The sequence below is a fragment of the Streptomyces sp. NPDC006339 genome, assembly GCF_040612775.1.
GTDB lineage: Bacteria > Actinomycetota > Actinomycetes > Streptomycetales > Streptomycetaceae > Streptomyces.
Genome location: NZ_JBEXQW010000001.1, coordinates 109771 through 167441, shown reverse-complemented (window position 1 = coordinate 167441; position 57671 = coordinate 109771). Strand labels below are relative to the sequence as shown.

Annotated in this window: 50 protein-coding genes and 1 pseudogene (2 of these 51 only partly in view); 27 read left to right on the top strand and 24 right to left on the bottom strand. The window is 74.3% G+C overall.

Features of this window, described 5'->3' with window-relative positions; all coding sequences use genetic code 11:
- On the bottom strand, positions 1–857 hold the 5' portion of the coding sequence (locus ABZ135_RS00810) for a sugar transferase (protein WP_356690356.1). It extends 616 nt beyond the left edge of the window; 857 of the gene's 1473 nt are visible here — the first part of the coding sequence; its start codon is at positions 855–857; the stop codon falls past the left edge of the window.
- A 351-nt stretch (positions 858–1208) separates the two neighbouring features.
- On the opposite strand from ABZ135_RS00810, the gene ABZ135_RS00805 reads away from it, so the two are divergent.
- The 3 genes and pseudogenes from ABZ135_RS00805 to ABZ135_RS00795 form a co-directional block, all read left to right on the top strand.
- Positions 1209–2096 carry a glycosyltransferase gene (locus tag ABZ135_RS00805; protein ID WP_356690354.1) on the top strand — a complete coding sequence of 296 codons (888 nt, stop codon included), beginning with the start codon at positions 1209–1211 and terminating at the stop codon, positions 2094–2096.
- Between the two features lie 175 nt (positions 2097–2271).
- Complete coding sequence (locus ABZ135_RS00800; RefSeq protein ID WP_356690352.1) at positions 2272–3609, top strand: glycoside hydrolase family 6 protein; 1338 nt, start codon at positions 2272–2274, stop codon at positions 3607–3609.
- Positions 3610–3720: 111 nt separating this feature from the next.
- Positions 3721–3858: pseudogene (locus ABZ135_RS00795) on the top strand (cold shock domain-containing protein); the annotation flags it as partial.
- Here ABZ135_RS00795 and ABZ135_RS00790 read toward each other — a convergent pair.
- On the bottom strand, positions 3813–5090 hold the full coding sequence (locus tag ABZ135_RS00790) for a sialidase family protein (protein WP_356690350.1): 1278 nt from the start codon (positions 5088–5090) through the stop codon (positions 3813–3815). The pseudogene ABZ135_RS00795 and the gene ABZ135_RS00790 overlap by 46 nt on opposite strands.
- A 174-nt stretch (positions 5091–5264) precedes the next feature.
- Positions 5265–5978: a TetR/AcrR family transcriptional regulator gene (locus ABZ135_RS00785; protein ID WP_356690348.1), complete on the bottom strand. Its 714-nt coding sequence runs from the start codon at positions 5976–5978 to the stop codon at positions 5265–5267.
- Positions 5979–6100: 122 nt separating this feature from the next.
- On the opposite strand from ABZ135_RS00785, the gene ABZ135_RS00780 reads away from it, so the two are divergent.
- The 5 genes from ABZ135_RS00780 to ABZ135_RS00760 all read left to right on the top strand — a co-directional run bounded on the left by ABZ135_RS00780 (position 6101) and on the right by ABZ135_RS00760 (position 14527).
- Positions 6101–7735, top strand: coding sequence for an amidohydrolase (locus tag ABZ135_RS00780; protein ID WP_356690346.1), 1635 nt, complete (start codon positions 6101–6103; stop codon positions 7733–7735).
- 189 nt (positions 7736–7924) lie between these two features.
- Entirely contained in the window at positions 7925–8338 is a 414-nt protein-coding gene (locus ABZ135_RS00775; RefSeq protein ID WP_356690344.1) for an SseB family protein, read from the top strand.
- Positions 8335–8991 (top strand): hypothetical protein, encoded by a 657-nt coding sequence (locus tag ABZ135_RS00770; RefSeq protein ID WP_356690342.1) that lies wholly within the window; start codon positions 8335–8337, stop codon positions 8989–8991. The genes ABZ135_RS00775 and ABZ135_RS00770 overlap by 4 nt, the downstream gene beginning before the upstream one ends.
- A 2-nt stretch (positions 8992–8993) precedes the next feature.
- A complete protein-coding gene (locus ABZ135_RS00765) occupies positions 8994–13766 on the top strand; it encodes a putative T7SS-secreted protein (RefSeq protein ID WP_356690340.1) in 4773 nt (1590 codons plus the stop codon).
- An 11-nt stretch (positions 13767–13777) separates the two neighbouring features.
- Positions 13778–14527: a hypothetical protein gene (locus ABZ135_RS00760; RefSeq protein WP_356690338.1), complete on the top strand. Its 750-nt coding sequence runs from the start codon at positions 13778–13780 to the stop codon at positions 14525–14527.
- Here the strand turns inward: ABZ135_RS00760 and abc-f are convergent.
- The 3 genes from abc-f to ABZ135_RS00745 form a co-directional block, all read right to left on the bottom strand.
- Positions 14515–16155 (bottom strand): ribosomal protection-like ABC-F family protein, encoded by a 1641-nt coding sequence (gene abc-f / locus ABZ135_RS00755; protein ID WP_356690336.1) that lies wholly within the window; start codon positions 16153–16155, stop codon positions 14515–14517. The two genes, ABZ135_RS00760 and abc-f, sit on opposite strands and share 13 nt — an antisense overlap.
- Positions 16156–16420: 265 nt before the next feature.
- Positions 16421–17197 carry an SGNH/GDSL hydrolase family protein gene (locus ABZ135_RS00750; RefSeq protein WP_356690334.1) on the bottom strand — a complete coding sequence of 259 codons (777 nt, stop codon included), beginning with the start codon at positions 17195–17197 and terminating at the stop codon, positions 16421–16423.
- A 76-nt stretch (positions 17198–17273) separates the two neighbouring features.
- Positions 17274–17945: a class I SAM-dependent methyltransferase gene (locus ABZ135_RS00745; protein WP_356690332.1), complete on the bottom strand. Its 672-nt coding sequence runs from the start codon at positions 17943–17945 to the stop codon at positions 17274–17276.
- Positions 17946–18177: 232 nt separating this feature from the next.
- On the opposite strand from ABZ135_RS00745, the gene ABZ135_RS00740 reads away from it, so the two are divergent.
- Positions 18178–20238, top strand: a complete 2061-nt coding sequence (locus ABZ135_RS00740; RefSeq protein WP_356690330.1) for a SpoIIE family protein phosphatase — start codon at positions 18178–18180, stop codon at positions 20236–20238.
- A 49-nt stretch (positions 20239–20287) separates the two neighbouring features.
- Here the strand turns inward: ABZ135_RS00740 and ABZ135_RS00735 are convergent, their stop codons facing one another.
- From ABZ135_RS00735 to ABZ135_RS00710, 6 genes are all read right to left on the bottom strand, one after another.
- Positions 20288–20740 carry an SRPBCC family protein gene (locus tag ABZ135_RS00735; protein ID WP_356690328.1) on the bottom strand — a complete coding sequence of 151 codons (453 nt, stop codon included), beginning with the start codon at positions 20738–20740 and terminating at the stop codon, positions 20288–20290.
- Positions 20741–20810: 70 nt separating this feature from the next.
- A complete protein-coding gene (locus ABZ135_RS00730; RefSeq protein WP_356690326.1) occupies positions 20811–21437 on the bottom strand; it encodes a DinB family protein in 627 nt (208 codons plus the stop codon).
- Positions 21438–21599: 162 nt separating this feature from the next.
- Entirely contained in the window at positions 21600–23540 is a 1941-nt protein-coding gene (locus ABZ135_RS00725; RefSeq protein WP_356690324.1) for an ABC transporter permease, read from the bottom strand.
- Positions 23541–23568: 28 nt separating this feature from the next.
- Entirely contained in the window at positions 23569–24372 is an 804-nt protein-coding gene (gene modA, locus ABZ135_RS00720; RefSeq protein WP_356690322.1) for a molybdate ABC transporter substrate-binding protein, read from the bottom strand.
- Positions 24373–24553: 181 nt separating this feature from the next.
- On the bottom strand, positions 24554–24958 hold the full coding sequence (locus ABZ135_RS00715) for a helix-turn-helix transcriptional regulator (RefSeq protein WP_356690320.1): 405 nt from the start codon (positions 24956–24958) through the stop codon (positions 24554–24556).
- A 121-nt stretch (positions 24959–25079) separates the two neighbouring features.
- On the bottom strand, positions 25080–25553 hold the full coding sequence (locus ABZ135_RS00710; protein WP_356690318.1) for an Lrp/AsnC family transcriptional regulator: 474 nt from the start codon (positions 25551–25553) through the stop codon (positions 25080–25082).
- 244 nt (positions 25554–25797) lie between these two features.
- Between ABZ135_RS00710 and ABZ135_RS00705 the strand changes: the two genes are divergently transcribed.
- Positions 25798–27360: an FUSC family protein gene (locus ABZ135_RS00705; RefSeq protein ID WP_356690316.1), complete on the top strand. Its 1563-nt coding sequence runs from the start codon at positions 25798–25800 to the stop codon at positions 27358–27360.
- A 641-nt stretch (positions 27361–28001) separates the two neighbouring features.
- The gene (locus ABZ135_RS00700) at positions 28002–29036 is read left to right on the top strand and encodes a lactonase family protein (protein WP_356690314.1); all 1035 of its coding nucleotides are present in this window, start codon (positions 28002–28004) and stop codon (positions 29034–29036) included.
- Positions 29037–29139: 103 nt separating this feature from the next.
- Here ABZ135_RS00700 and ABZ135_RS00695 read toward each other — a convergent pair whose 3' ends face one another.
- Positions 29140–30057 (bottom strand): hypothetical protein, encoded by a 918-nt coding sequence (locus tag ABZ135_RS00695; RefSeq protein WP_356690312.1) that lies wholly within the window; start codon positions 30055–30057, stop codon positions 29140–29142.
- A gap of 98 nt (positions 30058–30155) precedes the next feature.
- Complete coding sequence (locus tag ABZ135_RS00690; RefSeq protein WP_356690310.1) at positions 30156–31244, bottom strand: BadF/BadG/BcrA/BcrD ATPase family protein; 1089 nt, start codon at positions 31242–31244, stop codon at positions 30156–30158.
- A 118-nt stretch (positions 31245–31362) separates the two neighbouring features.
- On the opposite strand from ABZ135_RS00690, the gene ABZ135_RS00685 reads away from it, so the two are divergent.
- A complete protein-coding gene (locus tag ABZ135_RS00685; RefSeq protein WP_356690308.1) occupies positions 31363–32040 on the top strand; it encodes a uracil-DNA glycosylase in 678 nt (225 codons plus the stop codon).
- A 109-nt stretch (positions 32041–32149) separates the two neighbouring features.
- On the opposite strand, the gene ABZ135_RS00680 is transcribed toward ABZ135_RS00685, so the two are convergent.
- Positions 32150–33235, bottom strand: coding sequence for an exo-alpha-sialidase (locus ABZ135_RS00680; RefSeq protein ID WP_356690306.1), 1086 nt, complete (start codon positions 33233–33235; stop codon positions 32150–32152).
- 186 nt (positions 33236–33421) lie between these two features.
- Here ABZ135_RS00680 and ABZ135_RS00675 point away from each other — a divergent pair, with 186 nt between their 5' ends.
- Positions 33422–34261 carry an arylamine N-acetyltransferase gene (locus tag ABZ135_RS00675; RefSeq protein WP_356690304.1) on the top strand — a complete coding sequence of 280 codons (840 nt, stop codon included), beginning with the start codon at positions 33422–33424 and terminating at the stop codon, positions 34259–34261.
- Between the two features lie 181 nt (positions 34262–34442).
- On the opposite strand, the gene ABZ135_RS00670 is transcribed toward ABZ135_RS00675, so the two are convergent.
- Together ABZ135_RS00670 and ABZ135_RS00665 are read right to left on the bottom strand one after the other, a co-directional pair.
- Entirely contained in the window at positions 34443–35816 is a 1374-nt protein-coding gene (locus ABZ135_RS00670) for an FAD-dependent oxidoreductase (RefSeq protein ID WP_356690302.1), read from the bottom strand.
- Positions 35817–35987: 171 nt separating this feature from the next.
- Complete coding sequence (locus ABZ135_RS00665; protein WP_356690300.1) at positions 35988–36644, bottom strand: DUF305 domain-containing protein; 657 nt, start codon at positions 36642–36644, stop codon at positions 35988–35990.
- A 156-nt stretch (positions 36645–36800) separates the two neighbouring features.
- On the opposite strand from ABZ135_RS00665, the gene ABZ135_RS00660 reads away from it, so the two are divergent.
- The gene (locus ABZ135_RS00660) at positions 36801–38339 is read left to right on the top strand and encodes a hypothetical protein (RefSeq protein ID WP_356690298.1); all 1539 of its coding nucleotides are present in this window, start codon (positions 36801–36803) and stop codon (positions 38337–38339) included.
- On the opposite strand, the gene ABZ135_RS00655 is transcribed toward ABZ135_RS00660, so the two are convergent.
- The 4 genes from ABZ135_RS00655 to ABZ135_RS00640 form a co-directional block, all read right to left on the bottom strand.
- Positions 38297–39070, bottom strand: a complete 774-nt coding sequence (locus ABZ135_RS00655) for a helix-turn-helix domain-containing protein (RefSeq protein WP_356690296.1) — start codon at positions 39068–39070, stop codon at positions 38297–38299. The genes ABZ135_RS00660 and ABZ135_RS00655 overlap by 43 nt on opposite strands.
- Before the next feature lie 129 nt (positions 39071–39199).
- Positions 39200–39874, bottom strand: coding sequence for a phosphatase PAP2 family protein (locus ABZ135_RS00650; protein ID WP_356690294.1), 675 nt, complete (start codon positions 39872–39874; stop codon positions 39200–39202).
- Positions 39875–39986: 112 nt separating this feature from the next.
- Positions 39987–40925, bottom strand: coding sequence for a M56 family metallopeptidase (locus ABZ135_RS00645; protein ID WP_356690292.1), 939 nt, complete (start codon positions 40923–40925; stop codon positions 39987–39989).
- Positions 40926–41016: 91 nt separating this feature from the next.
- A complete protein-coding gene (locus ABZ135_RS00640; protein WP_356690631.1) occupies positions 41017–41646 on the bottom strand; it encodes a DUF5134 domain-containing protein in 630 nt (209 codons plus the stop codon).
- 171 nt (positions 41647–41817) lie between these two features.
- On the opposite strand from ABZ135_RS00640, the gene ABZ135_RS00635 reads away from it, so the two are divergent.
- Positions 41818–42369 carry a GNAT family N-acetyltransferase gene (locus ABZ135_RS00635; RefSeq protein WP_356690290.1) on the top strand — a complete coding sequence of 184 codons (552 nt, stop codon included), beginning with the start codon at positions 41818–41820 and terminating at the stop codon, positions 42367–42369.
- A 38-nt stretch (positions 42370–42407) separates the two neighbouring features.
- On the opposite strand, the gene ABZ135_RS00630 is transcribed toward ABZ135_RS00635, so the two are convergent.
- Entirely contained in the window at positions 42408–43091 is a 684-nt protein-coding gene (locus tag ABZ135_RS00630; protein WP_356690288.1) for a glycerophosphodiester phosphodiesterase family protein, read from the bottom strand.
- A 238-nt stretch (positions 43092–43329) separates the two neighbouring features.
- On the opposite strand from ABZ135_RS00630, the gene ABZ135_RS00625 reads away from it, so the two are divergent.
- The 5 genes from ABZ135_RS00625 to ABZ135_RS00605 all read left to right on the top strand — a co-directional run bounded on the left by ABZ135_RS00625 (position 43330) and on the right by ABZ135_RS00605 (position 48050).
- A complete protein-coding gene (locus ABZ135_RS00625; protein ID WP_356690286.1) occupies positions 43330–44736 on the top strand; it encodes a DUF6421 family protein in 1407 nt (468 codons plus the stop codon).
- Positions 44737–44822: 86 nt separating this feature from the next.
- Entirely contained in the window at positions 44823–45584 is a 762-nt protein-coding gene (locus ABZ135_RS00620) for an SDR family oxidoreductase (RefSeq protein ID WP_356690629.1), read from the top strand.
- On the top strand, positions 45581–46660 hold the full coding sequence (locus tag ABZ135_RS00615; protein ID WP_356690627.1) for a low specificity L-threonine aldolase: 1080 nt from the start codon (positions 45581–45583) through the stop codon (positions 46658–46660). The genes ABZ135_RS00620 and ABZ135_RS00615 overlap by 4 nt, the downstream gene beginning before the upstream one ends.
- Positions 46661–46744: 84 nt before the next feature.
- Positions 46745–47341, top strand: coding sequence for a transglutaminase family protein (locus tag ABZ135_RS00610; protein ID WP_356690284.1), 597 nt, complete (start codon positions 46745–46747; stop codon positions 47339–47341).
- A 16-nt stretch (positions 47342–47357) separates the two neighbouring features.
- Positions 47358–48050 carry a phenylalanine--tRNA ligase beta subunit-related protein gene (locus ABZ135_RS00605; protein WP_356690625.1) on the top strand — a complete coding sequence of 231 codons (693 nt, stop codon included), beginning with the start codon at positions 47358–47360 and terminating at the stop codon, positions 48048–48050.
- A 9-nt stretch (positions 48051–48059) separates the two neighbouring features.
- Here ABZ135_RS00605 and ABZ135_RS00600 read toward each other — a convergent pair whose 3' ends face one another.
- Positions 48060–48800 carry a lysophospholipid acyltransferase family protein gene (locus ABZ135_RS00600; protein WP_356690282.1) on the bottom strand — a complete coding sequence of 247 codons (741 nt, stop codon included), beginning with the start codon at positions 48798–48800 and terminating at the stop codon, positions 48060–48062.
- Between the two features lie 224 nt (positions 48801–49024).
- On the opposite strand from ABZ135_RS00600, the gene ABZ135_RS00595 reads away from it, so the two are divergent.
- From ABZ135_RS00595 to ABZ135_RS00570, 6 genes are all read left to right on the top strand, one after another.
- Positions 49025–49357, top strand: coding sequence for a thioredoxin family protein (locus ABZ135_RS00595; protein WP_356690280.1), 333 nt, complete (start codon positions 49025–49027; stop codon positions 49355–49357).
- Between the two features lie 197 nt (positions 49358–49554).
- Entirely contained in the window at positions 49555–50145 is a 591-nt protein-coding gene (locus ABZ135_RS00590; RefSeq protein ID WP_356690623.1) for a flavin reductase family protein, read from the top strand.
- A 199-nt stretch (positions 50146–50344) separates the two neighbouring features.
- Complete coding sequence (locus tag ABZ135_RS00585; protein WP_356690278.1) at positions 50345–51130, top strand: electron transfer flavoprotein subunit beta/FixA family protein; 786 nt, start codon at positions 50345–50347, stop codon at positions 51128–51130.
- Positions 51131–51219: 89 nt separating this feature from the next.
- Positions 51220–52182, top strand: a complete 963-nt coding sequence (locus tag ABZ135_RS00580; protein WP_356690277.1) for an electron transfer flavoprotein subunit alpha/FixB family protein — start codon at positions 51220–51222, stop codon at positions 52180–52182.
- Positions 52183–52348: 166 nt separating this feature from the next.
- Positions 52349–53638 carry an aldolase/citrate lyase family protein gene (locus ABZ135_RS00575; protein ID WP_356690275.1) on the top strand — a complete coding sequence of 430 codons (1290 nt, stop codon included), beginning with the start codon at positions 52349–52351 and terminating at the stop codon, positions 53636–53638.
- Positions 53639–53734: 96 nt separating this feature from the next.
- Positions 53735–55696 carry a protein kinase gene (locus tag ABZ135_RS00570; RefSeq protein WP_356690273.1) on the top strand — a complete coding sequence of 654 codons (1962 nt, stop codon included), beginning with the start codon at positions 53735–53737 and terminating at the stop codon, positions 55694–55696.
- A gap of 63 nt (positions 55697–55759) precedes the next feature.
- On the opposite strand, the gene ABZ135_RS00565 is transcribed toward ABZ135_RS00570, so the two are convergent.
- On the bottom strand, positions 55760–56794 hold the full coding sequence (locus ABZ135_RS00565) for a LacI family DNA-binding transcriptional regulator (RefSeq protein WP_356690621.1): 1035 nt from the start codon (positions 56792–56794) through the stop codon (positions 55760–55762).
- A gap of 157 nt (positions 56795–56951) precedes the next feature.
- Here ABZ135_RS00565 and ABZ135_RS00560 point away from each other — a divergent pair, with 157 nt between their 5' ends.
- Positions 56952–57671, top strand: the 5' portion of a protein-coding gene (locus ABZ135_RS00560) for an ROK family protein (protein ID WP_356690271.1). The gene runs 219 nt beyond the window's last position; only the first 720 of its 939 coding nucleotides appear in the window; the start codon lies at positions 56952–56954; its stop codon lies off the right edge, out of view.

The window sequence follows — 57671 nt, the reverse complement described above, 5'->3', positions numbered from 1 at the left end:
GGCGCCCGGACGTGGAGCAGCGGGACGCCGCCGACCGGACGGATCTCGATGCGGGCGGCCGCCACGTCGCCGAGCGCGGGCGCGAGCAGGAAGTCGCCCCCGGCGGCGGCCGTGCTCCAGGACAGCCGGCGCAGCAGGGCCGCGTCGATCTCCGGCGCCGGCAGCACCACCACGGCGGTCCCGCCGCCGAACGCCCTGATCGCGCCCGGCACTTCGTCCACCCCGCCGAGCACCGGCACCCCGCACGCGTCGACCGCCTGCGCGTTCAGCGGATCGGTCAGGCACACCCCGGCGATGTCCATCCCCTGGAGCACCGAGCCCGCCGGGGCACCGGGCCGCCCGTCGCGCAGCAGGGCGGCGAGGAGGTCGGCGACCCCTGCGGAGGGGCCGACCAGGACGGCGGTCGTACGGTTCCGGCCGCGCGCCCAGTCGCGGCGCAGCCGGCGCCGGAGAGCGAACCGGGCGGCCAGCGACAGCGCGGCGGCCGGCGAGGCCGCGAGCATCATCCCGTGCGTGAGGGCGAGGTCGCCCGCGACGCCCCAGCCGAGCACCGCCGCCAGGGCGGGCAGGACCAGCGCGGCGCGCAGCACCCGCCGGTAGACCTCGCTCCCGGAACCGAGGGGGCCGCGGGCGTGGGCATGGTGCGCGGCCAGCACGGCCACCCAGGCCGGTGGCAGACCGAGGACGACCGGCCAGTGGCCGCCCGCCCGCAGCACGAGCAGCGCGGCGACGGCCGCCGCGGCGGTGTCCGCCGCTATCAGGACGATCTGGTGTCTCCTTCGCCACCACAGGCCATGGGCGTCGACATGTGTGGATTCGACACGATGCCGCTCATGCGTGACCGGCAGGACGGTCATCCATTCCCCCCAAGGGCGCTTCGCGCGCACCCTGCCCGAGCCCTCGCGGTCCCTCCCCCGGTTCGCCCGCGAGCACGACGGCTCACGGGCAGGGGAAGGGCGGCGACGGTCGACGAGGGTACGCGGCTCTTCCGCCTGACTGAACGGTGCGGACCGAGTCGCAAGTCTCCCCAGCCACGGCCGGGTCCGCACAGGACGCAGAATCCGCCCGGGACGAGTGTGTTCGTGACCGAGCGGATCCGGCAGCGCTCAATCTAGAGCAACTGGGGCAGGCCAGCCAGGAGTTGTGTGAAACTCCTACCGATAGTTGAAGGAACTGTGAGAGTGGGACGGGATGGTCATACTGGCCGCATGCCCGACGGTCCCAGCATCGTGATCCCCGCGCACAACGAGGAACGCACCCTCGGCCGGCTCTTGGACGGACTCCTCGCGGACCTCCCGGACGACCCGCCCGACGCGGCGTTCGACCTCGTGGTGGTGTGCAACGGCTGTACGGACGACACCGCGCGCGTCGCCGCCGCGTACGGCCCGCGCGTCCGCGTCGTCGAGACCCCCGTCCCCTCCAAGCACGAGGCCCTGCGCCTCGGCGACACGCACGCCCGGGGCTTCCCGCGGATCTACGTGGACGCCGACGTCGAGCTGGGCGCCGCCGACGCGCGCGCCCTGGCCGAGGCGCTCTCCGGCCCCGGCGCCGTCCTCGCCGCCACGCCCGCCCGCGAGCTCCCGACGGCCGGCTGCTCCTGGCCGGTCCGCGCCTACTACCGGGTCTGGCAGCGGCTGCCGGCCGTCCGCGAGGGCCTGTTCGGGCGCGGGGTGATCGCCGTCTCCGCGGTGGGCCACGCCCGGCTCGCCGCCCTGCCGCCCCTGATGGCCGACGACCTGGCCGCCTCCCTCGCCTTCGCCCCGGCCGAACGCGCCGTCGTCCCCGCCGCCCGGGTCGTCGTCCGCCCGCCCCGTACCTGGGCGGACCTGATCCGCCGCCGGGTCCGCGCGGCCACCTCCACGGCCCAGTTGGAGGCCCACCAGGAGCGGTCCGCCCCCGCCGGGCAGGCCGCGCCCCCCTCGGCCCGCACCGGCCTCGGCGACCTGGGCGCCCTCCTGCGCGCCGAGCCGAGCCTCCTGCCCGCCCTTCTCGTCTTCCTCACGGCGGCGGTCGTCGCGCGCCGGGGCGCACGCCGGGCCGTCCGGAAGGGCGACTTCGCGACCTGGCTCCGGGACGAGAGCAGCCGCCGGGACTGACCGCCCCGCGCGCCCCGCCTCGCCCCGCGCGCCCCGACCCGCGCCCGCGCGTGCCCTCCGCGCCGTTCCGCGCCCTGCGCCGGAGCGCGCGCCGGGCGATTGCCGCGTTCCCGCCCGGAGGATGATCACCGCCGCCTACGCTGCAGCACATGATCACGCCAAGGAAGGTCCTGTCATGACGTACCGGATGAGAGGGCGGCGCACCGCCGCCCTGGCCGCGGCGGCCGCCGTCTGCGCCACCTGGCTCGCCGTCACACCGACGGCCGGGGCCGAGGAGCCGGCCGCCGGGGAGCCGGGGGCGGGGCCGCTCACGGCCGCCACCCGGTTCTACGTGGACCCGGACAACGGCGCCGCCCGCCAGGCCGCCACCCGGTTCTACGTGGACCCGGACAACGGCGCCGCCCGCCAGGCCGCCGTCGACGCCGCCGCCGGCGACACCGAGAACGCGGCGAACATGCGGGCCCTCGCCGGCCTGCCGCAGGCCGCCTGGTTCACCGGCGGCACACCCGACGAGGTGCGCGCGGAGGCGGCCGAACTGGTCGCCGCCGCCCGGACCTCCGGACAGGTCCCCGTCGCCGTCGCCTACAACGTGCCCGGCCGCGACTGCGGCCTGTACTCCAGCGGCGGCGCCGCGTCCTCCGCCGCGTACCGCGCGTGGATCACCGCCGTCGCCGAGGGGATCGGCGACGCCCCCGCCGTGGTGATCCTCGAGCCCGACGGCCTCGCCGCCCTGCCCAAGGACTGCGCCGGCTCGGTCGACCCCGACGGCACCCTCACCGCCCGGCGCCTCGCCGACCTCGACTTCGCCGTCACCACGCTCAAGACCCGGCCCGGCACCGCCGTCTACCTCGACGCCGGGAACAGCCGGTGGCGCGCCGTCGGCGACATCGCCCAGCGGCTGATCGACGCCGGTGCGGAGCGCGCCGACGGCTTCGCCCTGAACGTCTCCAACTTCCAGCCCACCGACCAGACCAGCCAGTACGGCGCCTGGGTGGCCAAGTGCGTCTGGTTCGCCACCGAGGGACCCGCCTGGGCCCGCGGCCACACCGACTGGTGCGCGAACCAGTACTACTCGTCGGCCGCCCCCAACGACGGCAAGCCCGGCAACGCGGTGTCCGCCGAGGACCCGAGCACCTGGCACTGGACCGACGACTGGTACGACCGGAACGTCGGCAGCCCCGCCGCCGCGGACCTGCTCCACTTCGTCGTCGACACCAGCCGCAACGGCCTCGGCCCCTGGAACCCCGCCCCCGGCACGTACAAGGACGCCGAGACCTGGTGCAACCCGCCCGGCCGCGGCATGGGCGAGCGCCCGACCGCCGACACCGGCGTCCCGCTCGTCGACGCGTACCTGTACGTGAAGACGATCGGCGAGTCCGACGGCTCCTGCACCCGCGGCACCGGCGGCACGGTCGACCCCGTGTACGGGATCGTGGACCCGCCCGCCGGCGCCTGGTGGCCGGAGTTCGCCCACACCCTGGCCCGCAACGCCCAGCCCGCCCTGCGGCCCTGAGCCGGACGCGGTTCGGCCCCGCGGGTGATCCCCGGGCCGGACCGGTGGGATCCCGGACGCCGCAGCGGGTATCGACCTCAGACACCCCCTCGCGACGGAAGGGAGCCCCCCATGGACACGGGCAGGAGCGTCGGCTTCGTCACGTCCTTCGACCGCACCGCCGGCTACGGCTTCGTCCTCCCCCTCAACTCCGAGGAGCCGGTCTACTTCCGCGCCGACGACGTCGAGGACGGCCACGCCCTCTCCGAGGGCCAGCAGGTCTCCTTCGTCCTGGTCCTCGGCGAGGGCCGGTTCGAGGCGAAGGACCTGCGCCCCTGAGCCGGAGGCGTGAGCGCGGCGAGCGGTACGCGGCGGAAGGTGATGGTCTCGTACGGGCCGCGCACCCCGGTCTCGTGGAGCACGCCGAGCGTCCGCCCGTCCACCCGGACCAGGTCCGAGTAGGCGGCCGGGCGGTACGAGAGGGTGAGCGCGCGGACGGTCGTGCGGCCGCCGTCGGTGCTGGTCCACAGGGCCGGGACGGCGCGGGCCGTCGGGACCGAGGGGGCGGAGAGGACCAGCAGGCCGGGCGGCCCCGGCAGGTACAGCAGACTGCCCTGGACGACCGGCACCCCGGCCAGGCCGGGCTGCGGTGCGAAGGGCCGGTCCAGGGTGGCGCCGCCGTCGCGGGACCGGCTCGCGACGCGGTGGCCGGGGCCGGTGCCGTGCTGGTCGCGGGCGCTGATGTGGAGCGTGCCGTCGGGGAGTTCGGCGGCCGTCGACTCGTTGGCGTTGACCGTGCCCTCGTACGCCTCGTCCGCGTAGCCGATCCGCCAGGTGCGACCGCCGTCGTCGCTCAGCAGGGCGTGCGCCCCGTAGTAGCGCGGCTCGCGGCCCGTGTCGGGGGAGCCGGGCGGGGGAGCGGCCGAGTGGTTGGCGGGGACGACGAGCCGGCCGGCGTACCGGCCGTGGGCCAGCGCGAGGGCGTGCCCCGGCCCCGTCGCGTACCAGCGCCAGCCGGCCCGGGTCACCGAGGACGTGATGTCCCGGGGCGCGGAGAAGCTCCGCCCGTCGTCCGTGCCGCGCTGCACGAAGACCCGTCGGCCGCCGCCGGCCGGCGCCCGGCCCCGGAGCACCATGCCCTCGGTCACGGCCCCGTCGTTGCCCGTGCTCACCAGGACCACGTCGCCGCTGCGCGGGTCGACCACGGGCGCCGGATTGCCCCGGGTGTCCCCGTGGCCCGCCGCGACGACCCGGGTCGGCCCCCACGTGCAGCCGCCGTCGGACGATCTCCGCAGCACGATGTCCACGGCCCCCGCGTCCCCGGTGCCGTGCACCCGTCCCTCGGCGAAGGCCAGCAGGGTGCCGGCCGGGGTGCGGATCACGGCGGGGATGCGATAGGCCGCGTAGCCGCCGGTCCCGGAGACGTACGGCACGGACGAACCGCAGCCGCCGTGGCCCCGTGGCCCGTCCGCCGCCACGGCCGCGAGGACCAGACCGGCCACCGCCGCCGCGTACCACCGCCGGGTCCGTCGTGTCCGCGCTGTCCCTCGCCCCCGTCGCATGCCGCCCACCGCACACCGGACCGGTGGCCCGGACCCCAACGGGCCGTGGACGAGGGGAGGTCGACGGGTGAAGGAGGGACGAACCGGCCGCCCGTCCGCCGCCCGCCGGGCTGCCTACCGGCCCCGCCCGTGCGCCGTCAGCCGCGCCTCCACCGCGTCGAGCAGCAGCTCGAGCGCGAACGGATGGCCGCTGTCCCGCATGTCCTCGGCGAGCAGCGGGAACGTCGCCGCCACATGCGGATGGGTGTCCGCCGAGAGCTTCCCGTACACCGCGTGCCAGACCCGCTCGTCCGCCTCCCGGGCGGGCTCCGGAAGGGCCAGCGCGGCGGCGTCCAGGGCGGCGAAGGCCAGTGCCTGGTCCGCCAGCGCGTGGTAGACGCGGACCGCCTCCCGGTCCGGGAACCCGGCGCCGCGCAGCACCCCGAGGATGGCCTCGACCGCCCGGGTCTCGTGCGCGCGGCCCGTCGTGCGGTGCGCCGCGAGTGCCGCCACCCGCGGATGCGCCAGATAGGCGGCGTGGATGCGGCGCGCGATCTCCCGCAGGTCGGCCCGCCAGTCCCCGGTGGCCCGCCAGCCCGCCCGGGCCCGGCCGACCATCTCGTCGGCGAGGGCGAGCAGCAGGTCGTCGGTGTTGCGGAAGTAGCGGTAGAGCGCGCTCGGATCGGCACCGAGCGCGGCCCCCAGCCGCCGCACCGACAGCGCCTCCGCCCCGTGCCGGGCGACCAGGCGCAGCGCGGTCTCGACGATCATCCGCTCGGAGAGCACGACACCCTGCTTGGTGGGGCGACGGCGCCGTCGCCGGTCCTCCGGAACCACTCGTTCGGCCATGGCCGGGACCCTATCCGGAGCACCCTTACGACAACACCCTTGACGTGTCGTCGACCGGCCCGGTTGCATGACGCACTCGCATCCGGCCGTGAGCCGGCCCCTCACCCTCCAGGAGTACGGACATGAGCACGGCCGACCTGGTCTTCACCGGTGGCCCCGTCTTCACCGGTGACGCCGCCCGCACCCGGGCGACCTCCCTCGCCGTCGTCGGCGAGCGGATCACCGCGGTCGGCCACGACGAGGTCCACGAGCTGATCGGCCCACGCACCGAAGTCGTCGACCTGGCCGGGAAGTTGCTCGTCCCCGGCTTCCAGGACGCCCACATCCACGCCGTGTTCGGCGGGATGGAGCTCGCCGAGTGCGACCTGAGCGGCACCACCGGAGCCGACGAGTGCCTCCGGCGCGTCGGGGAGTACGCCGCCGCCCACCCCGAGCTGCCCTGGATCACCGGGGGCGGCTGGTCCATGGAGAGCTTCGAGGGCGGCCTGCCCACCCGGCAGGCGCTGGACTCGGTCGTCGCCGACCGGCCGGTCCTCCTGGTCAACCGCGACCACCACGGCTCCTGGGCCAACTCCCTCGCCCTGGAGCTCGCCGGCGTCACCGCCTACACCCCCGACCCGGCCGACGGGCGGATCGAGCGCGATGCGGACGGCGTGCCCACCGGCGTCCTCCAGGAGGGGGCGTCCGATCTCGTCTCCCGGCTCGTCCCGCCGAGCACCGCCGCCGACCGGGTCGCCGGCCTGCTGCGCGCCCAGGCGCTGCTGCACTCGCTGGGCGTGACCGGCTGGCAGGACGCCCTGCTCGGCGCGTTCAGCGGCAGGCCCGACCCGTCCGACGCCTATCTCACCGCCGCCCGGGACGGCAGCCTCACCGCCCGGGTCACCGGCGCGCTGTGGTGGGACCGGGCCCGCGGCGCCGAGCAGATTCCCGAACTCGTCGCCAAGAGGGAGTCCTTGACCCACGGCCGGTTCCGCGCCGGCTCGGTGAAGATCATGCAGGACGGCATCGCCGAGAACTTCACCGCCGCCATGACCAGCCCCTACCTCGACGGCTGCGGCTGCGCCACCGCCAACACGGGCCTGAGCTTCGTCGACCCCGAGGCCCTGCGCGGCCACGTCACCGCGCTCGACGCCCTGGACTTCCAGGTGCACTTCCACGCGCTCGGGGACCGGGCGGTGCGGGAGGCCCTGGACGCCGTCGAGGCCGCCCTCGCCGCCAACGGCCGCCGCGGCAACCGCCACCACCTGGCCCACCTCCAGGTCGTGCACCCCGACGACATCCCCCGCTTCGCCCGGCTCGGCGCGCTCGCCAACATCCAGCCGCTGTGGGCCGCGCACGAACCCCAGATGGACGAGCTGACCATTCCCTTCCTCGGCCCCGAGCGCGCCGCCTGGCAGTACCCGTTCGGCGACCTGGTACGGGCCGGGGCCACCCTGGTCGCGGGCAGCGACTGGCCGGTCAGCAGCCCCGACCCGCTCGCCGGCCTGCACGTCGCCGTCAACCGCGCCGAGCCCGGCGCCACCGACGGCCGGATCTTCCTGCCCGAACAGCGCCTGGACCTCACCACCGCCCTCGCCGCCTACACGGCCGGCTCGGCCCACGCGGGCGGCCACGACGACGCGGGCAGTCTGCGCGCCGGCCACCTCGCGGATCTCGTGGTCCTCGACCGCGACATCCTCACGGCGCCGCCCGACGAGATCGCCGAGGCCCGCGTGGAGCAGACCTTCGTGGGCGGCGCCCGCGTGTACGGGGCCTGACCGCTCCCCGTCCGTCCCCGCCCCCGCCCCGCTCCGTACGCATCCCGCCCCGTACGCCCGTCGGCGCCGGCCGCGTGACCCATCTCACCTGCGGAAACGTCATTCGGGAAACCTTCACCAGAACCGCGCGCCCGCAGGCTGCGTTTTCCTCTACGGTCGATTTCAGCCAACGAGGAGCAGGGAGGGGCCGTGGCACAGTCGAGGGCGGCGCTCGCCGAGCGCATCGCGGAGCGGCGCAGGGGAGGCGACGACCCGCGCGCGCTGGTGGGGGAGATGCGGCGTTCGGTGCTTCTGGTGCCGGTCGCCGACGGGGGCCTCTGGTCGGTGCGCTCGGGCGGCGTGCGGTGGATCTGCGGCTTCACCGACGAGGCCGCGCTCGCGCGGTTCGCCCTGCACCACGGCCGCGGGGACGAGCCGATGGACTACGCGGCGCTGCTGGGCGCGCGGATCGTCGACGAGATCGTGCCCGCCCTCGGCGAGCCCGCCGGGCTCGCGGTGGACATCGCCACCGAGGACGGGTCGATGTTCTTCCCGCCGGTCACCGGCATCGTCCCGGACGCCGTGGCCGTGGACACCACCGAGCGGACGGGGGAGCGGGCATGAGCGGTGACGGAGCGGACCTCCACCTCGACAAGGCGTCCGTCGCGAAGTTCACCCAGGGCGTCGGCGCGACCATCGACGCGCTCGGCGACCTCGGCGGCGCCACCGGCTCGGTGATGGGCAAGGGCTTCTCGGAGCTGGCCATGACCGGGATGGAGGCCGGACACCACGGTCTGTCGGTCGACTTCGAGGACTTCTGCGAGCGCTGGGAATGGGGCGTGCGCGCCCTGGTCCGGGACGCGAGCCAGCTCGCCAACCGGCTGGGCCTCGCGGCGGGCACCCAGTGGGAGCACGACCAGTACATCGCCGGCACGCTCAAGGTCGGCGCGAACTCGATCATGGGCGGGAACCCGCACGCGAGCGAGGAGGACATCGCCAAGCAGAACTGGGGCGAGATCTTCACGCCCGACTACCTCGACCCGGACTGGAGCGCGGAGTCGTTCGAGAAGGCCGGCCAGGACATGGCGCAGACCTGGAAGGACACCGGACGCACCGTCCTCACGGAGGGACAGGGCGGCGAGCGCTCGCGCATCCTCAACGAGCTCCTCGGCGTGTCCGACGACCAGTGGAACCAGGCGCTCGACGACACCTTCGGCCCGTCGCCGGAGGAACGCGCCAAGCAGCAGGACCCGCACCAGGGGCCGGGGGGTGAGTGACCGTGGGCATCGGTGACTTCATCAGCGACATCACGCCGGACGCCGTCGAGGACGTCGTCGAGGACGGTGTCGAGTGGGTCGGCAACCGCGTCGAGGACGCGGGCAACTGGACCGCCGACCGGCTGGACGACGTCGGCTGGGAGTCCGGCGCCGACTGGGTGCGCGAGCAGTCCCGCTCCGTCGCCAACCGGCTCGGTGCCGAGGTCGACGAGATGGACCTCGGCCAGACCGAGGACAAGACCAAGCTGATCTACGGCAGCGCCGAGAAGATCAACGCCACCGCCGAGAAACTCAGCGCCTTCCACATCGCCTTCGACGACACCGGCGACGGCATCAAGGGCCTCGACTCCGCGCAGCTCCAGGGCGCGACCGCCGAGGCGCTGCGCAAGGCCGTGAGCACCCAGCCGCCCAAGTGGTACGCCGCCGCCGACGCCTGCTCCAAGGCGATCGGCGCGCTCCAGCGGTTCGCCGACACCGTCACCTGGGCGCAAGGGGAGGCGCAGACCGCGATCGACAAGTGGAAGGAGGGCGTCAAGGCGTCCCAGGACGCCGCCGACGCCCACAAGAAGAAGGTCGACGACTACAACAAGGCCGTCGAGCGCTACAACGCCCAGCCCGCCGACAAGCGCGACCCGTCCACGCTGCCCCCGCGCCCCGGCGACTCCTTCGAGGACCCCGGCAAGAAGCTCATGAAGGAGGCGCAGGACATCCTCGCCGAGGCGCGCCGGCAGCGGAACTCGGCCGCCGAGACCGCCCGTTCGGCCATTCGCGCCGCCCGCGACATGGCGCCGGAGAAGCCCTCGTACGCCGAGCAGGTGCGCGACGGCTACGAGGAGATGCAGATCATCGGCGACCACGTCGGCGGCGGCATCATCAAGGGCGCCGCCGGCATCGTCAACTTCGTGCGCTCGGTCAACCCCCTCGACCCGTACAACATCACGCACCCGGCCGAGTACGCCACGTACCTCAACAGCCTGGCCGCCGGCCTGGTCGTCGCCGTCAACGATCCCGTCGGCACCGGCAGCCAGATGGTCAAGGACTTCATGAAGGACCCGGCCGAGGGATTCGGCCGCCTGATCCCCGACCTGGCCCTGGCCGCCGCCACCGGAGGCGGCGGAGCCGCCGTCAAGGGCGTGCGCGTCGCGGAACAGGCCGCCGACGCGGCGCGGTTGCGCAAGCTGGTCGACGACAGCCCGGACGGCACGCACAACCGCCCGGACTGCGAGCGGTGCACCGACGGCACCGACCCCGTGGACCTGGCCACCGGACGGATGTTCCTGTCCCAGACCGACCTGGAGATCCCGGGCATCCTGCCGCTGGTGTTCACCCGCCGCACCGAGTCCGGCGCCGCCACCGGCCGCTTCCTGGGACCCGCCTGGTCCTCCACCGTCGACGAACGCCTCGAGGTCGACGCCCTGGGGATCCTTCACGTCACCGCGGACGGACTGCTCGTCCCGTACCCGCACCCGGCCCCCGGGGCGCCGACCCGCCCGGGACCGGGCCGGATCCGCTCGCTCCTCGCCCGGGAGACCGACGGGGACTACACCCTCACCGATCCCGACACCGGCGTCGTGCGCCGCTTCGCCGCCCCGGCCGGGGCCGAATCCGGCGGTGACGGCACCGCCTGGCTGTCCGCCGTCTCCGAGCGCAACGCCCACACCGTCACCGTCGACCGCGCCGAGGACGGACTGCCGCTCGCCCTCGTCCACTCGGCGGGCCACCGGGTGCGGCTCACCACCGCCGACGGCAGGGTCACCGCCCTCTCCCTCGCCGCCGGGGCCGAGGACGGCACGGACCTCCCCCTGATGATGTACGGCTACGAGGACGGCCGGCTGACCACGGTCACCCGCCCGTCGGGAGCCACGACCACCTTCCACTACGACGAGCGCGACCGGGTCATCGCCTGGGTCGACTCGGGCGGCAGCCGCTACGACTACGTCTACGACGAGCGGGACCGCGTCGTCGCCGAGGGCGGTGAGGCCGGCCACGTCCAGATCACCCTCCGGTACACCGAACCGGACGCCGCCACCGGCCACCGGACCACGGTCCTCACCACCGCCGACGGCCGCACCACCCGGCACCTGATCGGCCCGGGGAGCCGGGTCCTGGCCACCACGGACGCCCTCGGCCACACCGTCCGGTTCCGGTACGACGCGGACGGCAACCTGCTGTCCCGCACCGACCCGCTGGGCGCCACCACCACCTTCACCTACGACGAGGACGGCCGGCTGCTGTCCGCCGTGCGCCCGGATGGCTCCGAACTGCGCGTCGTGCGCGGCCCGTTCGGCCTCCCCGTCGAGGTCGTGGGCCCGGACGGCGCCCGCACCACGTACACGTACGACGAGCGCGGCAACCGCACGTCCGTCACCGACCCCACCGGCAACACCACCACCTCCGCGTACGACGGCGCGGGCCGGCTCACCGCCGTCACCGACGCCCTGGGCGACACGACCCGTGTGGTCTGCGACGCGGCCGGGATGACCGTGGCGGTCACCGACCCGACCGGCGCGACCACCCGGACCGAGCGCGACGGACTCGGCCGTCCGGTCCGGGTCACCGACCCGGTCGGCGCCGTCACCGTGCTCGAGTGGAACGCCGACGGGCATCTCGCCCGGCGGACCGAGCCCGACGGCGCCACGGAGTCCTGGACGTACGACGGCGAGGGCAACTGCCTCAGCCACACCGACGCCGCGGGCGGGGTCACCCGCTACGCGTACACCCACTTCGACCTCCCGCTCGCCACCACCCGCCCGGACGGCACCGTCCACACCTTCGAGCACGACGACGACCTCCGCCTCACCCGGGTCGTCAACCCCCAGGGCCTGACCTGGAGTTACACCTACGACGCGGTCGGCAACATCGTCGCCGAGACCGACTTCGACGGGCGCACCCTCACCTATCGCGTGGACGCGGCGGGCCGCCTCGCCGAACGGACCGACGCGCTCGGCGGAACCGTCTCCTTCGAGCGGGACGGGCTCGGCCAGGTGATCCGCAAGACCGTCGACGGCCGGGTGACGACCTATGCCTACGACCGGGCGGGCCGCCTCCTGGAAGCGGCCGGACCCGACGGCGAACTCCGCTACCAGTACGACCGCGGCGGACGCGTCAAGGCCGAGATGGTGGACGGCAACCCCGTCGTCTACGCCTACGACGACCTCGGCCGCCGCATCCGCCGCACCACCCCCACCGGACACGTCACCTCCTACTCCTACGGCGACGACGGCCTGCCGGTGCGACTGACCACGGGCGGCCGGCACGTCGACTTCACCCACGACGCGGCCGGCCGCGAACTGGCCCGCGTCTACGGGGAGGCGCTGACCGTCTCCTCGGCCTGGGACGCCTCCGGACGCCTCGCCGCGCAGCACATCGCCGCGGGCACGCGCACCGTCAACAGCCGCGCCTACGCCTACCGGGCCGACGGCCACCTGGTCTCCGTCACCGACGGCCTGTCCGGCCACCGCGCCTTCGACCTCGACCCGCTCGGCCGGATCACCGCCGTCCGCGGCCAGGGCTGGACCGAGCGGTACGCGTACGACGACGCCGGCAACCAGACCTCGGCGTCCTGGCCCGCCGGCCACCCGGGCAGCGAGGCCGCCGGCCCCCGCTCGTACACGGGAACCACCCTCCACCGGGCCGGCGGCGTCCGCTTCGAGCACGACGCGCTCGGCCGGATCGTGCTCCGGCAGAAGACCCGGCTGTCCCGCAAGCCCGACACCTGGCGCTACACCTGGGACACCGAGAACCGCCTCACCTCCGTCACCACCCCCGACGGCACCCGCTGGACCTACCGTTACGACCCCCTGGGCCGCCGCACCGCCAAACAGCGGCTGGCCGCCGACGGCGCGACCGTCGTCGAGGAGATCCGTTTCACCTGGGACGGCCTCACCCTCTGCGAGCAGACCAGCCACCGGCCCGACCTCCCGCACACCGTCGCCCTCACCTGGGACCACCGGGACATCGCCCCGCTGGCCCAGACCGAGCGCATCCTGACCGCGGACAGCCGGCAGGAGGAGATCGACCGGCGCTTCTTCGCCATCGCCACCGACCTCGTCGGCACCCCGACCGAACTCGTCGACGAGACCGGCGAGATCGTCTGGCGCACCCGGAGCACCCTGTGGGGCACCACCGCCTGGTCCCGGGACTGCAGCGCCTACACCCCGCTGCGCTTCCCCGGCCAGTACTACGACCCCGAGACCGGACTCCACTACAACCACTTCCGCCACTACGACCCCGAGACCGGCCGCTACGTCTCGCCCGACCCCCTCGGCCTCGGCCCCGCGCCGAACCCGCTCGGCTACGTCGACAACCCCTACGCGGGATGCGACCCGCTGGGCCTGGCCCCCAAGTGCACCAAGGAGGAGAAGGCCAGGCAGCGCGCGGTCAAGGCCGCCGACGGCGTCATCGACCGGGCCGACGACGGCCGCTTCCGCAAGCACCCGGACTACCACGGCGACTCCATGCACGGCTTCACCGACGAACGGGTCCTGGAGATCCTCAAGAAGCCGGACGCGGTGTACCAGTCGACCGGCGGCGCCGGGAACCTCATCTTCCGGCAGGGCGAGGACGTCGTCGTGACCAAGGGCGTCGGCTCGGAGGCCGGCCAGGCCATCACGGCGTACGGCCCGTCCGGCGTCCTCGGCGAATCCGGGGCGACGGCCGTCGGCAACGGGGCCAAGGCCACCGACGCGGGCCGGCCGATCACCCACGAGGACATCGTGGAGGGCAGAATTCCGGGCAAGAACGGATTCATGCCCCCGGCGGTGCAGATCAAATGAGGCGGCTCGACATGACAGTGACCCTGGCCGACGGCTGGACGGCGACCGTGACGGACGCGCCGCTGACCGTCGCCCCCCGCTTCGAAGGCACCCGCCTGCGGGTCACCCCGGCCCTGGACAAGGCGGAACGCGAGCGGTTCCTCCTGGACACGTTCGGCAGCGGGGCCCATCTGTGGGACACCCCGGACGAGGTCCGGTTCGACCCGGCCACCCGGTCCCTCGCGGGCGTCGAGTTCCAGCTTCCGGCCGAGTCCGCCGGCCCGGCGGATTCGGCGCGCGTCCCCGCCGCACCCGCCGTCCGGCCGGGCGGGCTGCGCGCGGACGAGGCCCGGGACTTCCGGCTCGAACAGTGCGGTGTGCTGTGCCGAACCCCCGGCGACGGCGTGCTCACCGCCCTGCGCGACCTCGACGTCCTCGACGAGCCGCTGGACGCCCGCATCGGCATCGCCCCCGACGTGGCGCTCCTCGTCCAGCACGGCGAGGTGGTCGGCTGGAGCCTCACGGACCCGGCGCGCCACCTGACGACGCCGTTCACCGCGCCCGACCCGGCCCCTCCGTCCCCCGCCACCCGCCGGCTGCTCAGCGCCTGTCTCGACCTGATCACCGAGCCCTTGATCGAGGACGTCGAGGACCGCGAACCGGCCGCCCTGGCCCGGCTCCACGCCACCGACCAGGCCCTGCGCACCCAGACCGAGGACCGCCGGCGGGCCGACGCGCTGCTGGCGCTCCTCGCGAACCTGATGGAGGACTACGGCGCCTGAGGCACGACCTGACGACCCGCCCTGAGCTCCAGGCGGGCGCCCCCGAAGGACTCCCGGAAGCGCTCGTCGTGGGACACGGCGACCACCGCGCCCGCGAAACCGGCCAGCGCCGCCTCCAGCTCCTCCACCAGGGACAGGGCCAGGTGGTTGGTCGGCTCGTCGAGGACCAGCAGGTCGACCGGGCGGGTCACCAGGCGGGCGAGCTCCAGGCGCCGACGCTGCCCCACCGACAGGGCCCGCACCGGGACGGCCAGATCCTCCTCGCGGAACAGGCCGAGGGCGAGCAGCTCCTCCGCGTGCTCGTCGGGCGGGCCGGGTCGGCCCTGGGCGTAGGCGGTGAGCAGCGGCTCGGGGGCGGCCACGGCGGGCAGCTCCTGGGCGAGGTGCCCGACCCGGGCCGGCAGCCGTACCTCCCCGGTGTCCGGGACGATTTCACCGGCGAGCACCCGGAGCAGGGTGGTCTTCCCGGCGCCGTTGGGCCCGGAGACGAGGAGCCGGTCGCCGGGGCCGAGGCGCAGCCCGTCCACGGCCAGCCGGTCGCCGACCGTGACCCGGCTGAGCTCGGCCGCCGCGAGGGCCGGGTCCGGCTCGGCGTCCCCGGCGAACCGGGCCTGGAAGCGCAGGGGTTCCGGCGGCGGCGGTACGGGATGGGCCCGCAGCTCCTCCAGTCGGGTCCGGGCCGCCCTGACCTGGCCGGAGAGCTTGTTCTCGCTGGAGCGCCGGTGCTTGCCGAAGCCCTGGCGGGGATCCCGGCCCGTGGCGGCGAGCCGCTGCCCCGCCCCGGCCACCAGCTCCTCGGTGCGGGCCAGTTCGTCCCGCCACTCCTGGTGCTCCTGCGCCTGCCGGCGGCGCGCCGCCGCCTTCGCCGCCCGGTATCCGGCCCAGCCGTCGCCATAGCGCGCGACGGTACGGGTGTCTCGGTCGACCTCCAGGATCGTGGTGGCCGTCGCCTCCAGGAACGCCCGGTCGTGGGTGACCGCGACGACGGTGCCGCGATGGGCGCGCAGCCGCTCCCGCAGCCAGCGGACGGCCTCGCGGTCGAGGTGGTTGGTCGGCTCGTCGAGCAGCAGCAGCTCGGCGCCGGAGGCGAGGACGCAGGCCAGCGCCAGCCGCGACTGCTCGCCGCCCGACAGGGTGCCGACCCGCCGCCCGTACGGGACGTGGGCGAGGCCGAGCCCGTGGAGAGCGGCGGCCACCTCGGCGTCGGCCCGGTAACCACCGCGCTCCTCGAAGCGTTCGAGCAGCGCCCCGTAGGCGGCGAGCTCCTCCGGCCCGGCCTCGCCGAGCCGCTCCTCGGCGGCCCGCAACTCCGCCTCCATCGCGCGGAGTTCGGCCAGTGCGGCGTCGACGGTGTCCTGGACGGTGTGCTCCGGCCCGACGGCGAAGGTCTCGCCGAGCGTCTGGGCGAGCCGGGCCACGGAGCCGGGGAAACGGACGGTGAGCTCACCGGCGTCCGGCGCCTCCGCGCCCGCGATCAGCCGCAGGAGCGTGGACTTGCCGGAGCCGTTCTCCCCGACGACGGCGGCCCGTTCGCCGGGCCGGACGGTGAAGGAGACCCGGTCGAGGACCTGACGGTCGCCGTAGGACTTGGAGACGTGGTGCAGCGTGAGCTGGGCGCGGTCGCGCATGGTGGGGTCCCTGAGGGTGGGTTCGACTGATCCGGTCGGTGCGCCACACGGGCGCGGCACGGGCGGCGCCGGCCTGCCGCCGCGCGGTCGCGCGTCAGCGGCTCAGGCCGTGTCCGGGGCCGGAATCAGAGAAAGAAGTAGTACGAACCCATACGCCCGACTGTAACAAGGGCCGGGCCGTTCGCGCCCGCGTTTTCGGGCCGGGCGGGGAGAGGCCGGGCGGGGCGCGGGCCCGGGCCTCAGGGAGCTGCCCGGCAACGGCCGCTCAGGCGGTGGGGGTCACCGGGAGGAGATGCGGTCGCTTGGCCGTGCGGCCGTCGCCGGACGAGCGGCCGCGCAGGCGGCGGGCCAGCCAGGGGCCGAGGAAACCCGCCGCCCAGGCCAGTTCGGTCCCGGCCGCGCGCAGGAGGCCGGGCGGCCGGACGGCGGGCTCGGGGAGGGGATGGGCCCAGGAGGCGTCACTGCCCGGCAGGCCGAGCGCGTCGGCGAAGGCGGCGGCGATACGGGCGTGGCCGAGCGGAGCGGCGTGGAGACGGTCGCGGCTCCACAGCCGGGGGTCCGTGACGACCGGGTGGTGACCGGTCTCGACGAGGACGACGCCGTGCGCCCGGGCGGCCTCCCGTATGCGCCGGTTGAGCGCGGTGATCCGCGGCGCGACCGGTCGCGCCGCGGGAATCGTGCGGCTGAGGTCGGGAAAGGTCAGCGTGGCCACGCGGGCGCCCCGGGCGGTGAGGGCCACGAACATCGCCTCCAGGTGACCGGCGACCTCGTCGGCGTCGAAGCGGGGACGCAGCAGGTCGTTGACCCCGGCGACGACCGTGGCGAGGTCGGGCTCCAGGGCCAGCGCGGGCCCGAGCTGCTCCGCCCGCACCTGTCCGGCCAGCCGGCCCCGTACGGCCAGATTGGCGTAGTGAAGGTCCGGGCTCGTCCGGGCGGTGAGCTCGGCGAGCCGGTCGGCCCAGCCGCGCAGCCCCTCGGTGTCGTCGCCGTCCCCGACGCCCTCCGTCTGGCTGTCGCCGAGAGCGACGTACCGCAGATACACGCGCCCGCCCTCAGGTGCCTCGTCGATTATTCATATTGTTGAGTATAGGGGTCTGTGGCTCTACGGCTCTACGGCTCTAGGGCGTCCGAGGTGCAGGGGCGGTCGGCGGCACCGTCATCGTCACGCGCCACAGCCGCCGCGGCAGGGCGCCCTCCTCGAAGGCGTGGACCTCGCGCAGGTCCCAGCCCTCGGCGAGCCGGTCGACCAGGTGGCGAGGGAAGAAGTGGACCGCGAAGCCGCCGTGCTCGTAGACGTCGTCACCGTGCGCGACGCCCGCCCCGCAATGGGCGTCCCCCGTGTGCCGGACCGTGTAGACGAAGCTGCCGCCGGGGCGCAGCGTCCGGCGGACCTCGGCGACGAGCGCCTCGATCCGCCGCGTCGACAGGTCCATGCACAGCAGCATGTGCGCGAAGACCGCGTCCGCCGACGCGGCCTCGAAGGGCAGCGGCTCGCGTACGTCCACCACGGCCGTGGCGACCCGACCCGCGAGCCCCCGGGCCTCGGCGGCGGCGCCGAGCTGACCGAGGCCCACCGGGCTGAAGTCGGTGGCGAGCACCGAGAAGCCGCGGCGCGCGAACCACAGCGCGTCCCGCCCGTGCCCCGCCCCCAGCTCCACCACGTCCCGCGCCCCGGCCCGCGCGAACACCTCCGCGGCGTGGCGCGCCGGTGCCGACGGCTCGTCCCCGTACATCCCGGGATGCTCCTGGTACGTCCGCTGCCAGTGCGCGCGCTGCGCGTCCTCCGTCATGCCCCGTGCCTCTCCGCTCGCCCCGCGCTCCGCGGAACCGCAGGCTAACGCGCCCCGCCCGTCACCCGTGGCCACCCGCGCCACCGGGCCATCCCGGCCCCGGCCCGCCGGGCCGGCGCGGCGCGGTCGGCCGATCCGCGGCACGCCTGCCCGAGATGTCTCGGATAGGGTGATTCGGTAGGGATCGCGGGATTGCGCCCCACGGGGCCCGGCCGATGCGTAGGTCGATGCGTTGGACACTCACCAGTCGCCGAGCAGGGTTCCGCAGCCGCCGCGCGCGGCCGTCGGATACGCGGGCGTGCTCAACGACCTGCTGCCCATCGCGCTGTGGCGCGAGGACGCGCGCGGCCGGATCGTCGAGTGGTCCCTGGCCGCCCAGGACCTGCTGGGATACCGCCCCGAGGACGTCCTCGGCCGGCTCGCCACCCCCCTCCTCGTCCCCGACGGAAACCGCGAGCTCGCCGACCGGCTGACCCGTCAGGTCCAGGCCGGCGAGACCGTCGTCGGCACCCTGCCCGTACGGCACCGGGACGGCCACCAGGTCGCCATGGAGATGTGGATCGTGCCCGCCGCGGACCCGGACGGCCGGCCCGGCGCCATGCTGATCGCCTTCGAGACCTCCCAGGTCATCCGGATGCGCGACTCCCTCGCCGCCCTCGAATCGCTCTTCACCCAGTCGCCCATCGGCCTGGCCACCCTCGGCCCCGACCTGCGGTTCGTCCGCGTCAACGACGCCCTCGCCCGGATGAACGGCGTCCCGCCGGCCGACCACGTCGGCCGCCGGCTCACCGAGGTCGTCCCCGGCGTCAACGCCGGCGCCCTCGAAGCCCTGATGCGCCGGGTCCTCGACACCGGCACCGCCGTCGTGGACGCCCGCCGGGTCGGCCGCACCCCGGCCGACCCGCACCACGACCACATCTGGTCCAACTCCTACGCCCCGCTCCTCGACCACAGCGGCCGGCCCCTCGGCGTCATCCCCTCCCTCATCGACATCACCGAGAGCCAGCAGGCCCACATCGAGGTCGAACGCGCCCGCCACCGCTTCGCCCTGCTCGCCGAGGCCGGGGAACGCATCGGCACCACGCTCGACCTGCGGCAGACCGCCGAGGAGGTCGTCTCCTTCCTCGTCCCCCAGATGGCCGATTCCGCCGACGTCCAGCTCCTCGAATCCGTCCTCGATCCCGACGAGTCCACCGCCGCCAACCGCGGGATCCTGCGCCGCCTCGCCGCCGGATTCCCCGACCCGACCGCTCCCACCGCCCTCCTCGCCGCCGGCCAGACCTTCCAGATCCCCCTGGACTCCGTCTACGAGTCGGTCATCACCGACGCCCGCGCCATGGACCTGACCGTCGCCGACATACCGGCGCTCATCAAGGACCCCCGGCTCGAAGCCCTGCGCCGCTATCTCGCCACCCGCATCGGCTCCGCCCGGCTCACCCCGCTGGTCGCCCGCGGCAAGGTGCTCGGCACGGTCTCGGTCACCCGGCTCCGCACCCGCGAACCCTTCGACGACGAGGACCGGGTGCTCATCGACGAGGTGGTCGCCCGCGCCGCCCTCAACATCGACAACGCGCGCCTCTACACCACCCAGCGGCACGCCGCCCGCACCCTCCAGCGCAGCCTCACCAACAACGCCCTGCCCGACGTCACCGGCCTGGAACTCACCGGCCGCTACCTCCCGGCCAGCGACCACGACGTCGGCGGCGACTGGTACGACGTGGTCGCGCTGCCCGGCGGCCGCACCGGACTCGTCATCGGCGACGTCATGGGCCACGGCATCCACGCGGCCGCCGTCATGGGCCAGCTCCGCACCGCCGTGCGGACCCTGGCCCGGCACGACATCCCGCCCACGCACATGCTGCGCTCCCTGGACGCCGTCGTCGCCGACCTGGGCGAGGACGAGATGGCCACCTGCGTGTACGCCGTCCACGACCCCGCCACCGCCGTCCTGACCATCGCCCGGGCCGGGCACCCGCCACCCGCCGTGGTCACCCCGGACGGCGCCCTCACCTTCCTCGACGGCCCGCCCGGCACCCCGCTCGGCACCGGCGCCCACGAATTCGGCACCGAGCAGATCGCCCTGCCCCCGGGCGGGCTCCTCGTCCTCTACACGGACGGCCTCATCGAGGCCCGGGGGCGGGACCTCGACCAGGGCATGGCCCGGCTCGCCCGGTCGCTGCGCGGCGTGGACCGGCCCCTGGACGAGCTGTGCGACGAGGTCCTGGCCGGGCTCCCCGAGGGGCCGGCCCAGGACGACGTCGCGATGCTGCTCGCCCGTACCAAGCGGGCCTGAGCCGCGACCGTACGACGGGCGCTGCGGGCGCGGGGGAGCGGGGCAGCGGTCAGGCCGGGGCGCCGCGCTCCAGAATGTCCTTGAGGGTCTGCTCGTCGCGCGGCATCTCCCTGCGGACCTGGGGGCGGACGACCAGCGGGACGAGTGCCTTGCCGACGCCGTGCCCCTCGAAGTCGACGGAGAGCGTCACCCGTGAGCGCGCGCCGCCGTCGAGCGGTTCGATGGTGCCCCTCAGATCGGGGCGTACGGGCCCGTCGACCCCGTGGACCTGCCAGCTCCGCGGCGGGTCGAGGGCGGTGAGCTCCACGTTCATGTCGATGTCACGACGCCCGACGTGCCGGGTCACGGTGACCCGCTGGCCGGAGGTCCCGGGGGTGCCGCCGGTCCGTCGTACGGCGACCGCGCTCTCCTGCCACTCCGGCAGGTGCGACGGGTCGGTGACGTACGCGAACACCTCCTCGGGACGGCGTGAGATGTCGACGGAGGCGCTGATCCTGGACATGTTCGCCTCCTTGCTCGTACGAGGAAGGATCTGTCCCCATCGTCCCACGCGCCGCCGGGTCGGCACAGGCTCAGCGGCCGCCGGCCCGCGCCCGGTAGAGGTCCCTGAGCAGCGCGATCTCCGCTCCGTGGTGGAGGAGTTCCTGGTTCATCCACCAGACGATGTCGAGGAACGGGTCCTCCGGGTCGCTGCCGTGCGGGTAGGTGCTGTACCCCACCGTGTCCAGGTCGGCGTCGGTCACCGACAGCAGCGCCTTGCGCCAGCCCTCCGTGGCCGCCTCGAAGTCGGCGACGGCCGAGGCCGCGTCCCCACGGCTGCGGAAGTCGTCCCTGGTCAGGCTGTGGCTGCCGGCCGTGTGGTCGGTGCGCAGCGTGAACATCTCCACGAGGTGGCTGAGCCGCCAGGCCAGCGTGGTGAACGGGGCCGGTTCCGGGTGCGGCGGAGGGCTGGAGTCCCGGCCCCACTCGCCGGTCCCCGTCAGGACGGTGGCGCGCGGGCCGGGACCGTCCGCGCGGCGCCGGACCGACCAGCAGTCCGCGACCGGCTCCCACAGGTACTCGTCGTCGGTGATCGGCCCGACCGCGACGTCCGTCCCGTTGCCGCTGTCCATGACCGGCCCCCGGAGCCGGTTCACCAGCCGCTCGCGGGCGAAGTCGAACTGCTCCAGGAGGGGCACCAGGCGGGGCGGGATCGTCATCGAGCGGCTCCAGGGGAGAAGGGCGGTTGCGCCCCGCACCCTGACACAGAAGTCCCGCCCGGGCCACGCCTTTTCGGCGCCTGCCCGGAGGAGAGGGCCGGGCCGGACGCGGGCCGGGCCGGCCGAGGGTCAGGCCCGGCCGAGGGTCAGGCCGGCCGCGGGTCAGAGCGTCACCACGGTGACCTCGGTCGCCTTCACACCCGTCCAGACCTCGGTGCCCTCCGCGAGGCCCAGCTCGGCGGCCGCCTGCGGCGTGATCTCCGCGACCAGCGGCGGCACCCGCTCGGAGGTGATCAGCACGCGCAGTCTGCTGCCGCTCGCGGTGATCTCCCGTACGGTGCCGGGCCAGACGTTGCGGGGGCTGCCACCGGGCCGCTCGCGGTGCACGGCGACCGCTTCGGGCGGGATGATCGCGAGGGCCTCCGTGCCGGGCGCGAGCGGATCGGCGGCGATCAGCGTGCCCCCGCCCTCCGCGAGCACGAGTCCGTCCCCGGCGGCGGTCCCGGGCCAGGCGTTGCGACCCAGCATCCGCGCGACCCACGGCGAGCGCGGATGCCGCGAGACCTCGGCGGGCGGGGCGTCCTGCAGGGCGCGCCCGTCCTCCAGGACGAGCACCCGGTCCGCCAGCGACACCGCCTCGACCGGGTCGTGGGTGACGATCAGACAGACGCCGCCGAACCCCGCGAGATGGCTGCGCAGGGTGTGCCGCACCTGGGCACGGGTGGTCTGGTCGAGGGCGGCCAGCGGTTCGTCGAGGAGCAGCAGCCGGGGGCGTGCGGCGAGCGCCCGGGCCAGCGCGACCCGCTGGGCCTGGCCCCCGGACAACTGCGCCGGCCGGCGCTGGGCGAGGTGGCCGACGCCGAGCCGGTCGAGCCAGGACCGCGCGGCCCGCCGGGCCTCGGCGCGGGGCACCCCGCGCGCCCGCAGCCCGTACGCCGTGTTGGCGAGGGCGGTCATGTGCGGGAACAGCGCCCCGTCCTGCGGCACCCAGGCGACGTGCCGGCGGTGCGGCGGCAGCGCGGTGACGTCCGTGTCGCCGAGGACGAGCTCGGCGTGGGCGCGGGGGGTGAGTCCGAGCAGGGCGCGCAGCAGCGTGGTCTTGCCGGCCCCGTTGGGCCCGACGACGGCGATGGTGGTGCCGGGCTCGGCGTCGAGGGTGAGCCGGTCGAACCCGCTGACCTCGGCGTGCAGCGCCCAGCGCTCACCGTCCCGGAACCCCGTCGCGGCCTCGGGTCCGGCCATGTCGGTCGTGCCCGGCGAGGGCTCCGGGTCCGTGGCGGAGGGTTCGGCCGGAGCCGGGCGGCCGGGCCGGGCGGCCGTGGGCGTCCCCGTCCAGCGGCCCCGCAGGGCGATGAGCACCGCCATGGCGATGGCGAGCAGCAGCAGTGACACGGAGGTCGCCGCCTCCGGTTCCTCCTGGAGCAGCAGATAGACCTGGAGCGGCAGGGTCTGGGTCGTGCCCGGCAGGTTGCCGGCGAAGGTGATCGTGGCGCCGAACTCGCCGAGCGCCCGCGCCCAGGTCAGCGCGGCGCCGGCGACCAGCCCCGGGGCGACCATCGGGAGCGTGACGGTGCGGAAGACCCGTACCGGAGAGGCGCCCAGCGAGGCGGCCGTCTCCTCGTAGCCCGGCCGCAGTCCGGCGAGCGCGCCCTCCAGGCTGATCACCAGGAACGGCATGGCCACGAACGTCGCCGCGACGACCGCGCCGGAGGTGTGGAAGGGCAGGGTGAGCCCGAAGGTGCGCTCCAGCCACGGCCCGGCGAGGCCGCGCCGCCCGAACGCGAGCAGTAGCGCGACCCCGCCCACTGTTGGCGGCAGGACCATCGGGAGCAGGACGAGGGAGCGGACGAACGCCTTGCCGCGGAACGGCACCCGGGCCAGCAGCCAGGCCAGCGGCACGCCCAGCAGGAGCGAGAGACCGAGCGCCCAGAAGGACACCACGAGCGAGAGCTCGAGCGCCTCCACCGTCCCCGGCCGGGTGAGGTGCGCGCCGAGCTCGCTCCACTCGGTGCGCACCAGGATGCCGAGGAGCGGCAGCAGCAGGAACGCGATCGCGAGCAGCGCCGGGACGGCGAGGACGATCGGGGTGCGGGTGCGGTTCATCGCTGGTTCCTGGGGTGACGGGACCCGGTCACGGCTGCTGGAAGCCCGCTTCCCGGAGGATCTTCTGCGCCTCGGGCGTGCTCAGCCAGGCCACGAACGCGGCGGCCGCCTCGGGGTTCTTCGCGTCCTTCAGGGTGGCGGCCGGATAGGCGGCGACGGCGTTCTGCGCGTCGGGGATCTCGACGGCGTCGACCTTGTTCGCCGCGCCGGCGGCGTCGGTCTTGTACACGAGTCCGGCGTCGGCCTCGCCCAGTTCGACCTTGCTGAGCACGGCGCGGACGTTCGGCTCCTGCGAGACCGGCTTCACCGCGATCTTCTGTGCGTCGAGGATTTTCCGGCTGTACTTGCCCGCGGGAACCTCGGGCGCGGCGAGCACGACCTTGAGCCCGCTGTCCGCGAGGTCGGCGAGCGCGTCGATCCGGTGCGGGTTGCCCTCGGCGGTGGCGATGACGAGCCGGTTCTTCGCGATGACCGTCGGCGTGCCGGTGTCGGCCCGCACCTTGTCCATGCTCTTGGTGTCGGCGGTGACCAGCGCGTCGGCGGGGGAGCCCTGGGCGACCTGGGCGACGAGCTCCTGCGAGCCGGCGAACGAGAAGGTGATCCTCGTACCGGGGTGAGCCTTCTCGTACGCGGCTCCCGCCGTCCGGAACACGTCGGTGAGGGAGGCGGCGGCCAGGACCGTGAGCCTGATCTCCGGCGCGGACGCGTCGGAGCCGGAGCCGGCGTCCCGGGCGCCGTCGCCGTCGGAGCAGGCGGCGAGCGGCAGCGTCAGACCGGCCGTCAGGAGCGCGGCGAGGGCGCGCCGGCCGGTGCGGGAGGAGAAGCGGGACATGGGTCGGAACTCCTAGGACGAGTTGTCGGGGCGCGGCGCCCGTCTCGGTCGTACGCCTTCGGCCGCACGCCTTCCGGCCTCCGCCTGGTCAGGCGCCGTCAGGTGCGGTCGGGTGCGGTCGCGTGGGGAGGGATGCGGTCAGGCGGGGCCGGCGGGCGGGGTCGAGCCCGGTCGTCGGTCGTCAGGCGCGGTCGATGTGCACGCTGGTGGACTTGACCCGCGCGGTGGCCTGCATGCCGACCTCGAGCCCGAGCTCCTCCACCGCCTCACGGGTCAGGAGCGAGACGAGCCGGTGCGGCCCCGCCTGGATCTCCACCTGGGCGGCGACGTCACCGAGCTTGACGGCCGTCACGATGCCGGGGAACGCGTTGCGGGCCGAGGTGTACGGCTCCTCCTCGTCCCCCGAACCGGATCCGCCGCCCTGCGCGATCTCGATGGAGAACGCGGCCAGGTCACGGCCGTCGATGAGCCGGCGACCGGTCTCGTCGCGATGGGTGGCGACCCGGCCGGCGTCGGCCCAGCGGCGGGCGGTGTCCGGGCTCACGCCCAGCAGCCGCGCCGCCTGTCCGATGGTGTAGGACTGCATGTGCGACACACTAGGTCGGTAGGGCTCTCATCTGCAATCAAGTGTGGCGCATCGCCCTGGCACCTGCGATGTGCCCTGGAGGAAGGTACGAGAACCGCCGGGCCGCCGCGCCCGGACGGGATCAGGAGGTCCTGCGCCCCATGGCCTCGACCAGCGGCAGCAGCCGGTGCGGAACCCGCTCGCGCAGGGCGATCTCGGTGCGGGTGCGGACCACGCCGGGAAGCTGGATCAGCCGCTGGATGACGTCCTCCAGGTGCCCCGCGTCACGGGCCACCACCCGCGTCAGCAGATCGCCGCCGCCCGTGATGGAGAACGCCTCCACGATCTCCGGGACGGACGCGAGCGCGTCCCCGACCTCGTCCAGATGCCCCTGGGTCACCTCGATGTGCACGAACGCGAGCACCGGATGGCCGAGCGCCGCCGGGGAGAGCACGGGCCCGGTGGCCGTGATCACCCCGTCCCGCTCCAGTCGGTCGATGCGCGCCTGCACGGTGCCCCGGGCCACGCCCAGGATCCGCGCGTACTCGCGCACGCTGGTGCGGGGCTGCTCGATGAGCAGCCGGAGGATGCGGGTGTCGAGCTCGTCCACCGCCATGGTCCGTTGGCTCCCTTCTGGCCGTACTCCCATCGTTTCGACTGTACCAATGGCGCAGTGTCCGGGCCGCCGGTTGAGCCACTGGGCGGACGGATGCTTTCCTCTTGTGAGAGTTGGACAGATGGCGTCGCACGCGCCGGACCGGCGAAGTGGCCGGCCCCGGACCCGCGGCGCCTTCGTCATGTGTACGTGCGTGTGTGTGAAGAGAGGGTGTGTGCACGGAAGCGGGGGCGGGACGGCCGTCATGAAGCAGGGGAAGAAGGGCCTGGTGGTCGTGGGCAGGGCGCTGCGCAGGATGTGCGTGGCGCCGGATCCGGGCAAGATCCGGCTGCGGGTCGCGAGCCGTGCCGTCGTCGGCGTCGGCCTCGCCGTCGCCGCGGCCGAACTGGCCGGACTCTCCCTCACCGCCTCCATCACGGCGGGACTCGCCGCGCTGCTCGCCCTGTTCACCGTGGGCGACCCGACCGTGCGCCGCCAGGTGGTCACCACCGCCCTGCTGCCGCTCGTCGGCTTCCCCGTGCTCGCGCTCGCGACCGCCCTCCACGGTGTGCCGCTGCTGCGCGACACCGCGTGGCTCCTCGTCGTCTTCGTCGGGGTGTACGCGCGCCGCTGGGGGCCGCGCGGCCACGCGCTCGGCATCTTCGCCTTCATGCAGTTCTTCATCACCCAGTTCCTGCACGCCCTGCCCGCGCAGTTGCCGGAACTGTTCACCGCCGTGCTGCTCGCCCTCGCGGCGGTCGGCGGGGTGCGCTTCGTCGCCTGGTGCATCGAGCGGCGCGTCCCGCCGCCGCCCGCGCCCGCGCCGCTGCCCGGCACCGGGCTCCACCGGCCCACCACCCGGCAGGCGTTCCAGGCCACCGCGGCCTGCGCCGTCGCCCTCGCCGCCGGTCAGCTCCTCTCCCAGGAGCGCTGGTACTGGGCCGTCGGCACCGCCTGGTGGATCTTCGTCAACACCGCCTCGCGCGGCGAGACCCTGGTACGGGGCTTCCGCAGGGTCGTCGGCACGGTCGCCGGCATCGCCGCGGGCCTCCTCATCGCCCTCCCGCTGGGCGGCGCCCCGGCGCCGACGGCCGCGCTGGTCGCCGTCTGCGTCTTCGGCATCTTCTACACCGCGCCGCTCTCCTATAGCTGGATGATGTTCTTCGTCACCGTCATGGCGGGGCTGCTCTACGGGCTGCTCGGCGTCCTGCACCCCGGGCTGCTGCTGCTCCGCTTCGAGGAGACCGCGGTCGGCGCGCTCGGCGCTGCCGTCGGCGTCGTGCTGCTGCCGGTGACCACGCACGCGGCCACCAACGCGTGGATCCAGCGGGCCGTGACCTGCGTGCACGCCTGCACCACCACGGCGGCCCGCCGCCTCGCGGGCGACCCGGACGCCGACCCGGCGCCGCTCGCCGCCGAACTCGACCTCCTCCTCGCCCGCGCCCGCCTCACCCTGGCGCCGCTCGTCCACCCCCTGAGCCCCCTGCGCGCCCGCAAGGTCCGCGCCCGCCGGGTGCTCGCCCTGCTCGACGACTGCGCCCGCGAGATCCGCGGCCTCGCCGCCGTCGCCGCCGACCCGGCCGCCTCCCACGACGCCCGCCTCGCCGCTGCGGCCTGGCGTGTGGAGGCCGCCGTCCACGCCCTCGTCCCGACCGACGCGCGCCCCACCCACGAGGCCGGGCACACCCCGGCCGACCCCGAGCCGGCGACCCCCGACCCGAGCGCGGAGGCGGCCCTGGCCCACCTCCACAGCCTCGAACGCGCCCTCGCCGACCTCGCCACCCCCCTCCACACCTCCCCCCGCACCCCCTTGACCCCGGCCGCCTGACCCCGGCCTTTGGGGGCCTTCCGGGGCCACCGCCAACCGCCCCGGCCCCGCCGCTGAAGACCGGAGGGGACCCGCGGCCCTCTGCCACGCCCGTGCAGGGCCCCGGGCTCGGTGTGCGTGGGGTCAGCCGGTCGTGAACGCGCCGGTCCGGCGCGAGCCGAGGCCCCCGCCCGCCGGGCGACGTCCCCGCCGACCGGCAGCCGCTGGCAGCGCGTGTTCCCCGGCCAGGTCCCGCCGGCGCGAGCCGAGGCCCCGCGCCGAGCGGCGGCCGCAGGCGGCCCGCCCCGCCCCGGCCACGGCTGTGCCGACTCCCGAGGCGAGCTGAGGCTGAGGCCGCCCGCTGGAGGCGGCATCCGGTGCCCTCGGGCCGCCGGCTCAGCGCGCGAAGGCGGCCCGGCCCCCGCCCGGCCAGTGGCGTCCTGCGCCCTGCGCTGACCCGTAGCCGCAGGAAGCGCGCGTTGCCCGGGCATGCCCAGTCCGGCCGCCCCAGCTCGGCCGACACCGCCACGCGATCCGGACGGACCGGACCCCCATCCCGTCTCGCGGCGGCGCAGGAGCATCCCGCTTGGTCTAGACCGCCTGCTACCGTCGGCCGCGTGACGGCCGGTCGGTCCGGATCGGCTGCGACGGAGGGAGGCGCCGTGGAGGGTACGCAGGGCGGGCGGGGGTTCGTGGGGTCGTTCACGTCGGCCGGTGGGCCGGGTGTGGTCGCCGTCGAGGTGGACCGGGGCAGCGGTGCGCTGCGGTTCACCGGGGCGAGTGACGCCGTCGCCGATCCCTCCTTCCTCGCGCCGGCCGGCGACGTGCTGTACGCGGTGTCCGAGACCGACGCCGGTGCCGTCGCGGCCTTCGACGTCACCGGGCCCGCGCCCCGGCCGCTCGGCGCGCCCGTGCCCGTGGAGGGCGCCGGGCCCACCCATCTCGCCGTCGTGGCCGGGCACGTGCTCACCGCGAACTACACCTCCGGCAGCGTCAGCTCCCTGCCCCGCACCGCCGACGGCACCCTCGGGCCGGTCGCCGGCCAGGTGCGTCACGCGGGCTCGGGGCCCGTCGAGGACCGGCAGGCCGGGCCGCACGCGCACCAGGTGCTGCCCGACCCGAGCGGGCGCTGGGTGCTCGCCGTGGACCTCGGCACCGACGCCGTCACGGTCCACGTCCTCGACCCGGCCACCGGCGCGCTGACCCCGCACGGCACCACCGCCCTGCGCCCCGGCACCGGCCCGCGCCACCTCGCCTTCCATCCGGCGGGCACGCACGCCTACGTCCTGAACGAGCTCGAACCCACCCTCACCGTCTGCCGCTGGGACGCCGACGCGGGCGTCCTCACCCCCCTCGGCGAGACCCCCGTCGTCCCCGAGGGCGCCGCGCCCGCCTACCCCTCCGAGGTCGTCGCCGCCCCCGACGGCCGCTTCCTCTGGGCCGCCGTACGCGGCACCGACACCCTCGCCGTCCTCGCCCTCGCCGAGGACGGCGCGGGCGCCCGGCTCGTCGCCTCCGTCCCGTGCGGCGGCCACTGGCCCCGCGACCTGACCCTCGGCCCCTCGGGACGGCACCTGTACGCCGCGAACGAGCGCACCGGCGACGTGACCTGGTTCGCCGTCGACCCGCGGACCGGTGTCCCCGTCCGCACCGGCTCCCTCCCGGTGCCCGCCGCCTCCTGCGTCGTCTTCACCTGACGGCACGCACGACGGGAAGGGCCCGCACCGGACGATTCCGGTGCGGGCCCTTCCCGTCACGGTCGGCGGACCTGCGTCGGACGACCGACGCGGGCGACCGGGGTCAGTGGACCGGCGATCCCTGCTGCGGGGTGATCCCCAGCGTCGCCATGTACTGCGAGAGCACCAGCCGGCCGATCGCCGGGTACGCGCCCAGCGCCTCGGCCGCCGCGCAGCCCGCCTCCTTCGCCGCCGCGTCGAGCAGCCCCTCGGCCAGCTCGGGGCCGATCAGGTACGGGGCGAGCGCGAGCTGCTCCGAACCGGCGGCGCGCAGTTGGTCGGCGATCGAGGCGATCGAACCCTCCTGGTCGAGGGCCGCCGCCATCACCGGCACCGCGAGGCGGGCCGCCAGCAGCATGCCGGTGATCCCGGCGGCCTGCACGGCCTCCTCGCCGCCGACCGTGGCCAGGATGATGCCGTCGGCCGCCGTGGCGACCGTGAACAGCCGGGCGCGGTCCGCGCGGGCCAGACCGGCCTCGGACAGCCGCACGTGCAGGGCCTCGGCGAGCAGCGGGTGCGGCCCGAGGACATCGGTCAGCTCGGCGGTGTTGCCGGCGTCCATCACGGCCTGGCGGATCCGCCGGGTCAGGGCGCTGTCGGGGCCCGCGAGCAGCGGCACCACGACCGCGGCGGGGCCCTCGGGGGCGGCGACCTCGCGGCCCGCGGCCACAGCGATCTCGTAACGCTCCGTGCGCAGGGCCTCGGCCCGGGTCAGCACGGTCGCGAGGGTCGGGTACTCGGCGTCGTCACCGTCGAGGAAGCCGATCACGGCCTCCAGGCCGGGCAGCTCCGAGCGGGCGATGCTCACGACCTCCTCGGCCAGCGAGCGTATGGCGGCCGACGGCGCACCGGGGACGGCGAGAACCAGCGCGGGAGCGCCCTCGGGCGCCGCCACGGGTTCAGGGCGACGGTGCCGCCCGGACTGGCGGGGTCGCGGCATTCGTACAGGCAGCCCGGGAGTGGGCCCAGTGGGGGAGCTCATGGCGCCGCATGCTACTGGTTTTGCCCACCGCCCGGTTCGCTGAGGTGCGGCCCCGCGAGTTCTGCCCGCTTATGTCCGAAGAGGTGGGAAACAGTCGCCTATCTGGTGAGTTGGAGGAGGCGGGGGTCCTGCGGCAGCCGGAGCGCGTCCCGCGCGAGCGCGGCGGCGATCGCCACCGCCCCGGACAGCGGATCGCCCGCCGCGTCGACCACCCGCGCCTCCGGCAGCAGCACGCCGAGCTCCGCCCGCAACGGACCGAGCAACGGTTCGCCCATCCTGAACAGACCGCCCGTCAACGCCACTTCGCCCGCGACCGCCGGCCCGGCGGGACAGACGGCCGCCGCGGCCTCGGCGATATGACCGGCGGCCCGCTCCAGGATCCCGGCGGCGACCGCGTCCCCGTCGACGGCGCAGCCCGCCACCTCCGGGGCGAACGAGGCCAGTACGGCGGGCCGGTCGGTACGCGGATACAGCGCCGCCGGGAGACCGGACGCCGGACCGAACCGTTCCTCCGCGCGCGCCAGCAGCGCCGTGGAGCCGCCCCGCCGCCCGTCGTACGCCCGCATCGCCGCCTCGAGCCCGGCCCGGCCGATCCAGGCTCCGCTGCCGCAGTCCCCCAGGAGGTGACCCCAGCCGTCCGCACGGCGCCAGTCGGACAGATCGGTGCCGAGCGCGATCAGGCCCGTGCCGCCCGCGACGACCGCGCCCGGACGCTGACCGAGGGCCCCGGCGTACGCGGTGACGGCGTCGGCCGCGAGCGCGAGCCGCCGTACGCCCCAGGCCCGTTCGAGCGCCCCCGGCAGTTCGGCCCGCAGCCGCTCGCCGAGCGTCGCCATCCCGGCAGCGCCCACGGCGACCGCGACGATCCGGCCGCCGTCCTCGTCACCACCGTCGCCACCGTCGCGACCGACGGCACCGGTGGCCCGCCCGGCCATTGCCTCGACCGCCGGGAGCACCTGCGCGAGCAGATGCCCGGCATCGATCCCGCCCGGGCCGGTCCGCACCGGTTCGCCGGACGCGATCGTCTCGAGGACCCGCCCGCCCGCGTCCGGGCCCGCTCCCGCGGGGTCCGTCCCGGTCGTCCTCGTCGTCCCGGTCCGCGCCAGGGCGATCCTCAGACCCGACCCGCCGGAGTCCACACCGACGACGAGGCCCCCGACGGAATCGGACGCGCTGGATGACCTCATGGCTCGACTCCCTGCGACACGGGGACGGACGGACGTCGGCCGGAAGCCTACTGGCCGGGCGCGGCGGAGACGGGCGGGCCGATCGGACTGTCGGTGTGGGCCGGTAGGGTGACTGCCCGTGACAGCACGACCGTTGAGTGAACTCGTAGAGCCCGGCTGGGCGCAGGCCCTGGCACCCGTGGCGGGGCAGGTTGCCCAGATGGGTGACTTCCTGCGCGCGGAGATCGCCGCGGGCCGGACCTATCTGCCGGCCGGACAGCACGTCCTGCGTGCCTTCCAGCAGCCGTTCGACGACGTACGGGTGCTGATCGTGGGACAGGACCCCTATCCGACGCCCGGCATGGCCATCGGCCTGAGCTTCGCCGTCGCCCCGGAGGTCCGCTCCCTGCCCGGCAGCCTGGAGAACATCTTCCGCGAGCTGAACACCGACCTCGGTCTGCCGCGCCCCTCCAACGGCGATCTGACCCCCTGGACCCGGCAGGGCGTGCTGCTCCTCAACAGGGCCCTGACCACCGCTCCCCGCAAGCCGGGGGCGCACCGCGGCGCGGGCTGGGAGACCGTCACCGAGCAGGCCATCCGCGCGCTGGCGGCGCGCGGCAAGCCGCTGGTGTCGATCCTCTGGGGCCGCGACGCCCGCAACGCGCGCCCGCTGCTCGGCGATCTGCCGGCGGTCGAGTCGGCCCACCCGTCCCCGATGTCCGCCGACCGCGGCTTCTTCGGCTCCCGTCCCTTCAGCCGCACCAACGAACTCCTGGTCCGCCAGGGCGCCGAGCCGGTCGACTGGCGTCTTCCCTAGCGGAGTCCCGGCAGCAGGCTCCGGCTCGGCCGGAAGCCGACCCGGCCGGAAGCCGACCGGGCCGCACCTGATCCGATCCGGTTCGGACCGCCGACCCCCGCCGCGCCGCTCAGCCGATCACCGCCGCCCGTACGCACAGCACGTCCGGCAGGTGGTCGGCGAGGAGCTGCCAGCGGTCGCCGTCGTCCGCGCTCGCGTACACCTCGCCGTTGCGGTTGCCGAAGTAGACGCCCGCCGGGTCGCCGCCGTCCGTGCACAGGGCGTCGCGCAGCACCGTGCCGTAGTGATCACCCTCGGGAAGGCCCTTGGTGAGGGGCTCCCAGGTCTCCCCGGCGTCGGTGGTGCGGTAGACGCGGCAGCGTCGATCGGCGGGGACGCGGTCGGAGTCGGCGTTGATGGGGAACACATAGGCGGTGTCCGGCCGGTGCGGATGGGCGGCGACGGCGAAGCCGAAGTCGGAGGGCAGGCCGCCGCCGATGTCCGTCCACCGGCCGCCGGCGTCGTCACTGCGGAACACGCCCCAGTGGTTCTGGAGATAGAGCCGGTCGGGATCGCCCGCGTCCTGGGCGATCTTGTGCACGCACTGGCCGAACTCCGGGTTCGGGTCGGGCAGGAACACCGCCGACACCCCCCTGTTGGCGGGCGCCCAGCTCGCGCCGCCGTCCCGGGACCGGAAGACGCCGGCGGTCGACACCGCCACCGTCACCGCGTCCGGGTCGCGCGGGTCGGTGACCACCGTGTGGACCGCCTCGCCGCCCCCGCCCGGCACCCACCGGTCGCGGGTGGGGTGCTCCCACAGCGGGCGCACGAGGTCGAAGGACTCGCCGCCGTCGGTGGACTTGAAGAGCGCGGCCGGCTCCGTCCCCGCGTACACGACGTCGGGGGAGTGCGCCGGCGCCGGGTGGAGCTGCCAGACCCGCTCCAGCGAAGCCCCGGTGTCCTGCGGGAATCTGACCGCCGGCCGGGCCGGCTCGGTCCAGCTCGCGCCCAGGTCGTCGGAGCGGAAGACGGACGGCCCCCAGTGCGAACTGTCCCCGCCCACGAGGATCCTGGGAGTGGCGCGGCGGGTGTCGATCCCGATCGAATAGATCGCCTGCGCGTTGAAATGCGGGTCGTCGAACTCCCATCGGCCGTCTCGCCCACGGCCGATGAACAGACCCTTGCGGGTCCCTACGGTCAGTAGCACGTCGGTCATCGCCGACACCTCCATGACGCCGTTGTCGCGGATAGGGGTCAGTCTGCACCCGCCCACTGACAACGGCCCCCGCAGACGCCTCCGCCCCAGGTGAGAGGCGTGTTGCCCCCCGGGGGGCCTTCGACCCCGCCGGGACGCGGGCACCGGCGATTATGCTGATCAACCGTTCGGGCAGCGAGGGGGAGCATGATCGACGTCGACGGTTATCTGGCCGTGCTGGGGGTGGCCCGGCCGGCGGGCCCGACCGCCGAGGCGCTGTGGGCGCTGCACCGGGCGCAGGTGGAGCGCGTCTCGTACGAGAACCTCGACATCCATCTGGGACGGCCGACCGGCATCGGCGCCGAGGAGTCCGTGGCCCGGATCCTCCGCGGGCGCGGCGGCTACTGCTTCCACCTCAACGGGGCCTTCGCCGAGCTGCTCACCGCGCTCGGTTACGACGTCACCCTGCACCGGGCCGGGGTGCAGGGCGGCCCCGAGGACACCGCGGGCGCGGGCGGCGACCATCTCGCCCTCACCGTGCCGATCGACGGCGAGCGCTGGCTGGTCGACACCGGGCTCGCCGGGGGCATGCACGAGCCGCTGCCGCTGCGCGAAGGCACCTTCACCCAGGGGCCCTTCACCTACGCGATGGCCCCGTCCACGGTCGTGCCCGGCGGCTGGCGCTTCACCCACGACCCCCGTGGCGCGTTCCTGGCGATGGACTTCGCGCCCGAGCCCGTCGAGCTGTCCTCCTTCGCCGAGGAGCACGTCCGGCTGTCCACCTCGCCCGAGTCCGGCTTCGTACGGGTCCTCACCGCGCAGCGGCGCGACGCCACGGGCGTGGACGTGCTGCGGGGCTGCGTGCTGCGCCGGATCGACGCCGAGGGCACGCACGAGCGGATCGTCGATGCGGTCGACGACTGGTACGACGTGCTGACGGGCGTCTTCCGCCTGGACCTCACCGAGGTCGACGCCCCCGCCCGGGCGGCGCTCTGGCGCCGCGTCCGCACCGCCCACGAGGAGCGGGAGGCCGCCGCGGGACGGTGACGCGAGGCCCGACGGCCGGCCCTGCCTCCGATGCCGGTCTCGTCCGGCGGACCGACGGCCGAGTCACCGGCCACGCCGACGCCGGCGAGCGGGGCGCTCTCGACGGTCACCGGGGCGCCGCCCCCAGGAAGAGGGCGCCGGGGCGCCGTCCCCAGCCCGGGCCACCCTGCCGGCCCCCGGGTCAGCCGGTCGGCTGACCCTGCCGCGCCGCACCCCGCAGGCCCGCCCAGTCGGGGATCTTCACCGGGCCGCGGCCCAGCGTGCCGCCCAGGGCCGCCTCGGCGCGCTCGATCGCCTGCCAGCCTGTCCAGAGCACCGGCTCGTGTCCGAGGGCGCGCAGCGCGGCCAGCGGGTCGGGCGCGACCGTCCGGCGGGCGAGGGCGGGCGCGTCGGCCAGCAGGGAGGCGGCGGTCTCCTTCGCGCACGGCCGGTTGGTGCCGATCACGCCCGTGGGGCCGCGCTTGATCCAGCCCGCCACGTACTCGCCCGGCGACGGCACCCCGTCCCTGAGCACCCGGCCCTCGGCGTGCGGGACCGTGCCCCGCGCCGGGTCGAAAGGCAGCCCGGGCAGCGGCGCGCCCTGGTAGCCGACCGCCCGCAGCACCAGGCCGGCCGGGATCTCCTCGTACCGCCCCGTGCCCCGGACACCGCCCGCCCCGTCCGGTTCCGTGCGCTCGAAGCGGACCGCGGCGACCCGGCCCTCCTCGCCGAGGATCTCCACCGGCCGCAGGAAGAACCGCAGCCGGACCGTACGGGACGAGGGGGCGCCGTCGGCGCCGCCCGCCGCCACGGCCTGCGCCCAGCCCCGTACGACGTCCAGATTGCGCCGGTTGACGGCGGGCAGCGCGGACGGGTCGGCGTACGCGGGGTCGAGGGCCAGCTCCGCCGGGTCGACCAGGACCCGGGTGTCCGGCAGCGCGCCGAGCTCGCGCAGCTCCTTGGTGGTGAACTTCGCCTGCGCGGGGCCGCGTCGGGCGACCATGTGCACCTCGCGCACCCCGCTCGCGCCGAGCGCCGCCAGGGCGCTCTGCGGAATGTCGGTCGGCTCCAGTTCACTGGCCCGCCGCACGAGCAGCCGGGTGACGTCCACCGCGACGTTCCCCGCCCCGATGACCACGGCGCCGGGCCGGTCGAGGCCGAAGTCGTCGTGGACCGCGTCGGGATGGGCGCTGTACCAGGAGACGAACTCGGTCGCCGAGAAGCTGCCCCGCAGCTCCTCGCCCGGCACCCCGAGCCTGCGGTCGCGCGAGGCGCCCACGCAGTACACGACCGCGTGGTAGAGCTCCAGGAGGCGGGCCGGGGTGAGCCCGCGGGCGCCCACCTCGACATCGCCGAGAAAGGCGATCCGCTCGTCCTCCAGGACCGCCCGCAGGCTGCCCTGGAGCGACTTGATCTTCTCGTGGTCGGGCGCCACCCCGTACCGCACGAGCCCGTACGGGCAGGGCAGCCGGTCCAGGACGTCGACCCGGATGTCGGGCACGGCGGTCTGCCCGACCAGGGCCTGAGCGGTGTAGACCCCACTGGGACCGGAACCGACGACGGCGACGCGCAGCACGGAAGCACCCCTTCCCGCCGGGAGACCTCCAGCATGGCACCGGGAAGACCGCCGGGGGAGGGGGCGCGCGCCGCCGCCACGGCACGCCACCCGACCGGCCTCGCCCGCCGGCCGTAGACCCCCGTGGCGAGAAGCCCCGACCCCGCCCCGCCGCGCCGGCCCCGCTCCCGCCTACAGCGACCGCATGCGGTCGATCTCCGCCGTCTGCTGCGCGATGACGTCGTTCGCCATCTCCTCCACCAGGACGTTGTTGCCCTGGCCGAGCACCTCCGCCGCCATCGTCACGGCCCCTTCATGGTGGGTGATCATCAACTTCAGGAAGAGGCTGTCGAAGGCCCGTCCCTCGGCGGCCTTCAGTGCGGCGAGCTGGGCCTCGGTGGCCATGCCCGGCATGGTGTGGTGGTCGTGGCCGGTCTGCGGGCGCGGGCCGCCGTTGTGCGTGAGCCAGCCCTCCATGGCGCCGATCTCCGGGCCCTGCGCGGCGGCGATCCGCTCCGCGAGCTTCCGGACCTGGGGCGACCCCGCCCGCCGCGGCGCCAGCGCGGTCATCGTGAGGGCCTGCCGGTGGTGCGCGATCATCATCTGGACGTAGCGGAAGTCGGCGCCGTTGGGCCGCTCGTCGGGGAGCATCCGGGCGGCCTCCTCGGGGGAGACGCGCTTCGCCGGCTCGCCCGGCCGGCCCGGGGCCACGATCGCCGGCCCGCTCGAAGCGGCTCCGCCGCCCGCGGCCCTGTCCTCGTCCGGCGCCGACTCGCAGGCGCCGAGGGCCAGTACGGCGGTGGTGCCGAGCAGCACCGCGAGGGTGCGGCGGACGGGGCGGTTCGACAAGGCGACCTCCAGGGGAACGTCGGCGGTTCGGCTCTCTTGGTGCGGTGAAACTCCAGAACGTTCGTGTTGCCATCTGTTGAGATGCGCACGCCAAGGACCATACTGCCGACGTCCATCCGTCGTTCACCTGCGAACGGAAGTACCAGAGAGGACGGAGTGACCTCGTTGCGTACCACGAGTACCCCGCGCACACGGATCAGAAGCCTGGGTGTGGCGACCGCCGCGGCCGGGCTGCTGGTCAGCCTGCTCGCCGCAGGGCCCGCGGCCGCCACACCCGACCCGGGCGACGTCCCCGTACCCGGCACCGTCAGCGCGGAACGGGCGGCCGAGGCCCGCGCCGCCATCGCGAGCGGTGAGATACCCGGTGTGGACGAGATCGTCCACACGCCCAACATCGAACACCTCGCCAACATCCCCAAGGACACCCTCAAGGGCACCAACTCCGACCTGGCCTTCCAGGGCAGGTACGCCTTCGCCGGCAACTACGACGGCTTCCGGATCTTCGACATCAGCGACCCGCGGTCCCCCAAGACCGTGGCCCAGGTGCTGTGCCCCGGCTCCCAGAACGACATCTCCGTCTCCGGCGACCTCCTGTTCCTCTCCACCGACTCCTCCCGCAGCGACGACTCCTGCGCCAGCGTCTCCCAGCCCGCCACGGTGAAGGAGTCCTGGGAGGGCATGAAGATCTTCGACATCAGCGACATCGCGAACCCGCGCTATGTCGCCTCCGTCGAGACCAATTGCGGTTCCCACACCCACACCCTCGTGCCGAAGCGGAACGACGTGTACGTGTACGTCTCCTCGTACGCGCCCAACGCGGCCTTCCCCGACTGCCGGCCGCCGCACGACGGCATCTCGGTCATCAAGGTGCCGCGCGACGCGCCCGAACGGGCCGCGGTCGTCTCGTTCCCGATCCTCTTCCCGGGTGACGGCCCCGACGGCGGCGGCAACCCCGGCGGCCCCACCAACCCCGGCGTCTCCAAGACCACCGGCTGCCACGACATCACCGTGCTGCTCAGCGAGGACCTGGCCGCCGGATCCTGCATGGGCGACGGCATCCTGTTCGACATCAAGGACCCGGCCAGGCCGCGGGTCATCGACCAGGTCCAGGACAACGTCAACTTCGCCTTCTGGCACTCCGCCACCTTCAACCAGAAGGCCGACAAGGTCGTCTTCGCCGACGAGCTCGGCGGCGGCGGCGCGGCCACCTGCAACGCGGAGGTCGGCCCGAACCGCGGTGCCAACGGCATCTACGACATCGTCGGCAAGGGCGACGGGCGCAGACTGGTCTTCCGCAGCTACTTCAAGATCCCGCGCCACCAGGCCGACACCGAGAACTGCGTCGCCCACAACGGCTCGCTGATCCCGGTCAGGGGCAAGGACATCATGGTCCAGTCCTGGTACCAGGGCGGTGTCTCCGTCTGGGACTTCACCGACTCCCGCCGGCCGAAGGAGATCGCCTACTTCGAGCGCGGCCCGATCTCGGCGACCACCCCGGTCGGCGGCGGCTCCTGGTCCGCCTACTACTACAACGGCCACATCTACTCGAACGACATCGCGAAGGGCTTCGACGTCCTGAAGCTCTCGGACAAGCGCACCGACAAGGCGCAGCGGATCCGCATGCACGAGCTCAACACGCAGACCCAGCCGGACTACTTCCGCGACTTCGACCGGGCCTCCGGCTCCGACGACTGACCGGAACCCGACGGCGGACCGGAAACGGCCACCGGGGCGGACGCCTGGGTGGACACCTGCGCGATCAGCGGGGGCGGCAGCCGTACCGGCCGGCCCCGTAACGCCGTCGGCATCACCTGCGTGCCGCCGGGCGGACCTCCGTCCGGCGGCACGCCCTGCTCCCAGTCCAGCCCGTACCGCTGGAACAGCTCGGCCCGCAGCCGGGGCGCCGGCATCGGCGCGCCCGGCAGCAGCACCGCGAACACGGCGCCCATCAGCAGGGCCCGCAGCAGCGGATAGTCCCGGTCCACGTCGGCCGAGCCGTAGCGGGCCACGGTGTCGCGCAGCAGCGCGGCCAGCCGCTGCTGCTCGGGGCACTGCACGAAGCCCTCGGCCTGGAGGATGCCCGCCATGTGTGTCCGCATGAGCACCGGCCGGTCCTCGGCGAGGCCCAGGATCGCGTCGATGGCGCGCGCCAGCAGCTCGCGGCCGTCGTCGGTGCGCGGCTCGCGCTCCAGCGCCTCCTCCAGCGTGAGGTGCATCAGCCGGTGCACCGCGGACTGGAGCAGATGCCGCTTGCCGGGGAAGTAGTACGAGATCAGACCGCGTGCCGAACCGGCCCGCGCGGCGATGTCGCCGAGCGTCGTGGCCTCGTAACCCCGCTCCGAGACCAGCTCCACCGTGGCCTCGAGGATCCGCTCGCGGGAGCGCCGTCGGAGCTCTTCATTGACCGATGCGCTACGCGGGGACATGCTGGACTCCTGCGTTGACTGGCTCGCAGCCAATATACTCAGCGCGACCTGCCGTCGTGCCCTCGTGGCCGGCGGTGGGGCATGCCGTCTGTTCTGGGCGACGCGGGGGATCGTCCAGAACAGGCGGCTTCATCGTGTGTCTCCCATTCTGCTCCCGTCGTCCGCGCCGGGCGCCGGCGGTCTGCGGGCCTCGACGCGCCGGTACGTGACGATCGCCACGGCCACGCAGCACCACCCCAGGAGCCAGCCGCCCAGGACGTCCGACGGCCAGTGGACCCCCAGGTAGACCCGGGTCCAGCCGACGCCGAGGACCGACACCAGAGCCGCGCCTGTGAGCGCGCCCCAGCCCCACCACCCCTCGCGCCAGTGCAGGGCAAGCACCCACAGCACCAGGCCGCAGCCGACCGTCGCCGCCATGGCGTGGCCGGACGGGAACGCCGCGTAGTACGCCGAGTCGACCGGATCGGGCCAGCTCGGCCTCGCCCGCCCCACCGCGAGCTTGATGCCGTGCTGGAGCGCCGCGGCGACGAGGGTGGTGACCGCCACCCACAGCGCGAGCCGGCGCTCGCGGCGCCGCCACAGCACGACGGCGGTCACGGCGGCGAGCACGCGCATGGTCCAGGGGTCCCAGACCCAGTCGGTCAGCACGCGGTTGAGCCGGGTGAACCCCGGCTCGGCGACCGCGCTGCGGTGCAGCGCCTCGGCCACGTCTCGGTCGAACGACAGCAGGGGGGACCACCCCACGGCCACCAGAACGAGCAGCAGCACGGCCAGGGCGCCGGTCACGACGGCGGAGATGCGCATGGGCCGATCCTGCCCCACGCCCACCCCTCACCGTGCGCGCGGGGCGGGCCCGTCGCCCGTATCCGGCCGAGAACCACCGGGTCCTCCGGCCCCGATACGGGCCCGAGGACCCCTAGCCGAGCGCCGTCAGCGCGGGGACGAAGGCCACCAGGACGGGGACCACCGGGACGAGGGCCGCCGCGGCGGTGAGGCGGAGGCGGCGGGCGGCGGTGAGGCGGGGCGTGGCCGTCAGGAGGCGGTTGACGCGCTGCGGGAGGTCGGCGTCATGGGCCGGGCCGGGGCCGAAGACCCCCCGGTCCTCGTTGAGTTCGACCAGGGCCAGCGCGATCGTCCGCCGGCCGAAGCGGCGCGAGGCCACGTCGTCCGCCGCCAGCTCCACCAGACGGTGCATCTGGTTGCGGAAGGCGGCGAAGACCGGGACCCCGGGGAAACCGGCCGCCAGCGCCGTCGCGCAGTGCAGCAGCCAGTCGTGCCGCGCCCGGGCGTGTCCCTGCTCGTGCGCGAGGACGGCGTCGAGCTGGCGGCCCTGGAGACGGCGCAGCGCGGCGGTGGTGACGACCAGGCGCGGCGTACCGCCGGGCAGCCACCAGGCGCCCGGGCGCTCGCCCTCCAGGACCACCAGGCGCTCGCCGCCGGAGGGCTCCTCGCCGGGCAACAAGGGGGCCCGCACCAGGAGTTCGCAACGCCGCTGCCTGCGGCGGGCCCGCGCCACACCGATCTCGCGGCCCAGCATCGCGCCGGTCCACAGCCCGCCGGCCGCGAGCACCACGGCGAGCGCCGCCGACCACGGGCCGTCGGTGCCGAGCGCGTACGCCTCGATGACCGCGCGCGGAGCGGGCGCGAAGACATGGCCCCGCACCGCCTGCCAGGCGGCCGCCGCGCTGAACGTCATCGACAGCGCGAAGCTCAGCAGCACCGCCGCCACGACGCACTGCCACACCCACAGCGCCACCACGGGTTCCCGTTCCACCCAGTCGGCCCGCGTCAGAAGTCGCGGGGCGACGACGGCGGTCAGGACGCCGAGCGCGAGGAGCGCGAGGGAGACCAACATGGCGCCACCCTATGAGCGGGGTACCGACCGGGGGTACGGGCTTGCGGATCAAGTGACGTACGCCACGGTTTGATCGCGCCGCACGGGCCCCTCAGAGTGTGAGGAGCATCGCCAGCATCGCGAGCGCCATGGAGAGCCGGCACACCAGCGTCAGCTCCGGCCCGGCCCGCCCGAACGCCCCGGCCGCCCCGGCCGCCCGGGCGGGCGCGGTCATCGCGGGCCCGCCCGGCGCGGGCCCGTCCACCGCGACCCCGGTCACCGGAACCAGCCGGGCGCCCGAACGCAGCACGTACACCCCGTAGTAGGCGAGCAGCACCCCCGTCAGCACGGGTATGCCCGAGGACGTGGCCGCACCGCCGTGCCCCACCCCGTGCGCTCCGTGTCCGCCGCCCGGCGCCGCGGCCATCGCCACCGCCATGTAGACCATCGCGAGCGAGCCGACGAGATGGTGCAGATGGTGGCGCCCGCCCCGCACGGCCTCCATCAGTCCGTGCAGCGCCGCGCCCCCGAACACCGCCGCGTACACCGCCCAGGCCCACTCCGGAGGGCTCAGCACCGTGGTGGGCAGCGCCATCGCCGCCATCCCGAAGCCCATCGCGGCCTCGCTCCCGGCCGCCGCGCGCTCCGCGCCCGCGTCGCCGCGCATCCGCCACAGACAGAACGCCCCGCTCGCCGCGCACAGCACCACCAGCAGCCAGCCGGACAGAGCCGGTCCGTGCACGCCGGACACCCCCCCTCCTCTCGGTCCTCCGGAGTGCATGCCCGGGCCGCTCCGCCCCCACGCGGGCGCACAGGCGCGCACAGGTGTACGCCGGGGGAGTGCGGGGCGCGCGTTAGGCTCGGGACGATCGCGCAAGCCGATCACCAGCGCCCGAGGGGAGACCCGCACACCATGGACACCGCCACGTCCCGGCCCGCCGGCCCGATCACCTACCGCGACGCCGTCCTGGACGACGTCCCCGTGCTCGTCCCGCTCGTCCAGTCCGCCTACCGAGGCGACTCGAGCCGCGTCGGCTGGACCACGGAGGCGCACCTGCTCGACGGGCAGCGGACGGACCCCGCGGGCGTCGAGGCGGTCATCACCACGCCCGGCAGCCGGCTGATGGTGGTGGAGCGGGACGGCGTGATCATCGCCTGCTGCCAGCTCGAACACCGCGGCGAAGCCGCCTACTTCGGCATGTTCGCGGTCCGCCCCGAGCTCCAGGGCGCCGGTCTCGGCCGGCAGATCATCGCCGAGGCCGAGCGCCGGGTGCGGGAGCTGTGGGACGTGCGCGAGATGCACATGACGGTGATCTCGGTGCGCGAGGAGCTGATCGCCTGGTACGAGCGCCGCGGATACCGCCGTACGGGCCGGATGAGCCCTTTCCCGTACGGTGACGAGCGCTTCGGCGTGCCGCGGCGCGACGACCTGGAGTTCGAGCTCCTGGTCAAGGAACTGGTCTGACCGACGGGCGCCCGGGCTGATCCGGCCCGGGCGGTCGCTCAGGCCGTGAAGCGGCCCGTGCGCCGGATCTCCGGCCGGTCGGTCGTGGCGCCGTCGAGCCCGAGGGCCCGGGCCAGCCGCAGCTCGTCCTGGGTGTTCACCACCCAGCCGATCACCCGCAGGCCGGCCGCGTGCGCCCGGTCGACGGTGTCCTGGGTGAGGTGCCGGATGTTCAGGACGAGCGCGCCCGCGCCCACGGCGAGGGCGCGCTCCACCACGTCGGACTGCCGCTCGTCGGCGACGAGCGCGGTGCGCACCCCGGGGACGAGGCCGCCGATCTCCGCCAGGGCCTCGTCGTGGAAGGACAGCACCTCCACCCGCGGGGCGAGCGCCCGCTCGTTGAGCACGTCGGCGAGCGCCCGGGCCGCGGCGACGTCCTTGATCTCCGCCTGGATCGGGGCGCGGACCGCTTCCAGGACCTCCTCGAAGACGGGGACGCGTTCCCCCTCGCCCGCGTCGAGCTCGCGCAGCTCCGCGAGGGTCTTCCCGGAGATCGGCCCGGTGCCGTCGGTGGTGCGGTCGACGTCGGCGTCGTGCATGACGACCAGGGCGCCGTCCTTGCTGAGGTGGAGGTCGAGCTCGATGGCGTCCATGCCGGCCTCCTCGGCGCGGACGAAGGAGCGCAGGGTGTTCTCGGGCGCGACGCCCATGACTCCGCGATGACCGATGGTGAGGAAACTCAAGATCTTCTCGCTTCCGTTCCGTCGGGGTCCGGCCCCGGCCCGCAGCCTAGTAGATGGGGACGAAACGGGAAGCGTCCGCGCGGAAGCCCGTGTTTCTCGTCGCGCAAGCCCGCCGGACAGGAAAATTCGCGGCGACAAGGGGGGTCGCGCAGGATAATTTCTCTTACCCCCTCTTGCGGGGAAGAACCACGGATGCATACGGTGTCTTGACGCAAGGTTCTCCTGTGGAGGAAGAGGCATGACGGAAATTCTTGTGCAGGACGTGACCGGTGGGGGGACTTCCACCGACGCTCCGGTGATCGATCACCCCGCCTGGCCCGAGCTCAAGAATGCCGTGGAGGAGCTGCGGCCCTGGCAGAGCGCGGACGGCTCCATCGACTTCGAGGCCGAGGGCGCGCCGACCCGCGCCCACGCCGAGCAGACCGTCGAGCGCGTCGTCGCCGCGGTCGAGCGGCTCTCCCCGCTGCTCCCGCACGACGCGGACTACCACCGCGCGCTCGTCGCCGACCTGCGCAAGTGGGCCCGCGGCGGCTTCGAGGTCCCGGACTTCCTGGACGCGCTGCTCGCCTTCCAGCCGGCCGCCAAGCGCCTGGACGGGCTCCAGCACCTCGTGGTCTTCCCCATGTACACCCAGAACGGCAACCCGAACCGCAACCTCGAAGCGGTCGTGCTGCGCATGGTGTGGCCGGACTGGCTCTCCGAGCTGGAGGCCACCCGCTACGACAACCCGCTGTTCTGCGGCATCACCTTCGAGGACTTCACGGCCGGCTACGACACCCACTCGGCCGTCCTCTTCCCCGAGACCATCGCCGTGCGCGAGGCCCCCGAGCGCTTCACCTGGGGCGGCATCTTCTGCGACCGCGAGGCCGCCCGCTTCCGCAAGGTGACGGCGGCCGCCGTCGACATCCTCGGCATCGACCTGCCCGAGGACATCGCCGCCATGGTCGACGACCAGGAGCGCTGCGAGAAGGCGTTCGTCCTGTGGGACATGGTCCACGACCGCACCCACAGCCACGGCGACCTGCCCTTCGACCCCTTCATGATCAAGCAGCGCCAGCCGTTCTGGATGTACGGCCTGGAGGAGCTGCGCTGCGACCTCACCGCCTTCAAGGAGGCCGTGAAGCTCGAGGCCGAGGGCAACGAGCACGGCCGTGACGTGCAGTACGCGGTGCTCTTCGACCGGATGTTCCGCTTCCCGGTCTCCGGCGACCGCAACCGCAACTACGACGGTCTCGGCGGCCAGCTCCTCTTCGCGTACCTCCACAAGCACGACGTCGTGCGCTGGACGGACAACACGCTGAAGATCGACTGGAAGCGGGCCCCCGAGGTCACCAACCAGCTCTGCGCCGAGATCGAGAAGCTGTACCGCGACGGCATCGACCGTCCCAAGCTCGTGCACTGGTTCAAGGCGTACGAGCTGGTCTCCACCTACCTCGCCCCGCACCCGGGCTCCACGTGGGCCAAGGGCCCCGACGCCCTGGACCTGACGCAGCCGCCGCGCAAGCTCGTGGACGACGTGCTTCCGGACGAGTTTCCGCTCAGCATGTTCTATGAGGCCCTTGCCAAGAAGCTCAAGGGCGTGATCGCCTCCACCAAGGGCATCACCGCCGCGAAGGCCGCGCGGACCGAGCAGGCCGCCGCGTGACCGACGTGACCGACGTGACGGAGGCGGCACGTGCGAAGGACGGGTCCACCGGGCCCACCCAGGCGACGGAGCAGGAGGCGACGACCATGAGCGGCAACGGAAACGGCGGAGCGCTGGACGGGGCCGTCATCGCGGTCGCCGGCGCGGCCGGCCCCGCGGGCCGGGCGGCGCTCCTGCGCCTCGCGGAGGCGGGGGCGACCGTCGTCGCCTCCGACGCCGACCCGGCGCGGCTCGCCGAGGCGGTCGACGCCGCCCGCTACGCGCACGGCGGCGCCACCGTCACCGGCGACACCGTCGACCTGCTCGACCTGGACGCCACCCACGAGTGGGCCGACAAGACCGAGAAGGAGTTCGGCCGCATCGACGGCCTCGTCCACCTGGTCGGCGGCTGGCGCGGCAGCCCCTCCTTCCCCGAGACCGACCTCAAGGACTGGGACCTCCTGGAGAAGCTCCTGATCCGTACGGTCCAGCACACCTCGCTCGCCTTCCACGACGGCCTGCTGCGCAGCGGCGGACGCGGCCGCTACGCCCTGGTCAGCCAGGTCGGCGCGCACAAGCCGCTCGCCAACAACGCCGCGTACAACGCGGGCAAGGCCGCCGCCGAGGCGTGGACGCTCGCCCTCGCGGACTCCTTCCGCAAGGCGGGGGGCGACGAGGGCCCGCAGGCGGCTGCTGCGATCCTGGTGATCAAGGCACTGGTGCACGACGCCATGCGCGCCGAGCGCCCGAATGCGAAGTTCGCGGGCTTCACCGACGTCACGGACCTGGCCGACGCCATCGCCGGACTGTGGGACAGGCCCGCCGAGGAAGTGAATGGACAGCGCCTGTGGCTGACCCCCAAGCCGTGACCACGGCCCTGGGCTCCAGGACCGACGCCCGTCGTCACCACGACCCGTCGGTCCGGGGCTTCGCCAGCGACAACTACGCCGGCGCCCACCCGGAGGTCCTCGCGGCCATCGCCCTCGCCAACGGCGGCCACCAGGTCGCCTACGGCGAGGACCAGTACACCGAGCACCTGCAGCGGATCATGCACAGCCACTTCGGCCCCTCGGCCGAGGCGTTCCCGGTCTTCAACGGGACCGGGGCGAACGTGACCGCGCTCCAGGCGCTCACCGACCGCTGGGGCGCGGTGATCTGCGCCGAGTCCGCGCACATCAACGTGGACGAGGGCGGTGCGCCCGAGCGGATGGGCGGCCTGAAGCTGCTCACCGTGCCCACCCCGGACGGCAAGCTCACCCCCGAGCTGATCGACCGGCAGGCGTGGGGCTGGGAGGACGAGCACCGGGCGATGCCGCAGGTCGTCTCGATCACCCAGAACACCGAGCTCGGCACCGTCTACACGGTCGACGAGATCCGCGCCATCGTCGAGCACGCCCACTCCAAGGGCATGAAGGTCCACCTCGACGGCGCCCGCATAGCCAACGCGGCCGCCTCCCTGAACGTGCCCATGCGGGCGTTCACCAACGCGGTGGGCGTCGACGTGATCTCGTACGGCGGCACCAAGAACGGCATGCTCTTCGGCGAGGCCGTGGTGGTGCTCAACCCGGACGCGGTCAGCCACATGAAGCACCTGCGCAAGCTGTCCATGCAGCTCGCCTCCAAGATGCGCTTCGTGTCGGTCCAGTTGGAGGCGCTGCTCGCCAAGGACCTGTGGCTGCGCAACGCCCGGCACGCCAACGCGATGGCCCAGCGCCTCGCGGAGGGTGTGCGCGGCGTGGACGGGGTGGAGATCCTCTACCCGGTCCAGGCGAACGCGGTCTTCGCGCGGCTCCCGCACGAGGTCAGCCGCCGGCTCCAGGAGCGCTTCCGCTTCTACTTCTGGGACGAGGCGGCCGGCGACGTGCGCTGGATGTGCTCCTTCGACACCTCGGAGGACGACGTGGACGCCTTCCTCCAGGCGCTGAAGGAAGAGATGGCGCGCTAGGGACCACCCCGAGCGCTGCATGATTATGCGGCCGGACGGAAAGTCATTGACTTCCGTCCGGCCGCCTTCCTATGCTCCCCACGCATGGAGCTCATCCAGAAGAACCCCGACCTCCCCGCCTACTTGGCGGCAAGCGACGCCGTCGACCGCGACCACCCCGTGGTCCAAGCAACCGCCGACCGGCTCTGGAGCGCGAACCCCGACGCATACTCATACGCCGAAGCGGCCTACACCTTCGTCCGGGACGCCATCCCGCACTCCGCCGACTCCGGGAACCTCCGGGTCACCTGGCGCGCCTCCGACGTGCTCGCCACCCGCAACGGCATCTGCGTCGCCAAGTCGCACGCCCTCGCCGCCCTGCTCCGCGCCCGGTCCATCCCGACCGCCTTCTGCTACCAGCGGCTCACCGAGGACGGGGCCGACCCGGTGGTCCACGGCCTGATCGCGCTGAAGCTGCCGGGGCGGGCCCGGTGGTCGCGGCTGGACCCGCGGGGGAACAAGCCCGGAGTCGACGCCCGCTTCTCGCTCGACGAGGAGCGGCTGGCCTGGCCCGTACGCCCCGAGTTCAATGAAGTGGACTATCCGGTGCTCTATGATGAACCGCATCCGGCCGTCCTGAGCGCCCTGCGAGCCGCGCGGGACCGGCCTCACCTGTGGACGATGCTGCCCGGCGAACTCTGAACGGCGGACCATGAACCTGCCCCTGACCCTCACCGTCTCCGACGAGGTGCGCGCCCTCGTACCCGGCTTCACCCACCTCGCCGTCGAGGCCCGCGGGCTCGTCAACGGGCCCAGCGACGCGACCAGTTCGGCCCTGCTCGACGACGCCGCCCGCCGGCTCGCCGAGCGCCTGGCCGGACGCACCCCGGACCAGGATCCGCACATCGCCGCCTGGCGCGCCGCGTACACCGCCTTCGGGGCCAAGCCCTCCCGCACCCGCAACTCCGCCGAGGCGCTGGCCCGGCGCGCCCTCGCGGACGGCGGACTGCCCCGGATCAACCGGCTCGTCGACGCCTACAACGCGATCAGCGTGGCCCACCTGATCCCGGTCGGCGGCGAGGACCTGACCAGGATCCAGGGCGCGATGCGACTCGTCCGCGCCACCGGCGACGAGGAGTTCGTCACCGTCGCCGGCGGCGAGGAGACCGTCGAGCACCCGGAGCCCGGCGAGGTCGTCTGGTGCGACGAGGCGGGCGTCACCTGCCGCCGCTGGAACTGGCGCCAGGGCCCCCGCACCCGCATCGACGTCGACACCACCGACGCGCTCTTCCTGCTGGAGTCGCTCGCCCCGATGACCCTCGACGAGCTCCGCACGGCCGGCGAGGAACTCGCCGAACTGCTCCAGAAGGTGAGCCCCGGGGCGCGGATCACCGTCCGCGAGCCGGAGTGACCGACGGTCCTACTGGATCCCGTCGCCGCGCTCGGCGGCCTTGAGCTCCTCCGGCGTCGGGGCCGTGCCCCCGAGGTGCGCCGGCACCCACCAGGTGTCGGACGCGTCCTTGGGGCGCACGGGGTAGGCGCGCTGGGCCGCCTCCAGGAGTTCCTGGACCCGGCCGCGCAGCCGGCGGGTGATCGCGCCCGCGTACTGGTCGGCCGGCGCCTCCACCGGCTCGCCGACCCGGATCGTGATCGGGATGTGGCTCCGCTTGAAGTTGCGCGGCCGGCCCTTGGTCCAGACGCGCTGGGTGCCCCACAGCGCCATCGGGATCAGTGGCACCCCGGCCTCCTGCGCGAGCCGCGCGGCACCCGACTTGAAGCTCTTGAGCGTGAAGGACTGGGAGATGGTCGCCTCGGGGAACACGCCGACGATCTCACCGGCGCGCAGCGCGCTCAGCGCGTGCTCGTACGCGTGCTCGCCCTGGGAGCGGTCCACCGGAATGTGCTTCATCGCGCGCATCAGCGGCCCGGACACCTTGTGCCGGAACACCGCGTCCTTCGCCATGAACCGCACCAGGCGCTTCTGCGGCAGCGCGGCGAGGCCCGTGAAGATGAAGTCCAGATAGCTGATGTGGTTGCTCACGATCACCGCTCCGCCCTTGCGGGGGATGTGGTGCGAACCCTGAGTGTCGATCTTCAGGTCAAGCGCCTTGAACATCGTGAGCGCGGCGCCGATGACCGGACGATAGACAAGCTCTGCCATCTGGAAGGAAACCCTTCGTCTGGGCGCGGGGAGGGTTCTCCCGGCGAAGTTACGCGGCCGTAGGTTTTCGGCTTTGGGCAGATCGTGCCCCATGTGGGGGCGCATAACCAGCCCTGACGGCGTCGTAGGGGGAGATTCTCGTCACGCCCGGTGGCCGTGGCGGGAATCGAACCGTGCCGTGGGACGCTGCACCCGGTGGGAACGAGCGAGCAGGAGACGGGCGGATGACGGAGGTGCCGGGCGCGATGACCGGGGTGCTGGGCGCGGCGGAGCTGGGTGCCGAGCTGGGGGAGCGGGCGACCCTGGTGCAGTTCTCGACCGCCTTCTGCCAGCCCTGCCGGGCCACCCGCCGGACCCTGGCCGAGGTGGCCGCCATGGTCGACGGCGTCGGCCACGTCGAGATCGACGCCGAGGAGCGCCTCGATCTCGTACGGGACCTGGGGATCGTCCGTACGCCCACGGTGCTCGTCCTCGACCGGTCCGGCCGGATCGTCCGCAGGGCCGCGGGACAGCCCCGCAAGGCCGATGTGATCGCCGCCCTGGGGCGGGCGGTCTGACGGGGTGACCCTCCTCCCATCTGTCGGTACGCACTTGACTGCACACGTCAACGATCGTCAGGCTGGCGCAATGGTGCCAGAACTCCTTCTCCACGGCCGGGCCCATGTGGACCTCGCCCGCAACGCGAGCGCGCGCTGTCCGGGTGCCTGACGAACCCGCGACCCCCCTCCCGCCGCCCCCGCTGAAGGTCAACTCCATGACGGCCTCGCCCGAGCTCCGCACCCTCCCGACGATCCCCGGCCCCGGCCGCACCGACGTCCCCGACGTCGGCGCACCCCGCCCCGGCTCTCCCGACCTGCTCCGTTCCGTCTTCCGGCAGCACGCCGCCGGTGTGGCGGTGATCACCGCGTACGGGGAGCGTCCGGTCGGCTTCACCGCCACCTCCCTCAACTCCGTGGCCGCCGAACCCCCGCTGATCTCCTTCGGCGTCGGCACCGGCTCCTCGAGCTGGCCCGTACTCGCCGAGGCCGAGCACGTCGGCGTCCACATACTCGGCGAGCACCAGCGGGACCTGGCCACGACCTTCGCCCGCAGCGGTGCCGACCGGTTCGCCGCGCCCACCCGCTGGCGCCGGGGCCCGGAGGGCGTTCCGGTCCTCGACGGCGTGCTGGCCTGGCTGGTGTGCCGGGTGGCGGCCCGCGTCCCGGCCGGCGACCACCGGATCGTCATAGCCGAGGTCGTCGCCGGCGACCCGAGGGGCGACGGCGCGACCGCCCCTGACGCCCCCGGTGGCGGGGGCCGTCCGCTGCTGTACCACCAGGGTCGCTTCAACGCCCTGCGCGACTGAGAGTTCCCGTGCGCCCCCGGTCGGGGGCGTTGGCAAGGTCACACGGCTGAGCGCTTGCTTACCGGTAACGAACTGGCTGTACTGGCGAGTAATATTTCGGAGGGGGCTACCGAGGCCCCGACCGGAAACCCGCCCTTCAGGCGCCTATGCTGCGAGCAGCAACGCAGCCCAGTTATGACGATGCAGTAGGAGAGCCGGCGTGAGCTTGAGGATCGTTGTCTGTGTGAAGTACGTGCCGGACGCCACTGGCGACCGGAAGTTCGCCGATGACCTGACGGTCGACCGCGACGACGTCGACGGCCTCCTTTCGGAGCTCGACGAGTACGCGGTCGAGCAGGCGCTGCAGATCGCCGAAGAGGCGGACGACGCCGAGGTCACCGTGCTCACGGTCGGCCCGGAGGACGCCAAGGACGCCCTGCGCAAGGCGCTGTCCATGGGCGCCGACAAGGCCGTCCACGTCGAGGACGACGACCTGCACGGCACCGACGTCATGGGCACCTCGCTGGTGCTCGCCAAGGCGATCGAGAAGACCGGCTACGACCTGGTCATCGCCGGCATGGCCTCCACCGACGGCACCATGGGTGTCCTCCCGGCCATCCTCGCCGAGCGCCTGGGTGTCCCGCAGGTCACCCTGCTCTCCGAGGTCTCCGTCGAGGACGGCGTCGTCAAGGGCCGCCGTGACGGCGACACCGCCTCCGAGCAGCTCGAGGCATCGCTGCCGGCCGTCGTCTCCGTGACGGACCAGTCGGGCGAGGCCCGCTACCCGTCCTTCAAGGGCATCATGGCCGCCAAGAAGAAGCCGGTGGAGTCCCTGGACCTCTCCGACCTCGACATCGAGGCCGACGAGGTCGGCCTGGAGGGCGCCTGGACCAAGGTCGACTCGGCGGACGAGCGCCCGGCGCGCACCGCGGGCACGATCGTCAAGGACGAGGGCGAGGGCGGCAAGCAGTTGGCCGAGTTCCTCGCGAGCCAGAAGTTCATCTAGCCGATCTCCCGGGGCGCGGCCCCGGGACCGGCGGGCTCGCGCAGAGCCATCAGACCGCCCCCTTTTCGTTCGCAGGAGATTGAAGTCCCATGGCTGACATCCTCGTCTACGTCGACCACGTCGACGGAGCCGTCCGCAAGCCCACGCTGGAGCTGCTGACGCTGGCCCGCCGCCTGGGCGAGCCGGTCGCCGTCGCCCTCGGCAACGGCGCCGCCGACACCGCCGCCGTCCTCGCCGAGCACGGTGCCGTCAAGGTCCTCACCGCCGACGCCGCCGAGTTCGCCGACTACCTCGTCGTCCCGAAGGTCGACGCCCTCCAGGCCGCGTACGACGCCGTGTCCCCGGCCGCCGTGCTCGTCCCGTCCTCCGCCGAGGGCAAGGAGATCGCGGCCCGTCTGGCCGTCCGCATCGGTTCCGGCATCATCACCGACGCCGTGGACCTGGAGGCCGGTGACGAGGGCCCGGTCGCGACGCAGTCCGCGTTCGCCGCCTCGTACACGACCAAGTCCCGCGTCTCCAAGGGCACCCCGGTCATCACCGTGAAGCCGAACTCGGCCCCGGTCGAGGCCGCCCCGGCCGCCGGCACCGTCGAGACCCTCGCCGTCTCCTTCTCGGAGAAGGCCACCGGCACCAAGATCACCGCCCGCACCCCGCGCGAGTCCACCGGCCGCCCGGAGCTCACCGAGGCCGCGATCGTCGTCTCCGGTGGCCGCGGTGTCAACGGCGCCGAGAACTTCGCGATCATCGAGGCGCTCGCCGACTCCCTCGGCGCGGCCGTCGGCGCCTCGCGCGCCGCCGTCGACGCCGGCTGGTACCCGCACTCCAACCAGGTCGGCCAGACCGGCAAGTCGGTCTCGCCGCAGCTCTACATCGCGGCGGGCATCTCCGGTGCCATCCAGCACCGCGCCGGCATGCAGACCTCGAAGACCATCGTCGCCATCAACAAGGACGCCGAGGCCCCGATCTTCGACCTCGTCGACTACGGCGTGGTGGGCGACCTCTTCGACGTCGTTCCGACGCTGACCGAGGAGGTCAAGGCCCGCAAGGGCTGATGACCACCGGCTGACCAGCGGTTCTGTCGGTCCCGGGGCCGCACGGCGAACTCTCGCCGTGCGGCCCCGAGCCGTTTCGGACAACCATTGACGCAGGTCCCGGCGGACTACTAACTTCGCTATACGGATTGTAGATTCCGTGCAGCGGAAAACAGGAGGATGTGGGATGGGTCAGCAGGACAAGGTGTCGACGAGCCTCGCGGGCGCGGTCAGCGAGGACATCAGCGCCTCCCTCGCCGCCGTGGACGCCGAGCTGGACCGTCGCTACCCGGGAGACCCCGGCACCCGCCAGCCCGTCCACACCGTCTACGTCCCCGGCAACGTCTTCGACGCCGGCACCATCCGCTCCTGGGGCGACCAGGCCCTCGCCGCCCTCGACGAGCACGCCCCCGACGCCGCCACCTTCGCCGCCGTCCTCGGCCTCGCCGACGACCTCGCCGAGGACGTCTACGGCCGCGTCCGCGCCAAGCTGGAGCGCGAGCCCATCGAGGACCTCCGGGTCGACTTCGAGGACGGCTACGCGGGGACGGACGAGGACCACGACGCCGCCCGCGCCGCCCGGATCATCACCGACGCCTACGCGGACCTCAGCGCCGCCCCGTACATGGGCATCCGCATGAAGTGCATGGAGGCCGCCGTACGCGACCGCGGCATCCGCACCACCGACGTCTTCCTCACCGGCCTCATGGAGAACGGCGGCCTGCCCGAGGGCCTCGTCCTCACCCTCCCCAAGGTCACCTACCCGGAGCAGGTCACCGCCTTCGTCCGCCTTCTCGAAGCCTTCGAGAAGGCCCACGGCCTCGACGCCGGCCGCCTCGGCTTCGAGATCCAGATCGAGACCAGCCAGGCCATCCTCGCCGCCGACGGCACCGCCACCGTCGCCCGCATGATCGACGCCGCCGAGGGCCGCGCCACCGGCCTGCACTACGGCACCTTCGACTACAGCGCCTGCCTCGGCGTCTCCGCCGCCTACCAGGCCAGCGACCACCCCGCCGCCGACCACGCCAAGGCGATCATGCAGGTCGCCGCCGCCGGCACCGGCGTACGTGTCTCCGACGGCTCCACCAACGTCCTCCCGGTCGGCCCCACCGCCCACGTCCACGAGGCGTGGAAGCTCCACTACGGCCTCACCCGCCGCGCCCTGGCCCGCGCCTACTACCAGGGCTGGGACATGCACCCCGGCCACATCCCCACCCGCTACGCCGCCGTCTTCGCCTTCTACCGCGAGGGCTTCCGGACCGCCGCCAAGCGCCTGTCCGCCTACGCCAACCACGCGGGCGGCGACGTCATGGACGAGCCCGCCACCGCCAAGGCCCTCAGCTCCTACCTGCTGCGCGGCATCGACTGCGGCGCCCTGGACACCGCCGAGGTCGACGCCCTCACCGGCCTCACCCGCACCGACCTCGCCCGCTTCGCCGCCCCGCGCCGCGGGGACCTCACCGCGACGAACCGGTAACGGTCGGGTCCCGGCCGCGAAGGCCCGCGCGGAGCCGCCGCACCCGCCCCGTACCCTGTACGCGTTCATCACAGCCGAACAGGGAACGGGGCACGGGTGTCTTCGGGGGAGTACGAGCGGCTCGCCGGCCGCTATCGGGTCGTGCGGCAACTCGGGCGCGGCGGCATGGGAGTCGTCTGGCGCGCGGTCGACGAGGTCCTCGGACGCGAGGTCGCCGTCAAGGAACTGCGCACCTACAACGACGCGTCGGGTCCCGAACTCGACGACCTGCGGCTGCGGATGCAGCGCGAGGCACGGGCCGCGGCACGGGTCCGCCACCCCGGAGTCGTCGCCGTCCACGACGTGACCGACCACGAGGGCCGGCCCGTCATCGTCATGGAGCTCGTCGACGGGCCCTCGCTCGACGGCGTCCTCGGCGAACGCGGCACCCTCCCGCCCCGCGAGGTCGCCAAGATCGGCGCCGCCGTCCTGGAGGCGCTGGCCGCCGCCCACGACGTCGGCGTCCTCCACCGCGACGTGAAGCCGGGCAACGTCCTGCTGGACCGCGGAGGCCGGGTCGTCCTCACCGACTTCGGCATCGCCGCGATGGAGGACCCCGGCGACGGCTCCGCCACCCATCTCACGCGCAGCGGCGAGATCGTCGGCTCCCTGGACTACCTGGCACCCGAGCGCGCCCAGGGGCAGCAGCCCGGCCCCGCCTCGGACGTCTGGGCGCTCGGCGCCACCCTGTACGCGGCGGTCGAGGGCGCCTCGCCGTTCCGCCGCACCTCCACCTGGTCGACGCTGAACGCCATCGTCGTCGAGCCCCTCCCCGAGCCCCGCAACGCGGGCCCGCTCGCACCGGTCCTCCAGCAGCTCATGCACAAGGACCCGGCCCAGCGCCCCGACGCGCGGACGGCGGCGCGCCTGCTGACGGCGGTCGCGGAAGGCGGCGACGCGCCCTCCGGCCCGGCGGGCCCGTCCTTCACCACGCCGCCCGCGTCGACCGCACCGACCGCGCCGCCCGTCGCGCAGGCGCACCTGTGGGTGCCGACGGAGCCGGACGCCGTACCGCTCCGGCCGGAGGGGGCCTTCGGTCCCGCCGGATCGCCGGCGGCGCCGGCGGCGGTGCCCGGGTTCGGCGCCCCGACGCCCGCGGCGCCGTACGGCGTGCCCGGCGGACCGGTGGGGCCGGTGGGGTCCGCGGAGACCGGTGGGGCTTACGGGCCGGGCGGATCGCCGGCGCCGCTGCCGGCCGCCGGCGCTTTCGGCGCTCCGACGCCCGCGGGTACGGGTGCGGGTGGGCCGGCGGGGCCTGTGACCGCGCCGCAGGGCGTTGCGGGCGGGGCCGCCGTCCCGAGCCGGCGCGCCGGCAGGGCCGGGCGGAGCCGCTCCGGCGTGCTGATCGCCGCCGCGGTCGCCGCCGTGCTGCTCATCGGCGGCGGTGTGACGTACGCCCTGATCGACCGGGACGGTGGCGCCGGGCAGGAACAACTGGCCGACGGACGGTCGCCGGCGGGCCCGGACGCGGGTGCGGACCACGGCCGGGTGCTCGACCCGGGCGCACCGGGCGCGGGCGGGGCCGAGACCGGCAGCCCGTCCGCGTCCGCGACACCGTCGAAGGACGGCGCGAAGAAGTCCGCCTCCCCCTCGCCCTCCGCGAGGACGACGAAGGCACCCGTCGCGGGCGGCTCGTCCGGCGGTACGACGACGGGCGGGACGACCGGCGGCAGCGGCGGCACGACCGGCGGCTCGACCACGACGAGCGGCGCCGGCGGTACGGCCACGACGCCCGCGCCCGTCTGCTTCGCCCGGGGCGGCGGAAAGTACGACTGCCAGGTGTGGCGCACCGAGAAGACGTACAGCCACGGGGGAGGCCAGATGGGCATCCTGAACGCCGGCACGAACTACTTCTACTGCCAGTCCGACCTCGGCCGCCGCGAGACCTACGGCGAGTGGACCAACGTCTGGTGGGCCAGGACCGACGACGACAGCGGCAACACCGGCGTGTACTTCAGCGTCGTCTACATCAAGGGCGGCGACAACGACCAGCCGCTCCCGGGCCTGCCCGTCTGCTGACGGGCGGCTGACCGCCCGGCCTCGCGACCGCCCGGCCGGGCGTACGGCCTGGCGGCGCGGGCGTCAGGCCGGGGGCGGAGGGATCTCGCCGGAGCCGCGGGGGATCAGGCGGGTCTCCAGGATCACCGTCGTCGGCGTCTCGTCGACCCCGTCGAGGCGCCGGAAGAGCCGTTCCGCCGCCGTGCGGCCGAGTGCCGCCGCGTCCTGGGCGATGACGGTGATGCCGAGCAGATCGGCGAGCTCGATGTCGTCGAAACCGACGAGGGCCACCCGCCGTTCGCGCTCCGCGAGGACCCGTACGGCGGTGACCGTCACCCGGTTGTTGCCCGCGAACAGGGCCGTCACCGGCTCCGGTCCGGACAGCATCGACCCGACCGCCTCCGCCACCCGCTCCGGGTCCGTCGACCCGAGCGACACCCACGCCTCTGCCACCTCGAGGCCCGCGTCCTCCATGGCCGCCCGGTAACCGCGCAGCCGCTCGGTCGCCGTGTGGATGCGGGGCCGGTCGCCGATGAACCCGATGCGGCGGTGGCCGTGCGCGATGAGATGCGCCACGCCCGCCCGGGCACCGCCGAAGCTGTCCGAGAGCACCACGTCCGCCTCGATCCCGCCGGCCGGGCGGTCCACGAAGACCGTGGCCACGCCGGCCCGGATCTCCGGTTCCAGATAACGGTGGTCCCCGCCCGCCGGGATGACGATGAGTCCGTCCACGCGCCGCGCGCACAGCGCGAGCGCCAGCTCCTGCTCCCGCTCCGGGTCCTCCGCGCTGGAGCCGTTGATGAGCAGCGCGCCGTGGGCCCGCGCGACCTCCTCGACGGCGCGGCTCAGCGGACCGTAGAAGGGGTCGGCCAGGTCCTCCAGGACCAGCCCGACCGACGCCGTCCGTCCCTTGCGCAGCACCCGGGCGCTGTCGTTGCGGCGGAAGCCGAGTGCGTCGATGGCCTCCTGGACGCGGCGTTCGGTGTCGGGCGTGACGCCCGCCTCGCCGTTGACGACCCGCGAGACGGTCTTGAGACCGACCCCGGCCCGGGCGGCGACGTCCTTCATCGTGGGCCGATTGCCGTAACGGTGCTCGGGGCGGCGGGCGATGTCGGCCACGGTGCGCGGTTCCTCCGTCGTGTGCGGGGTCATCGGTGTCGGTCCCGATGTCGGTCCGTCTCGATCTCGTTGCTGTCGAGCATAGGGCCTGGACAACGTTGTCAGAGCGGGGAAGACTGTAGGTCACACCCACTGCCCCCACGGAGACACGGAGCCCATGCGCACTGACCTCGTCGTCGCCCTCGACATCGGTGGCACCAAGATCGCCGGAGCGCTGGTCGACGGGGACGGCCGGATCCGGGTGCGGGCCCAGCGGCCCACGCCCGCGCGCGAGGACGGCGAGACGGTGATGCGGGCGGTGGCGGCCGTGCTCGACGAGCTCTCCGGCTCACCGCTGTGGGCGTCGGCGGTCGCCGTTGGCATCGGCAGCGCCGGCCCGGTCGACGCCTCGGCCGGCACCGTCAGTCCGGTCAACGTGCCCGGCTGGCGCGCCTTTCCCCTCGTCGAGCGGGTCCACCGGGCGGCCGGCGGACGGCCCGTCACGCTCGTCGGCGACGGCGTCGCCATGACGGCCGCCGAGCACTGGCAGGGCGCGGCCCGCGGCCACGACAACGCGCTCTGCCTCGTCGTCTCCACGGGTGTCGGCGGCGGGCTCGTCCTGGACGGACGCATTCACCCGGGCCCCACCGGCAACGCCGGTCACATCGGCCACATCAGCGTGGACCTCGACGGCGATCCGTGCGCGTGCGGAGCGCGCGGCTGCGTCGAACGGATCGCCAGCGGGCCGCACATCGCCCGCCGCGCCCTGGAGAACGGCTGGCGCCCCGGGCCCGACGGCGACACCTCCGCCGCCGCGGTGGCCGTCGCCGCCCGCGCGGGCGACCCCGTGGCCGTCGCCTCCTTCGAGCGCGCCGCCCGCGCCCTCGCCGCCGGGATC

Bases quoted from the DNA above. Each gene is read 5' to 3' on its own strand.
- ABZ135_RS00805 (WP_356690354.1), top strand. From the start codon at position 1,209: ATGCCCGACGGTCCCAGCATCGTGATCCCCGCGCACAACGAGGAACGC.
- ABZ135_RS00800 (WP_356690352.1), top strand. From the start codon at position 2,272: ATGACGTACCGGATGAGAGGGCGGCGCACCGCCGCCCTGGCCGCGGCG.
- ABZ135_RS00785 (WP_356690348.1), bottom strand. From the start codon at position 5,978: ATGGCCGAACGAGTGGTTCCGGAGGACCGGCGACGGCGCCGTCGCCCC.
- ABZ135_RS00780 (WP_356690346.1), top strand. From the start codon at position 6,101: ATGAGCACGGCCGACCTGGTCTTCACCGGTGGCCCCGTCTTCACCGGT.
- ABZ135_RS00770 (WP_356690342.1), top strand. From the start codon at position 8,335: ATGAGCGGTGACGGAGCGGACCTCCACCTCGACAAGGCGTCCGTCGCG.
- ABZ135_RS00760 (WP_356690338.1), top strand. From the start codon at position 13,778: ATGACAGTGACCCTGGCCGACGGCTGGACGGCGACCGTGACGGACGCG.
- abc-f (WP_356690336.1), bottom strand. From the start codon at position 16,155: ATGCGCGACCGCGCCCAGCTCACGCTGCACCACGTCTCCAAGTCCTAC.
- ABZ135_RS00745 (WP_356690332.1), bottom strand. From the start codon at position 17,945: ATGACGGAGGACGCGCAGCGCGCGCACTGGCAGCGGACGTACCAGGAG.
- ABZ135_RS00735 (WP_356690328.1), bottom strand. From the start codon at position 20,740: ATGTCCAGGATCAGCGCCTCCGTCGACATCTCACGCCGTCCCGAGGAG.
- ABZ135_RS00730 (WP_356690326.1), bottom strand. From the start codon at position 21,437: ATGACGATCCCGCCCCGCCTGGTGCCCCTCCTGGAGCAGTTCGACTTC.
- ABZ135_RS00725 (WP_356690324.1), bottom strand. From the start codon at position 23,540: ATGAACCGCACCCGCACCCCGATCGTCCTCGCCGTCCCGGCGCTGCTC.
- modA (WP_356690322.1), bottom strand. From the start codon at position 24,372: ATGTCCCGCTTCTCCTCCCGCACCGGCCGGCGCGCCCTCGCCGCGCTC.
- ABZ135_RS00715 (WP_356690320.1), bottom strand. From the start codon at position 24,958: ATGCAGTCCTACACCATCGGACAGGCGGCGCGGCTGCTGGGCGTGAGC.
- ABZ135_RS00710 (WP_356690318.1), bottom strand. From the start codon at position 25,553: ATGGCGGTGGACGAGCTCGACACCCGCATCCTCCGGCTGCTCATCGAG.
- ABZ135_RS00705 (WP_356690316.1), top strand. From the start codon at position 25,798: ATGAAGCAGGGGAAGAAGGGCCTGGTGGTCGTGGGCAGGGCGCTGCGC.
- ABZ135_RS00695 (WP_356690312.1), bottom strand. From the start codon at position 30,057: ATGAGCTCCCCCACTGGGCCCACTCCCGGGCTGCCTGTACGAATGCCG.
- ABZ135_RS00690 (WP_356690310.1), bottom strand. From the start codon at position 31,244: ATGAGGTCATCCAGCGCGTCCGATTCCGTCGGGGGCCTCGTCGTCGGT.
- ABZ135_RS00680 (WP_356690306.1), bottom strand. From the start codon at position 33,235: ATGACCGACGTGCTACTGACCGTAGGGACCCGCAAGGGTCTGTTCATC.
- ABZ135_RS00675 (WP_356690304.1), top strand. From the start codon at position 33,422: ATGATCGACGTCGACGGTTATCTGGCCGTGCTGGGGGTGGCCCGGCCG.
- ABZ135_RS00655 (WP_356690296.1), bottom strand. From the start codon at position 39,070: ATGTCCCCGCGTAGCGCATCGGTCAATGAAGAGCTCCGACGGCGCTCC.
- ABZ135_RS00650 (WP_356690294.1), bottom strand. From the start codon at position 39,874: ATGCGCATCTCCGCCGTCGTGACCGGCGCCCTGGCCGTGCTGCTGCTC.
- ABZ135_RS00645 (WP_356690292.1), bottom strand. From the start codon at position 40,925: ATGTTGGTCTCCCTCGCGCTCCTCGCGCTCGGCGTCCTGACCGCCGTC.
- ABZ135_RS00635 (WP_356690290.1), top strand. From the start codon at position 41,818: ATGGACACCGCCACGTCCCGGCCCGCCGGCCCGATCACCTACCGCGAC.
- ABZ135_RS00625 (WP_356690286.1), top strand. From the start codon at position 43,330: ATGACGGAAATTCTTGTGCAGGACGTGACCGGTGGGGGGACTTCCACC.
- ABZ135_RS00620 (WP_356690629.1), top strand. From the start codon at position 44,823: ATGAGCGGCAACGGAAACGGCGGAGCGCTGGACGGGGCCGTCATCGCG.
- ABZ135_RS00610 (WP_356690284.1), top strand. From the start codon at position 46,745: ATGGAGCTCATCCAGAAGAACCCCGACCTCCCCGCCTACTTGGCGGCA.
- ABZ135_RS00600 (WP_356690282.1), bottom strand. From the start codon at position 48,800: ATGGCAGAGCTTGTCTATCGTCCGGTCATCGGCGCCGCGCTCACGATG.
- ABZ135_RS00595 (WP_356690280.1), top strand. From the start codon at position 49,025: ATGACGGAGGTGCCGGGCGCGATGACCGGGGTGCTGGGCGCGGCGGAG.
- ABZ135_RS00590 (WP_356690623.1), top strand. From the start codon at position 49,555: ATGACGGCCTCGCCCGAGCTCCGCACCCTCCCGACGATCCCCGGCCCC.
- ABZ135_RS00580 (WP_356690277.1), top strand. From the start codon at position 51,220: ATGGCTGACATCCTCGTCTACGTCGACCACGTCGACGGAGCCGTCCGC.
- ABZ135_RS00575 (WP_356690275.1), top strand. From the start codon at position 52,349: ATGGGTCAGCAGGACAAGGTGTCGACGAGCCTCGCGGGCGCGGTCAGC.